The organism is Arthrobacter sp. 7Tela_A1 (assembly GCF_049311065.1).
GTDB lineage: Bacteria > Actinomycetota > Actinomycetes > Actinomycetales > Micrococcaceae > Arthrobacter_B.
Window position 1 is genome coordinate 1 of the sequence record NZ_JAXIOO010000011.1, and the last position, 57,357, is coordinate 57,357.

Below are 57,357 nucleotides of genomic sequence, written 5' to 3' on the forward strand. Positions count from 1 at the left end.
CGTCCTCCCCTGCAACCTCAATCGCGAAGCCGTCCCCGGCCCGCCGGAGTGCCAGTGCCTCGGTCCGATGATGGACGACGGCGGCACCGGCCCCCCCCCCCCCCCCCCCCGGCGCCCCCGGCCCGGGCGGAGGCCAGCACCACACGGGCAGGACGCGGAAGCCGGACCAGGTGGGCGTGCTGCACTGCCTCAGGCTCGCGGCGCGCGACCCAGAGCCTCCCGGGGGTGTTCCGCAGTTCGCGGTCCCGGCGCAGCAGTTCGCGTGCCTGCTCCGGGTCGGCCGGATGTTCCCGGTGCACCCGCAGGTCGGCCGGCTCGCTGGTTACATGGATCACGGATCCGTCCTCCAATTCGACAGCGGCATGGCAGTCGGCGAGCACCAGGACCTCCACGCCGTTGGTGGTCAGTTGCGCCAGGGCCAGCGCGGCGCTCGGGAAACGGGTCCGCTCCCCTGCTGCCCGTTCTTCCGCCACTCTATCCACCCGGCGAAGGGCCTGGTCCAGGACGCTCCCGGCTTCTGAGCCCGTAGCCTCGGTGCGGCCAAGGGATCCGCTGCTTTCAGACAGCAGCAGGTCCAGGGTACGGGCGTACCAGGAGGGATTTGAGGCACCGGGAAGATCCAGTTCGGGCAGCAGCGAAGTGGCGCCGTCGATGACCCAGGCGCTGGCCCCGGTAAACCCGCAGGCGTCCTCGGTGACGTGCCCGTCGCCTTCGGTCTGGACGCGGACGGAGTGTCTCCAGGAGTTGGGCATAGCCCATTCTGGCACGCACTCGCGGCGCCGGCGGGCTAAAGCCAAGAGAGGTCATCGGTGAGGATCTCCATGAGGGTTTCCGAGCCCACCAGATAGAGTCCGGGGTGGTTCGGGGCCGCTGCCAGCAGATTCGAAGCCATGCACAGCGCCCAGCCCCGGGCCCGCAGCCAGAGATAAGGATCGGCGTCGTACCGGGGACCCAATGCACTGCGGAAGGCACGCCGTCCGGCGGGTTCGAACACCAGCCACGCCGAGGCGAGGTCAGCGGCGGGATCCCCTGCCGTAAGGTCCCCGAAATCGATGACGGCTTGGAGCGTTCCGTTCCCGGCGATGAGGTTGGCGGGGTGCAGGTCCCCATGCAGCCATACCGGGTCCGAGTTCCAGCCGGGTACCGCCACCGCCTCCGCCCAGAGTTCACCCACCCGGGCTGCGCGCGGCACCATGCCCGCATGCAGGCGTTCCTGGACAGCCGCATCGCGGGACGCCAGCGGACCGCCTACCGCCGGGTTGCGCGGGTAGTCCGGCGGCGCGGGAGTGTGGAAGGCGTTGAGGAATTCTGCCAGCGGAGCGGCCAGCCCCAAGTTCCGGCCCCTGGGCTGCAGGGAGACGTCGAGCCCGTCATACCAGGCACTGATGCTCCAGGGATAGGGATAGGGCTCCTGGGGTGCCCCGCAGTACACCGGAACAGAGGTGGCCGTGGGCAGCCCTGCCGTGAGCATGGGCAGCCACTGCTGTTCCTTGGCCATCAGGACGGCAGCTTCCTGCCGCCGGGGCAGCCGGACGGCAAACTCACGGCCAAGCCGGAAGACGTGGTTGACCCAGCCATCCCCCACTTCCACCAGCGGCTGATCTGCCAGCTGCGGCTGCTGGGCGTGCAGGAGGCCGCGGACCAGCTCGGCATCAACCCTGAGCTGGGACGCTGGCATGCCAGCACCCTACCCCGGCAGCACACGCTAGGGCACGGCGGTAAACGCCGAACGGCCCCGGATCCGGCGCATCAGGTCGATTGACCGTCAGCACCGGGCCGGGGCCGGTACGGGTGTGGTGCAGTGCTAGGCGGAGACGCCCAGGCGTTCCAGGATCAGTTCGCGCACGCGGCCGGCGTCCGCCTGTCCGCGGGTTGCCTTCATAACGCCGCCGACGATCGCGCCGACGGCCTGGATCTTGCCGCCGCGGATCTTGTCCGCAACGTCCGGTGCTGCAGCCAGGGCTGCATCGATGGCTTCGAGCAGGGCGCCGTCGTCGGAAACCACGGCCAGGCCGCGCTTCTCGATGACTTCCTCCGGAGTGCCTTCGCCGGCGAGGACGCCGTCCAGGACCTGGCGGGCCAGCTTGTCATTGATCTTGCCGGCCTGGACCAGGCGGTCCAGTTCCACGATCAGCTCGGGGGTGACGCCGGTGTCCACCGGATCCACTTCGGCTTCCTTGGCGCGGCGGGCCACTTCACCCATCCACCACTTGCGGGCCACCTGGGCGGAGGCGCCCGCGGCGATGGTCTCCTCGATGGCTTCCATGACACCGGCATTGACGACGTCGCGGAACTCGGCATCCGAGTATCCCCAGTCGGTCTTCAGCCGCTTGCGGCGCTCGGCCGGCGGCTCGGGCAGGCGGGAGCGCAGCTCCTCGATCCATTCTTCCGTGGTGACGACGGGCAGCAGGTCAGGCTCCGGGAAGTACCGGTAGTCGTCGGCGTCGGACTTCGGCCGGCCCGATGTCGTGGAGCGGGTGTCCTCGTGCCAGTGGCGGGTTTCCTGGACGATCTTCTCGCCGGAGTCCAGCACGGCGGCGTGCCGCTGGATTTCGAAGCGGACGGCACGCTCGACGGCGCGCAGCGAGTTCACGTTCTTGGTTTCGGACCGCGTGCCGAACTTTTCCTGGCCGTGCGGGCGCAGGGAGACGTTGGCGTCGCAGCGGACGTTGCCGCGCTCCATCTTGGCATCGGAGACGCCGAGGTTCTTCACGATTTCGCGGATCGCGGCCACGTAGGCCTTGGCGAGCTCCGGCGCACGGGAACCGGCGCCTTCGATCGGCTTGGTGACGATTTCCACCAGCGGAACGCCGGCCCGGTTGTAGTCCACCAGGGAGAAGTCGGCGCCCTGGATACGTCCGGCGGAGCCGCCCATGTGGGTGAGCTTTCCGGCGTCCTCTTCCATGTGCGCACGCTCGATTTCGACGCGGAACACGGTGCCGTCTTCCAGCTCGATGTCCAGCCAGCCGTCGTACGCGATGGGATCTTCGTACTGGGAGGTCTGGAAGTTCTTCGGGGTGTCCGGGTAGAAGTACTGCTTCCGGGCGAAGGTGCAGGATTCGGCGATCTTGCAGTTCAGCGCCAGGCCGATCAGGATCGAGTACTCCACGGCGGTCTTGTTCACCACCGGAAGGACACCGGGCATGCCCAGGTCCACGGGAGTGACGTTCGTGTTCGGCTCATCGCCGAAGATGTTCGGGGCGTCGGAGAACATCTTGGTCTTGGTGTTGAGCTCCACGTGGACCTCAAAGCCGAGCACCGGATCGTACTTCTCCATGGCCTCGTCGAAGGGAAGGGTCTCTTCCTGGGTGTGCACGGACATTACTTCACTCCTCCGAGTACGGGTGCCGAGGCCAGCAGCGGGCCGCCCCACTTCTGCTCCAGCAGGCCTTCAAGTGCCGCGCCGGCACGGTAGAGGCGCACATCTTCACGGGCCGGTGCCAGGAACTGGATGCCCACCGGCAGTCCGTCGGCCAGGCCGCCGGGAATGGAAATGCCGGGAACGCCGGCCATGTTGGCCGGAATCGTTGCGACGTCGTTGAGGTACATCGCCAGCGGATCGTCGAGCTTTTCGCCGAGTTTGAACGCGGTGTTCGGCGACGTCGGGGAGATCAGCACGTCAGCCTGGGCGAACGCAGCGTTGAAATCACGCTGGATCAGCGTGCGGACCTTCTGTGCCGAGCCGTAGTAGGCGTCGTAGTAGCCGGCGGACAGGGCATAGGTGCCCAGGATGATCCGTCGCTTGACCTCGTCGCCGAAACCGGCGGCGCGGGTCGCGCCCATCACGCGCTCAATGGTGAGCGGCGGGTCCGAGGGCAGGCGGCGCATGCCGTACCGGACGCCGTCGTACTTCGCCAGGTTCGACGATGCCTCCGACGGCATGATCAGGTAGTAGGCGCCCAGGGCGTACTTGAAGTTGGGGCAGGAAACCTCAACGATTTCCGCTCCGGCGTCCTTGAGCAGTTCCAGCGACTCGTCGAAGCGGGCCTGCACGCCGGGCTGATAGCCCTCGCCCTGCAGTTCCTTGATGACGCCGATGCGCATCCCGGCGACGCTGCCGTTGCGGGCGGCCTCCACCAGGTTGCCCACCGGGTCGGTCAGCGACGTGGAGTCCCGGGGGTCGTGGCCGCCGATGACTTCCTGCAGCAGGGCAGCATCAAGGACGGTCCGCGAGACCGGGCCGATCTGGTCCAGCGAGGAGGCCATGGCGATCGCACCGTAGCGCGAGACGCCGCCGTAGGTGGGCTTCACGCCCACGGAACCGGTGACGGACGCGGGCTGGCGGATCGAGCCGCCGGTATCCGTGCCGAGGGCCAGCGGCGCTTCAAAGGCAGCGACGGCAGCAGCGGAACCGCCGCCGGAGCCGCCCGGAATCCGGTCCAGGTCCCACGGGTTGCGGGTGGGGCCGTAGGCGGAGTGCTCAGTGGAGGAACCCATGGCGAACTCGTCCAGGTTGGTCTTGCCGAGCATCGGCATGCGTGCAGCGCGGATCCGGGAAATCACGGTCGCGTCGTACGGGCTCATCCAGCCCTCGAGCATCTTGGATCCGGCCGTGGTGGGCTGGCCCACCGTGACGATCAGGTCCTTGATGGCGATGGGCACGCCGGCCAGGGTGTGCAGTTCTTCACCGGCGGCACGGGCCTTGTCCACACCGGCGGCGACTTCAAGCGCCTCGTCGGTGTTGACGTGCAGGAAGGCGTTGATCTCGCCGTCCACGTCCGCGATCCGGTCCAGATGGGCCTGGGTGACCTCGACGGCGGAGACCTCGCGTGCGGCAAGCTTCTCTGCCAGGACGGCAGCGGGAGAGGTAATCAGTTCACTCATGGAAGTCTTTACTCCTCATCCAGGATGGCAGGGACCTTGAAGCGGCCTTCGGCGTTGTCCGGGGCGCCGGACAGGGCCTGCTCATTGGTCAGCGTCTGCCCCACAACATCCTCGCGGAACACGTTCGTCAGCGGGATCGGGTGGGAGGTGGCCGGGATGTCCTCGCCGGCAACTTCGCTTACGGATTTGATCGAATCCACGATGACGTCCAGCTCGCCGGCCATTTTGTCCAGCTCGTCATCGGTCATCTCAATGTGGGCCAGCCGCGCCAGATGCGCCACGGCCTCACGATTGATCTCAGACATGAGTCTCCCATGCGTCTTATGCAGTATTTTCGGCCTTACGCCGGTATCCGTACCAGTCTACGGCGTTTGTGCCTCCGGTTCGGGTGGGCCGGGGGCGCGGCGGCAGTGCTGCACCGGATCAGCCGGAAAGCAGCCTGCGCCGCCGGTCCCCTTGGGAGCTGCGGACCGTTACAGTTCCAGCCGGAAGACCCAGAGGATGTAGTCCTCGCCGGGAACGGTCCAGTCGCGTTCCGGCACCCGCTTGAAACCCAGGGACAGGTACATGCTGTGCGCGCCGAGCATGCTGGTCATGCTGGTGAGGGAAACAGCGTGGATTCCCTCCAGGCTGCGGGCGTGCTCCACGATTGCCTCGACCAGGGCACGGCCCACTCCCGCGCGCTGCACGGCAGGGTCGACGGCCAGCATGCGGAACTCCAGCTCACCTTCGATTGCGATGTCGGTGTACGGCTGGCCGGCGAAGGTGACCGCTGCGGAACCCGCAACGACCCCGTCTTTCTCGGCAACCCAGAGTTCGGCGTGCTCGTCACGGTGTTCTACGTTTTCAAGTTCCTGGACGTAGGGATTGTCAGCCTCAATGAACCCGGCCTTGAGGTACGCGTCGCGGGTGATCCGGCGGATGTCTTCATAATCAGCCGGTGTTGCCCGCCGGACGGTGATGCTCATTGGTGTTACGAATCCTTACGTGGGGGTTGATTTCCACGGTAGATTCTATCGGCCGCAGCGGCTCATTCCTGCCGCTGGTGACGCTCGGCACAGGCGGCTGGGTTTGGGCGTCAGCGCCGCCGGGCAGCGGCGGCACAGGCCACGCAGAACCGGGCTTCGGGCCGGATTTCCAGCCGGGCTTCGGGGATCGGCTCGCCGCAGCGTTCGCAGATTCCGTAGGCGCCGTCGTCGAGCCTTACCCTCGCTTCCAGCAATTCGGCCAGGGACGCCTCGAGTGCGGCGAGCATGGACACTTCGTTGGCCCGCTCCACGGAAACCGTGGTGCCTTCGGGGTCGTGTTCGTCATCCGCCGGGGTGTCCTTGGCTGCTGCAGTGACTTCCCGGATATCAGCCAGGACTGTGTCAATCTTCGCCCGGGCATCGTTGATGTGCTCATCAATGATGCCGGCAAAACGGGAACTGTCCAGGCTGCGGGGCGTTTGCGGCTTGGGTTCCTGGACACGCGTGGTGACTGCTGGTGCCAACTTGCGCGATGCCGCTGTGACTTTACGTGGCATGGTGCGTCCTCCCGGGTCCATGGATCTCGCTGAGTCCCTCAATTATCCGCGTGCGGGTGTGGAAAACCCGTACCCGGAGCGTGTGCTTTCCTCAAGGCGTAATACTGCCCCCGGAACCTGTGGCAGGTGGTCCCGCGTGTGGTTTCTGGGGTGAAAGCTCAAGATTGCCTCAAGACAGGCGCAAGCAATCCACAATTCTGCTGTTCTGCAAAATCAGGTACTCCGGAACGCTCCGATTCCTGCTGCGGAGGGACTAGTCTCGCCTCACCGTTCCTGATTGGTCTCGGAACGCAGGTCTGACACTGGGGGTAGACATGAAGCAGGAAATCCGGCTTGCACCGGGCATGATCGTCAGCTGCCAAAAGGGCATCAGCTCCGTGAAGCTCCGGGTCATGGGCGCCAGCCGCTGCGACGGCTGCAGCAAGATGGGAGTCATTGTCCAGGTCATGGAGGACGCCGTGGTGGATAACTTCCACTACTGGAAGGGCCACGTGATCGTGATGGACCGCGACAAGATTTCGGTGGACTCCAAAACCGCCGTGCCGTCCTGGACCGGCGCGTACTAATCCAGCCCGGTGTGGGCCACCAGGCTCGATCCCCGGGGGCCCACACCCGGACCCGGGCCTGCAGCTGACAGTGCTTCCAGCCCGGTAACTGCGTCGCACCACGCCTCAAGGAGCGTGCGGTCATGGCTGAGCGCCAGGACACCCATGCCGCGGGCAGCGACCTCACTGCTGATAACCCGTACGATCAGCGCGGTGGTGGCGGCATCCAGCATCGCGGTTGCCTCATCGCAGATCAGGTAATCGGGTTCAGCAGCGAGCATCCTTGCAAGACAGGCGCGCTGGAGCTGGCCGTCGGACACTTCGCGCGGGTACCTTCCGAGCAGGTCCGCCGTCAGCTGCACCTGCCCGGCAAGTTCCCGCACACGGACGTCTGCTTCCTTCCGGCGTGATCCCCGCAGGCCCTCTGCGATGACACGGTCCAGGGTCAGACGGGGGCTGCAGGAAGCCCGCGGTGACTGGAACAGCATGGCAATGCCGCCCCAGGGGCCTCCTTTCGCCCTGCGCACCGGCTGGCCGTTGCGCGTCACTGTTCCAGCCTCGGCCGGGAGAAGGCCCGCCAGGATGCGTGCCAGCGTCGTCTTGCCGCTGCCCGAAGGCCCCGTGAGGCCGATCTGCGCTCCGGCCGGGACGCTGATGGTGACATTGCGCAGGACAGGCGTGGTGCCGTAAGAGAAACCCGCGTTCTGGGCACGGAGTTCAGCTGGCATAGTTTCCCTCCGGCTGCTCGGCGGCGATAAGCCGGTCGGCATAGCGGTAGTCCGCGGAAAGGTCCGTCAGCTCCGGGGAGGTGCCGGGCATGGCCTGAAGACCGTTGGCGGGCAAGGCCGCGAGCAGGTCCCGGGTGTAGGGATGGGCCGGCAGTCCCAGGACCTCGACGGCAGGCCCGGTCTCCACCATCCGCCCGGCATACATGACGGATACCTCGTCCGCCGTGCCGGCGTCGGCAAGCAGTTGCAGATCGTGCGTGATGAGGACGACGGCGGCCCCTGCATCGGCAACGCTTCGCAGCATCCCCAAGGTCAGCCGCGCCAGGTCAGGGTCAAGTCCGGACACCGGTTCATCAGCCAGCAGGACCTCGGGCCCGCCGGCCAGGGCGAAGGCGATCGCCGCCCGCTGCAGCATTCCGCCGCTGAGCTCATGCGGAAACGCGTCCAGTGCCCCGGTGTCCAGAGCCACCCGTGCCAGCAGTTCCTGCGGGCTGGCCGGTCCCTCAAGCTCACGGACCGTTTCCCGCAGCTGGGACCCCACGGTCCGCACCGCCGTCAGGTAGGTTGCCGGGGACTGGGGAACATAGCCGATGACCCGCCCGCGCAGCGCGGCCGCCCGGGCGGCTCCGTCCCGGCCCGCGGTCAGGGGGGTCCGGGTGCCGGAGGCGTCCACGTAGTCCAACCGGCCGCCGGCCACAGTACCGGCAGGGAGCATACCGAGGATGGCGGAGGCGAAGGTAGTCTTCCCGCAGCCGGATTCGCCAACAAGGGCATGCAGCCGGCCACGGTGCGCGCTGAAGGTCACGTCGGTGGCCGCGTGGACCCAGGCTGTGCCCCGACGTCCGCGGCTGGGAATGCGTACAGTGTGCCCCTCAGCGCGGATGGCGATGCTGTTCATTGTCTTCCTTCCGTCCGGGAGAGGATTCCGTTCCCGCAGGCGGCCACGGCCAGGGTGGTCAGCAGCAGGAGCAGTGCCGGGAACACCAGCGCCCACCAGCCGCCGAGCATTACCTCCGACTGTGCTTCCTTCAAGAGCGTTCCCAGGGATGCCTGGTCCGGAGACAGGCCCAGGCCCAGGAAAGAGAGCGTGGACTCGTGCCAGATGGCGTGCGGCAGGAGCATCACCGTTGCCACCACTCCCTGTGCCAGCGTTCCCGGAAGGAAATGCCGCCGCAGTACCTCTCCCCGCGTCGAGCCCAGGAGGTAGGCAGCCTCCACGTATTCGCGGCTGCGCAGGGACAGGACCTCGGCGCGGACAATCCTCGCGACCTGCGTCCAGTGCGTGAGCGCAATCGAGGCGATAATGGCTGTCACCGATCCCCGGAACATCGCAACAATCACCACCCCCAGCAGCAGATGGGGCACAGCGTTGATGCCGTCGATGGCCCGCATGACGAGTCGGTCCGTGCGGCCGCCGAGCGTCGCCGAGGCAGCCCCTATCAGCATCCCGAGCCCCATCGAGGCAAGCGCGCAGACAACTGCGATAAGCAGTGAGACACGCAGCCCGGAGGCAAGCCTGATGAACAGGTCACGGCCCGCGTGGTCGGTTCCGAAGAGGTGTGCAGCCGACGGCGGAAGCCGGGCGGAGCTGAAATCGGTCAGCTTTGCGTCCGTGCCGGCAAGCATCGGAACGAAGACAGCGTAGGCCGCGATCAGCACCAGACCGGCAACACCGAGCACCGTGCCGGCTGCGCGGAATCCCCGCTTCCGGACGGCGGGACCGGTGAGACGGAGACCTGCTGCTCCGGCGGCTTCCACAGTGCTAGACATCGGCGGTCACCCTCGGATCAATCCAGACATACAACAGGTCTGCGATCAGTGAACCGGCGAGCACGGTCACCGTTGTCAGCACCGTCAAGGCCGCCAGCAGCGCAAAGTCCAGGGCCTGCGCTGAGGAAACCACAGCTGCAGCCAGTCCCGGCCAGGAAAAGACCGTCTCCACCAGCACGGCCCCCACGATGACCTCCGGAAGGCGGGAGCCAAGGACGGCTATGAAAGGAACCAGGGCAGAGGGCATCACATGCTTGCGGACGACGGTCTTTTCGCTCAGTCCGCGCAGCCGCGCGCCACGCACGGCGTCGGAAGCGAGCGCCTCGTTGGTGGAAGCCCGCAGGGAAAGCACCAGCCACGGAAGCTGTGAAAGTGACGTAGCCGCAACGGGGAGGATCATGTGGCGCAGCACCTGCCCGGCAGTAGGCTCCGTGCCCGGATCGCTCAGTCCTCCCCCGGGAAGGAGCCCCAGGCCCAGGGCGAAAACCGCGAGCAGTCCCAGCGAGATCACAAACGGCGGCAGTCCTTGCAGCAATGTTGCCGCAGCCGCAGCAGCCCGGTCCAGGACGCCTCCGGGGCGGCGGGCGCACCGGGAAGCGATCAGCAGCGAACCGAGGGCTGCCAGGACCAGCCCGGTTCCCGCCACCAGCAGCGTCCAGAGCAGCCGTTCGGAGATCACGGACGCGACCGGCTGGCGGAACACCCGGGAATAGCCCAGGTCACCGGACAGTGCTGAGGTTCCCCAGTGCCACCACGCCTGGATCCAGGAGGTGCCCAGCCCCAGGGATTCCGAGAGCACCTCGCGCTGGGCCGCGGAAGTTTGCGCGAAGCGGTCCCCCAGGTACGCGGCGAGCGGATCGAACGGAGAGACGCTGGCGAGCAGGAAGACGAGAAGGGAAACGCCTACCGCTACAGGCACGCCCAGGCCCAGACGCCGCAGGACGATCACGCGCACCTCATGCAGGCGCCTGCGCCGTCGTATCGGCCGGGACACTGCCTCGAAGCCGTGCACCGGTGCTAGTCCCGGGTCCAGTCGCGAAGGCTCCACCAGAAGCCCCAGCCGACGTCGTGGGCGTGCGGTTCCAGTACGGTCTGGACATTCTTCCAGCCCTGGTCCTCCTGGACATAGTTGTGGTCGACAAAAGCGAGCATGACGTAGCCGGGGTCCTGGATGTACAGGTCCTGGACGGCCAGATAGTGCTCCGTGCGTTCGCCGGCGTCCAGGCTGCTGCGGGCGGCCTGGAGGTGGGCGTCCATTTCCGCGCTGCCGGTGCCGCCGGGGTTTGCAAAGGGCGATCCTCCCGGCAGGGGGGTGTGGAGGGTTTCGAAGAGCTGCGTGTCCAGATCATAGGGTTTGTCTCCACCGCCCAGCAGGATGCCCACTTCCCGGCGGCGGTCCTCAATGACATTCCAGTCCGTGCCCAGGAGGGTGACGTCCACGCTAAGTTCGGACATGTCAGAGGCAAACGCGAGCGCCAGGTCCCGGCGGAGCGTATCCGTGGCGTTGTAGGCAACCTCGAACCCGGCGCGCTGTCCGTCCTTGGTCCGGATGCCGTCTTCGCCGGGCAGCCAGCCGGCCTCGTCCAGCAGCTGCCCGGCTGCCTCGGGATCGTAATCGAACACAGCATCCGGGTCGAAGGCTTCCCCGTAAATGTCAGCCACCGGAGTATGGGCGGGTTTGCCGCGCCCGCCCAGGACATGGTCCACCATGCCCTGGCGGTCAGCAGCCATGTTCATGGCCATAACTGCGGCCGGGTCAGTGGCAAAGGCACTGTCCGCAGGCAGCGACAGCCCACGCCAGTCGGCCGTCTTGACGGCCTCGTAAATGTATCCGGATTTGCCCTCATACTGGGCGGCCAGGAGCGGCGGCAGGACGGTACCGTCGATTTCCCCGGACTGGAGCCGCTGGGCCCGCGAGTTGTCATCCGGCACGTGGACGATGGTGACATTTTCCACGTCGGGAGCACCGTTCCAGTGATCCTCGTTGGCCGTAAGGACCGCTTCGCCCGGGCGGAGCGAGGTCACCTTGTAGGGGCCGGTCCCCACGGGGTCTGTGTTCAGGGCGGACTCTGCCGCCAGACCCGGAGTCAGCCGTTCGGACGGAGCGATGCCCAGCAGCAGCCGGCTGGGAAATCCGGCGTAGGGGTACTTCAGGGTGAAGGTGACCGTGCCGTCCGGGCCGGCTTCGACGTCCTGCAGCATGTCGTAGGACGCGGCCAGTTCGGAGGCTGAGGCGGGATCGATCACGGCTCTGTACGTGGCTGCGACATCACCGGCGTCCAGCTCCGTACCGTCGGTGAACGTCACTCCGGAGCGGACCTGGACAGTCCATTCGGTTCCTTCGGGATTGCTCTCCGGCATGTCCGTTGCCAGCCAGGGAACCAGCCCCGGCAGGGATGAAGACCCCTCGTGGGGGGCAAGCCGCAGCAGCCCGTCGTAGATCTGTGACTGGCCGCTGTCCCCGTGACCGCCTATGGGGTTGAACTGTCCGGGTTCGTTTGCGTCCGCCAGGATGAGTCCGGTTGTCTCCCCCGGAGTTCCGCTGCAGCCCGCCACCGCCGAGAAGATGAACACGGCCCCAACCGCCAAAACCCTGTTCCGGTGCTTTCCTGCTGGCATCGGGGAACTCCTCAACGTATGCATACGTGTGCAGCTATTGGTGGATCAATTCTCGACCCCTGTCCTCAGCCCAGCTAGGGTTCAGGCATGGAAGGGACGCTTCACACCGGAATCCGTCCGCGGCCGCAACGTGGAAGGGGTGGGCTCATGGGATCCTCGTCCGGCAGCGCCTTCGGAGACCCCGCGGCGCACGCACTCGGCGCGGTGGACGTTGCCGCGTGGTGCACCCGGTTTGAGCTGATCTCCAATCCTACCCGGCTGCGGCTTCTGCTTTGCCTTCATTTCAGCCCCGGTATTACGGTGACCCGGCTGGCAGCCGCCTCAGGAGTCAGCCAGACTGTGGTCAGCCAGTCACTGCGCAGGCTGCGGGACCGCGAATGGGTGGAGGCCACGAGGGTTGGCCGGGAGCACCGCTACCGGATCGTGGACGAGTCCCTGCACAGGCTGCTCCACGTCATTGGAGCTCCGCACTCTGAGATGAGCGCACAGCATACCAACGCACTCGGGCACGCCTGATCCCTCCTAGGAGGACGGCATCAGCCAGGCCGTGGTCACCGCGGCCAGCCGCTCGGCGTCGTCCATTCTGCGGTGGGGCGAGCCGGGACGGCCGACCGTCAGGCCCGCTTCCTCGGCGATAAGCGCGCCGGCGGCGAAGTCGTGCTCGTTCAGGCCGCGCTCCACATAGGCATCCAGCGTGCCGTCGGCCACCATGCACAGGTCCAGCGCGGCCGAGCCCAGCCGCCGCAGGTCGGCATAGCCCTCCATCAGCTCCGCGAGTCCGGCATATTGTTCGGTGCGGACCTCCGGTTCGTAGGAGAATCCCGTGCCCAGCAGCTTGCCCGTGCGCTCAGGGTCCGGCCCGGAAAGCCGGCGCAGGCTGCCGTGTTCGGCCAGCCACGCGCCGTGGCCCCGCGCGGCCCAGTAGACGCGCACCAGCGCCGGAGCGTGGACCGCCCCGGCAAGCCAGTCACCGTCGGCGTTCACCGCGGCCACGGACGTGGCGTAGAAGGGAATGTTGCGGATGAAGTTGGTGGTCCCGTCCAGCGGGTCCACCGACCAGCGGATACCGGAGGGATCCTCGGGAACGCTGGCTTCGAGCTCTTCCCCGGTGACCGCGTCAAAGGGACGCATCCGGTTGATCACGTCCCGGACGGCGTACTCTGCCTCGGTGTCATAGGCGGTAACCCAGTCTCCGGGGGCTCCCTTGTTCTCGACGTGCAGCCCCGCCTCCGACCGTTTGGCCAGCACAGCAGCTCCGGCTGCAGCTGCCTGCCGGGCGACGTCGAGCAGTTCCAGCGGATCAGGGGCGGGCGCTTCGGTCATGGCGTGGTTTCCTCAGCTTCTGGCTTGTCCAGCGGTCCGTTTTCCAGCAATTGGCGGAACCCGTCCTCGTCGAGCACGGGAACCCCCAGCGACTCAGCCTTGTCCAGCTTCGTCCCGGCGTTCTCCCCCGCCACCAGGTAGTCGGTCTTCTTCGAGACGGAGCCGGAGGCCTTGCCGCCGCGGGTGATGATCGCTTCCTTGGCCTCGTCCCGGCTGAAGTTCGGCAGGGTTCCGGTGACCACGATCGTGAGGCCCTCCAGGGTGCGGGGCTGGGATTCGTCCCGTTCATCGGCCATGCGGACGCCGGCACGGGCCCAGGAATCGACGATTTCAACGTGCCAGTCTTCGGCGAACCATTCCTCCAGCGCCGCGGCGATAGTCGGGCCCACGCCGTCCACGTGCGCGAGCTGCTCTTCGGTGGCTGCCCGGATGTTCTCCATGGAGCCGAACGCAGTGGCCAGGGCGCGTGCCGCCGTCGGGCCCACGTGCCGGATGGACAGTGCCACCAGGACGCGCCAGAGCGGCTGGGACTTGGCCTTCTCCAGCTCCTCGAAAAGCTTCCGCGTGTTGGCGGAGGGTTCGGAGGGCTTCTTGGCGGAGCCCTTGGTGTAGAAGTACGGAACCAGTTCAGTACCGACCACTACACCCTTGGAGCGTTTGGGCCGTTCGATCCGGACGTCGGCCAGGTCTTCGACCTTGAGATCGAACAGACCGGCTTCGCTGGTCAGCGGCGGGTTTTCGGGTTCGGCGGGCGAGGTCAGCGCGATGGCCGCTTCCCAGCCCAGGGCTTCAATATCGAACGCGCCGCGGCCGGCCAGGTGGAACACGCGCTCGCGCAGCTGGGACGGGCAGGAACGGGCGTTGGGGCAGCGGATGTCCACGTCGCCCTCCTTGGCCGGCTTCAGTTCCGTGCCGCAGGAGGGGCAGTGGGTGGGCATCACGAAGTCGCGTTCGGAACCGTCGCGGAGTGCGGCGACGGGTCCCACAATTTCGGGGATGACGTCACCGGCCTTGCGCAGGACCACGGTGTCGCCAATTTTCACGCCCTTGGCCTTCACCACGTCCTGGTTGTGCAGCGTGGCCATCTCCACGGTGGACCCGGCTACCTTGACCGGCTCCATGATGCCGTAAGGGGTGACCCGGCCGGTGCGGCCCACGTTGACCCGGATGTCCAGCAGCTTGGTGTTCACTTCCTCCGGCGGGTACTTGTACGCCACGGACCAGCGCGGCACCCGGGAGGTGTGGCCGAGGGCGCGCTGCAGCGCGAAGTCGTCCACCTTGACCACAATGCCGTCGATCTCGTGGGCCAGGTCGTGCCGGTGTTCGCCGTTGACGGCAATGAACTCCAGGACCTCGTCATAAGTGTCCAGCACCTTGTAATACGGGGAGGTGGGCAGGCCCCAGGCCTTGAGCAGCTCGTAGGTTTCCGACTGGCTGGCGGCCCCCAGACCCTCCCGGGCCCCGATGCCGTGCACGTACATGCTCAGCGGGCGTTCCGCGGTGACCTTCGGGTCTTTCTGCCGCAGCGACCCGGCGGCAGCGTTGCGCGGATTCGCGAACGGCGCTTTCCCGGCGTCGACCATTTTTTCGTTGAGACGGGTGAACTCCTTGGAAGGGATGAACACCTCGCCGCGGATTTCCACCTCTGCGGGAAGGTTCTCGCCCTCAAGGCGGCGCGGAATGGAGGCAATCGTGAGCACGTTGTGGGTGATGTCCTCACCGGTGGTGCCGTCGCCGCGGGTTGCCGCACGGACCAGTTCCCCGTTGCGGTAGAGCAGGTTCACCGCCAGGCCGTCGATCTTCAGTTCAGTCAACCACCGGACCTTCGAGTCCGGTGCGATGGACGCGATGGAGGCTTCGGCGCGCTTGACCCAGGCATCGAGTTCGTCCAGTGAGAACACGTCTTCCAAGCTGTACATGCGGGACAGGTGTTCCACCGGGGCAAACGCCGCGGACACCTCTCCCCCGACCTCCTGGGTAGGGGAATCGTTGGTCACCAGTTCGGGATGGAGAGCCTCGAGCTTCTCGAGCCGACGGTACAGCTCATCGAACTCGGCATCGGAAACCAGCGGGGCGTCCTCGTTGTAGTACGCGAAACGGTACTTCCGCACCTGGTCGGAAAGAGTCTCATACTCTTCCCGCAGGCTGTCGCTGGGCGGCGTGTCCGTGCTGACGGCATCGACGGCTTCTTCTGGGGAGGTCTTAGCTGTGCTCACCTACCCAATCTTGCCGTATGTACGACGGCGGCGGGAGCTGTGCGGAACCTGCCGGCTGCCGCGCGTCCCGGGTCCGGGAAAAAATTCCCGCTGGCTGTCGATATCCGTGCGGGCCGTTCGACGGCATAGTAGGAGGCGCACAAAGCGCTCCCCCAACGAGCAGGAGAATGCCATGAAATACATGATGATTATGCGTTCCACTGATGCCGGCGTCGAAGCTTACAAAGATGTGCCGTTTGAAGAGGCCATCAACCGGATGGGCGCTTACAACGAATCGATGATTAATGCCGGGGTCCTGCTGGCGGGGGAAGGGCTGGCCGAGGTCACGGAGGACAACAACTTCGTGGTCGACTTCTCCCAGGAGCCACCGTTGGTCACCGACGGCCCGTACGGCGAGACCCACGAACTCTTCAACGGCTTCTGGATCATCCAGGCTTCCTCGAAGGAAGAAGCAGCGGAGTGGGCGGGCCGGTGCCCGCTTGGCCCCGGATCGAAGCTGGAAGTCCGGCGGGTGACAGATGCCTCCGACTTCGAAGATTTCTCCAACAACGAGTACATCCAGAAGGAAGAAGGCTGGCGCGAGCAGGAAGAGAAGCTGCGCGCGGAGAACCCCTAAGGTCATGGCATCCATGGACTGGGCTGGTGAGGACACCGCCGCGGCGGTCCGCCACCGGATAGACGCCATGTGGCGGATTGACGGTGCCGGGATTGTCGCGGCGCTGGCCCGTGCCACCGGGGATGTCGGGCTGGCGGAGGATGTTGCCCAAGAAGCGGTGGCTGAGGCCCTGGCCCAGTGGCCGGCCGAGGGAGTGCCGCGGAATCCGGCGGCCTGGCTCACCGCCGTCGCCAAGCGCAAGGCCATTGATGCATGGCGGCGGGCGGAACGCCTTCAGGACCGTTACGCGGATCTGGGCAGGAGCCTGGAGGACGTTGCCGATCCGGAGTGGGATCCCCTGCCGGACGACGTCCTGAAACTGGTTTTTGTGGCCTGTCATCCAGTGCTGTCCCGTGAAGCGCAGGTGGCGTTGACCCTACGGATTGTGGGCGGACTCTCCACCGGGGAGATCGCGCGGCTGTTCCTGCTTCCGGTGGCCGCGGTGCAGCAGCGGATCGTCCGGGCAAAGAAGACGCTGGCCGCGGCCAAGGTGCCGTTCGAGGTTCCGGAATCGAATGAATGGCGCAACCGGCTCGGCGGGGTGCTCGCCGTGATCTACCTTCTGTTCACGGAGGGGTACGCTGCGTCCGGCGGGACGTCGTGGATGCGCCAGGACCTGGCCTCAGAGGCACTGCGGCTGGGCCGGCTGCTGTCCCGGCTTGTTCCGCGGGAGCCGGAGGCGCTCGCTTTGGTGGCCCTGATGGAGTTCCAGGCATCGAGGTTCCGCACCCGGACCCGTGCGGACGGCTCCCCCGTTCTGCTTGCCGACCAAGACCGCACGCTGTGGGACCGAGCACAGATTGAGCGCGGACGGGCTGCCCTGGCCCAAGCTGATGCTCTGGGGCGGGGCCGGGGTAACTATGCCCTGCAGGCCGCGATCGCGCAGTGCCACACGGTTGCGCCGAGTGTCGAGGGTACGAACTGGCAGCGGATCGTGCTGCTGTATGAGGCTTTGGGCAGGCTGGCACCGTCTCCTGTGGTGGAACTGAACCGCGCCGTTGCGGTTTCCATGGCGACCGGTCCGGCAACGGCTCTGGAGATGGTGGACCGGCTTGCTGCCTCGGGTGCGCTCCGCGGCTCGCATCTGCTGCCCAGCGTGCGGGGTGAACTGCTCTCCCGGCTCGGCCGGATGAAAGAGGCACGGACCGAATTCAGTGTTGCCGCCTCTCTGGCGCACAATGACCGGGAGCGGGAGGTCCTGGAGCGTCGCGCTGCAGGGCAGTGAATGCACTGCGGATTAGTTGGCGTCCTTCCGCCAACGCACCTTGGATTTGATGTTGTGGATCATGCTGGCAGGCAGCCAACCAAAAACGGCGCTTCTTTGAACCGGTTCGTTATGGAACGTGTGAAAACCGTGGTCTTCAACAAGGTCCATTCTCTGCTCCGCCGAGAAGTCATTACCGACGACTACCGCCAAATTTCCTTCCGTGTCCTCGGCGTGAATCTCCATAACCCGCCAGGGCCTTAGCTCTCCCGTAGCCGTGACGGCATGGATATCTGTTACGTCCTCCGGTGGTACACCCAGCGTGTACGCAACGGCCGGTCCTGGGAATCTTTCCCCGTAGTCATGCCGTTTCCATTCCGGACCGGGCGATTCACCACCCTCCTGGACCAAATAGATGAGCCCGCGCATGGGGTCCGTGGAGCGAAGCTCATACTCATGCCCATTCCAGGTGCCGTATTTTCCAGAGAGCTTAGTCCCGTCAGCCATCCACATGGTTAGAGGCTAATTCACTTTCAGCAGGTCATGCTCGGTCAGAACGACGTCGCTGAGGTCTTCCCAGCGGAACGCTCCGTGATACTCGCCCCGTCCGGCAATAGTGATCTCCGGGATTTCTCCTCGCCGAATCTGTTCCTCCTTCGGGGCCCCATCGACAAAGGAGTACACCGTCTCTCCGATGTAGTCATGGATGCCCAACCCGAGCCCTCGCCAAGTGGCCAGCACGGAGACGCGCACCAGGCGGTCCAGGTCGCCTTCTGCGACTTCCCGGGACCAGGACAAGGGCCTGCCGCTGTCATCCGAACCATCTGACGGATGCCATTGGTCCCCCGGGGATTCTTCGGCAGGCGTGTAAAGAAGCAGCCGTCCGTGGCCCAATGGATTGGCCATAAACCACTCACCCTTCAGCACACCGTACATCCCGGGGACCCGCATCCCGTTGGGCAGGTACTCCTGCGCCCGCGGGTAATCAGGCTCGGCCATCCTTCCCTCGTCTCCCGTATTGGGAAGAGGCGGGACCAGTCGCAATCTAGTCACCGGGTCACCCCCGGAACGCCAGCGACGGCAACCGGTTCTGGACCACCTGAACATCCTGCACCTGCGACTCCGGCACCACCGTCCAGTACACCCCGGCATCAGCCTTGTTCAGCCCCAAACCCTCAGCCCGGTCAGCGTTATGCCCGGTATAGAACAACCGGTAGACCTGCCCGTCCTCACCCTGGGCAACGTCGGTGACGCGGAAGGGCTCCCCCTGCCACGAACACGTCGCCAGCAGCTCGTAAAAGTCCTGGATCTCCCCCAGTCCCACCGTCCGGCGCCAGACCCCCTTCGGGGTCCGCTCAAAACCTTCCACCCCGGGATCCGACGTAGCCGCCACTTCAACGGAGCGGCCCTCGTCCACCAAATCAGCACGGAACACCTGCCCCTGCCAGACCGCCGACCAGCCCATAATGTGCGATGGAGTATGCGCACCAGGCCGGGAAATCCCTGAAGCATCGGAAACACCCCAGCCGGTCGCCACCTCAAAATAGACGGCAATCAGTTCCTCGGGCTGCCCGGCCCGGATACGCCACAACTCAGCACCCGGCGGAATGGCACACTCATCCAGGAAATACACCGGCACCACACCACCGGACCACGCCGCGAAACCAGTCCCCGTAAACGGCGGACGGTCCACGAACTCCGGGCCCGCAGCATCGTGCACGTGGATGGACAGCGGCACCTGGAACCGCAGCACGTCAACGTATCCGGCAGCCCGGTCCCACGGCGATCCCGGGAAATCCAGGCCATGAACCTCGAACAAGTCCTCCGGGGTCCGCGCGTTCACGGCATCCCCGGCATTCACCACAAACCCCGACACTGTATCCCGGTTCCCACCCACCAGGTACTCAACCTGCGCCGGACTCAATGCCTTCTGAAAAAAATTCATTACTACCCTTCGGTAGATCAATCAGTCACTGCCAAATGGAATAGTTTCTACGTTGATATCCCGAATACGGTCAGCAGGAAGCCAGCCGGCAACGAATACATGTTCCAACGGTTCGTTCTCGCTAAACGGCTTGAAGTTGTGGTTGTTGATAAGTTGGCGCTTGTACTGCGCAGCCATCGGGTCGATGCTTTCCACGGCCAGCTTCCCTTCATGGTCTTCCGCGATGACCATGAAGTTACGTCCCGGGCCCATGTTGCCGGTGACCTCAATGCTGTGGCGGTTGGTAACTTCGTCTGCCGGGACATCCAGGCTGTGGGTAAGGGGAGTTTTTGCAAATCGGTTCGGAAAGGTTGCGGTGTGCCATTCCGGGCCTGGCGAATCGCCGCCGTTCTGCACCAGGGTCAAATACCCTTCATATGGCTTCAGGGACCAAAGCTCAAATTCTCGCCCCTTCCATGTCCCGTAATTTCCGGTGAGTTTTGTCCCGTCTTTTCTCCACATAATTACAGGCTCATCCATCCAGTTTTTTGATTAAAGACTCCCACTAATACTTCGTTTCCGTCCCTGTCGATCCGCCACATTTCGGCACCTGATTCCATTATCACACCCCTGTCGACCTTGAGTTCCGGCACCACAGGCAAAGCGTCAACCCTGCTGCTCGTAAGGCCATGACCGGTGTTCGGCCATTCCGCGCGGTCAGCAAGTGTTCCTGCTCCCGATTCGGTATTCGCGTGTTCCCGGTAGGTTGCAATGTCCTGTTCCGTGAGCCGGATGTCTTCGGGCGTGAGCTTTCCGTCGGCCTCTCTGATCTGCTCTGCAACCCGGTCACGGCGCAGTTCCTCGACGCGGAGATGGTTGGAATAGTCCGGGATGTGGATAGGCGCCGCCTTTTGGGCGTGGAATCGGACCGCATAGACTGCTTCCGTTTCCCCCACCCGGTATGGCATTCCGGCATTGTTGGGAAGGACGTAGTCCAACCGCAGACCCAGGATAATCTCGTCTACTGTTCGCAATAAGGACGTGTCGGACGCCTGCGAGATGAACCCGCCCATGCTGCCTGCATAGAGGTCCTCATTGGCCAGGACAAGGCGGGCATCGTCAGCCCCCATGATCTTCTGGAACGGCTGGCTGATGTCCCCACTGCCGAGCAAATGCCGGACGTCGTGGACCATGATCGCCTGCGCATCGGTCAGGTCGTAGTAGTAGCGGGTCGGGATGCCCCGCAGCGCGTTCTCCAGCGGGCCGGCACCGGGGCGAACCGGTCCGCGGGACTCGCCGTCGAAAGCCTTCTCCAACAGGTCAGCAACCTGCGTCTCCACCACATTCGGCGGTAGCTTACCGCCCGGGCCGCGCAACCCGTCCAGGGCCTGAAACTCAGACGGCGAGAGATGGGTCGCAAGGAAACCGTCAGTGTTCTTCCACGTCGCAGGATCCAGGGAACGCTTCAGCTGCGCAATCTGGTCGTTCCGGGTCGAGACAGTATGAGTGCGGTCCCCGAACTCAACCTTCTCTACCCGGCCATCAGCGTCGTAGTGCACCACAGGCTTGGGCGCAGGCGCATCCGGTGCATCCGGTGCATGCGGCGCATCAGCTGACGTGGGCGAATCAGCGGCACCGTTCCGCGGTCCGGCGGCAGCATCATCAACCGCTGCAGCACCAGGGCGCACATCGTCGGGATCGCCCTTTCCACCCGGGCGGGCGTCGTCGACGTCCACGTGGGCCGCTGGAGCAGACGTTTCCGTGGTCTTGCCCGACGGCGTGCGGTCCTCCGGCACGGCATGCCCGGGCTTACCCGACGGCGGTTCAGCACCAGAACCATTGCCGCGCACCGGGGCATCCGGTGCAGATGACCGGCCGTTACCAGAGGCCTCAGGAACGTTCGTGCGCACCGGAGCATCCGGCGTCATCGCTGAATGCGGGACGCTGGACCCGGCACCCGAACCGCCACCGGTGGTGGTACCAGCCGCAATCTAGTCAATGGAAGTATTCTTTTCGTTCGAGTATGAGGTAATTTCTACGTCCATATTCGTAATGCGATCCGCGAGAAGCCATCCACCGATGAAGACATGTTCCAGCGGCTCATTTCTGCTAAAAGGCTCGAACTGATAATTGTCTATGAGCTGGCGCTTGTAATTCGCCGGCATAGGATCGATGCTTTGGACCGCTAGGTTTCCCCTGTTATCCGTCCCGACAATGAGAACATTCCTGTCTGGCCCCAATGTTCCGGTGACCGTCACTTTGTGAAGATTACTCACTTCGTCCTGCGGAACCCTCCGAATATGGGATACATCAGGACGTCCGAACTTCTTTCGCCGGGAAAGCGTTCGCCACCCCGAGTCCGGGGCATCACCACCTTCAACAACCAAGGTGAATATGCCATCACTGGGATGCAGGTCCCGCACTTCGTATTCCTGCCCATGCCAAGTGCAGTATCTGCCGGTCAGCTTCGTTCCGTCATGGAGCCACATACGCAGATACTCATCCGTTCTTCTTGGACGGCTATCCCCGGAACGCCAGGGACGGCAACCGATTCTGGACCACCTGAACATCCTGCACCTGGGAGGCCGGCACCACCGTCCAATACACCCCGGCATCAGCCTTATTCAGCCCCAACGCCTCAGCCCGGTCAGCGTTATGCCCCGTATAGAACAACCGGTACACCTGCCCGTCCTCACCCTGGGCTACGTCCGTGATCCTGAACGACTCGCCCTGCCACGAACATGTCGCCAACAGCTCATAGAAGTCCTGGATCTCCCCCAGCCCCACCGTCCGGCGCCAAACCCCCTTCGGGGTCCGCTCAAAACCCTCCACCCCAGGATCCGACGCAGCCGCCACTTCAACGGACCGGCCCTCGTCCACCAAATCAGCACGGAACACCTGCCCCTGCCACACCGCCGACCAGCCCATAATGTGCGACGGGATATGCGCACCAGGCCGGGAAATGCCCGAGGTATCCGCCACACCCCATCCGGTCGCCACCTCAAAATAGACCGCAATCAGTTCATCGGGCTGCCCGGCCCGAATCCGCCACAGCTCAGCTCCCGGGGGAAGCGCACACTCATCCAGGAAATACACCGGCACCACACCACCGGACCACGCAGCGAAACCCGTCCCCGTAAACGGCGGACGGTCCACAAATTCCGGGCCCGCAGCATCGTGCACATATATGGACAACGGCACCTGGAACCGCAGCACATCAACGTACCCGGCAGCCCGGTCCCACGGCGACCCCGGGAAATCCAGACCATGAACCGCAAACAAGTCCTCAGGCGTCCGCGTATTCACCGCATCCCCGGCGTTCACCACAAACCCCGAAATCGTGTCCCGGTTACCACCCACCAGGAACTCAACCTGCCTCGGACTCAAAGCCTTCTGCATGAAAACCAAGGTGTTCCCCCCTCATCATTTCTCCGCGTTCTCACGGGGCCTAGCCGGCATCCTTCCACCACGTGCCCATAGGCCGCTCGGGCACCGGACCTAAACCACAACCACAGTAAACGTGACCGGTTACCGTCGACTGTGAACCAATAGACTATTATTCTGGGGTATCATGCAAAACTGTCCGGCTCTCAATGTTGGTTATACGCTGCGCCGGAAGCCAACCAAAAACCATAGTCCTTTCAAGCGGTTCATTTTCATACATGGGCTTAAACCCGTGATTGCTAATCAGTTGCCGCTTGTATAATGCAGCCATTCGATTGGAAGCCTCAACGGCCAAGTTCCCTTCATCATCTTCACTGATGATTACCAATTCGCGCCCCGGCCCCATGGATCCTGTTACTTTTACAGAATTGACATCAGAAACTTCTAGCGCCGGTACCCTGCGGAAATGGTGATAAGGAGTCCGCGCAAAACGATTGGGGAAAACAGTGGTATCCCACTCTGGTCCCGGAGAGTCGCCGCCTTCCTTAACAAGAATTAAGGTGCCGTTGGCAGGAACCCAGGAATGAAGCTCATATTCAACGTCATTCCATGTCCCATAGTCGCCAGTCAGCTTCGTCCCGTCTCGTCTCCACATATCTAGAGGTTAACCCATTTCTGGCCTGTATAAATGCCAACTAGAACCTCATTGCCGTAGCGGTCGATACGCCACATCTCAGCCCCGTCGTTCAGCCGAATACCACCATCAATGTCAAGTTCCGGGATCAGGGGCGACTTATCAACCCTGCTGCTGGTAAGCCCGTGACCGGTGTTCGGCCAGACGGCCGAATCGGCGAAAATCAGGGCGCCCGCTTCGGTGTTCATGTCTTCCCGATACTGCATCTTGTCCCGGGTCTCCCACTCACGGTCGGCCGCAGTTTGAGAGCCATCAGCTGCCCGGCCACGCTCTGCGTATCGGTTTCGCTGGATTTCCTCAACGCGGGCACGGTTCGAAGCGTCCGGGATTCCGATTTGATCGGCACTGCTAGCCCGGAACCTCACCGCGTATACCTCGTCCACTGCGCCTACCTTGAACGGGATGCTTCCGTCCTCGAGACGATAGTCGAGCCGAAGCCCGAGAATGATCTCATCCACAGTACGAAGGTGCACAGTGTCCGATGCCTGGGATATGAAGCCACCAACACTGCCTGGGTACTGATCCGTTCCTGCCAGAGTTCTGCGTCCGCCTTCAGCTCCGAGAATCTTCTGGAACGGTTGGCTGATGTCACCACTGCCCAGCAAATGCCGGACGTCGTGCACCAGGACCGCCTGCGCATCGGTCAGGTCATAGTAATAGCGAGTTGGGATTCCCCGCAGGGCGTTCTCCAGCGGGCCGGCACCGGGGCGAACCGGTCCGCGGGTCTCGCCGTCGAAAGCCTTCTCCAGCAGGTCAGCAACCTGCGTCTCCACCACATTCGGCGGCAGCTTACCGTCCGAGCCGCGCAACCCGTCCAGGGCCTGAAACTCAGACGGCGAGAGATGGGTCGCAAGGAAACCGTCAGTGTTCTTCCACGTCGCAGGATCCAGGGAACGCTTCAGCTGCGCAATCTGGTCGTTCCGGGTCGAGACAGTATGAGTGCGGTCCCCGAACTCAACCTTCTCTACCCGGCCCTCAGCGTCGTAGTGCACCACAGGCTTGGGCGCAGGCGCATCCGGTGCATGCGGCGCATCAGCTGACGCGGACGAATCAGCGGCACCGTTCCGCGGGCCGCCGGCAGCGTCGTCAACCGCTGCAGCGCCAGGGCGCACATCGTCGGGATCGCCCTTTCCACCCGGGCGGGCGTCGTCGACGTCCACGTGGGCCGCTGGAGCAGACGTTTCCGTGGTCTTGCCCGACGGCGTGCGGTCCTCCGGCACGGCATGCCCGGGCTTACCCGACGGCGGTTCAGCAACAGAACCATTGCCGCGCACCGGGGCATCCGGTGCAGATGACCGGCCGTTACCAGAGGCCTCAGGAACGTTCGTGCGCGCCGGGGCATCCGGCGTCGTCGTCGAATGCGGGACCATGGCCCCGGAGCCTGATCCGCCGCCGGGGCGGGCCGGTGGAGTGTCCGGTGTGAAGGCCACGACGCGGGGGCCCGCCCCGCCGGCACCGGCCAGCGCCGGAGTGCCAAAGCGGCCGTGGCCGGCGTTGGCCAGCACGGTATCCACCTTGTTCAGGGCCGAGTTCAGTGCCGCCCGGCCTGAGTCCAGCGCTGACTTGCTCGAATCGATCACGAACTGATCCGCTGCCTGCCACGCATCTCCGACCTTGCCGACGGTCACCCGGGAGGTGTCCACCACGGTGGTGATGGCGTTGATCTTGAACGCCTGCGCGGCGTCGGTGACCTTCACCGTCACCCCGGCCACCTTGCCGATGCCCGAGGCATTCACCACCGCGGAGACCTTGCCCGAGGCGTTGGCTACATCGCCGATCTTCCCGGCCACAGAACCGACCTTCGCCGTGGCACCGGCACCGGCAGTCAGCAGGATCGACGCCAGGTCGAACGACGTCGCACCGGCAGCGTACGCGGGATCGGTCTGCCACTCATCCCAGTGGATGGCAGCTTTGCCAACCGCCAGCAGTTCATCCCCCGCCTGCCGAACACGGTCGCTGTTGCCGCTGGCGTGCAGGGCAATCTGGGCCACAGGGCTGGTCATGATGGCGAGATTGACCGCGAGGTTCCCCAGGCCCTTCCACGTTTGTTCGAAAGCCTCCGCACCGCCGAGCCCAACCATGTTGCCGAGCCCGGTGACTGTGCCGGTAACGCCGCTCCAAACGCCCTTGCCAAAGGAAGCAACGCCGTCCCATGCGTCCCGGTACCAGGGCTTGTCCCACTCGGTGGGCTGCCCCCAGGGAACATTGCCCTCCACCGCCGCGGCGTCGAGCTGTTCCCCGCTAAACCCGAACTCCACCTCGCCGCTCCCGGCGCCCTCTTCCGTTGTCAGGACGTAAGACGGGCCGCCGTAGATCGCGCTGATCGCGTTGGCGCAGACGCGCTGGGCTTCCTGCAGATCCGAATACAGCCGGTTCAGGTCGCCGATGATGTTCTGTTCGGCCTGGATCAGGCCCTCGTCGTCGTCCCAGTCGTCCTGGCTGCGGCCACGGGTGCGGGAGAAGAAGTTAGCGGCGTCGGCCTTCACCGCGTCCAGTCGCACTTTCAGGGCATCCACGGTATCCGCGTAGGCCAGCACAGCTGTATCGACGGTGCCAACGTCCGAATCGAGATCCTCGGCGGACACAGTGACCGGGTGGAAAGCGTTAAACACCACCTCGGATCCGGCAATGTCATAAACGTCCGGTGACTGCAGATGTCCCCACGCAGTAGCGGATTCCTCAGCGGTGTCCACGACGTCGCCGACGGCGCTCACCAGTGCCGCGGCCGCTGCGCGGATCACTTCCGGATCCGGCAGCACAGCCTCGAACGCTGCGATGTCGATGCTCAATGGTTTCCCCCGGTTTGAACTGGATACGAGTGCTGCTGGGCCTGCGGCTGGCCTAGACGGCCTGCGGTCCAGGCCCGTAGTGGGCTGCAGGTTCCGGCGCCGGCGGCGGATCGTCCGCCGCAGACTGTGCGGCACGCATGGACGCTTCGCGGGCATCGCTGGCCATCTGCGCGTCGGATTCGAGCAGGATGGCCAATACGTTGTTGACCGCGTTCACGGCGTTCGAGGAGCGTCCGGCAATGTTGGTGAAGGCCGGGTTGATCAGCTTCTCTGTGAGGGCCCCCAGTTCCGCGGCCACCGGCTCAGCCATGCAGGCCGTGGCCAGCTCGCTGATCTTCTCCCCCACCGCGGTGAATTCCGCCTGGTATTCCTCCAGCAGCGGTGCTACCTGCTGGAGGACTCCGGACACTGCACCGGGGTTGACGTTGTAGCTCACCGGCTAGCCAATGTTCTGGACAGCGCTCCTGGCACGCGACCCGGCGCTGGTGGCGGTCTGGTCGTTGAGGTTCAGCGTCTGCTTGACCAGGGCAATGATGTTGCGGGTCTCGTTGGCGGCGTTGCGGAAGCGGTTTTCCACTGCCTGGTACTCCTCGGAGACACCGTCAGCCTGGAAATCGGACATGGCCGCGTTGACGGCCTTTTCACGCTCGCCAATCAGCGACTCAAGCCGGGCAACAATGCTCTGGATGTCCCCCTGCACGGCGGCAGAGGTGTCGGTGTCATAGCTCAAACGGTCCTGGGACATGGCAGTTCCTTTCGAAGAACGGGTGGGAAGGGGCTTAGCGCGAAGAACCGAAGCGGGCGGCGTCGAAGCTTGCCGCGCCTTGCTGCTGGGCCGCGTTGTCCGCCGATTCCTGGTCGCCCATCTGGAAGGAGCGGTCCATTTCGGACTGGCCCATGAGGATTGCCGAGAGCGAACTGTTCAGCTCATTGGCGATCTCATCCGTGCGGGCCTTGAATTCATCGAACCGCACCCGGCCCTGGCCGTTGAACTTGCCCTGCAGCGGAGTGACCGCCTCCATCAGGTTCCGGACCAGCTGGCCCAGGTCCTCGTTGGAGTGCCCCGTCTGCTGCGTCAGTGTTCCAAGGGTCGAGGACCCCATATCGAATTTCATGTCAAACCACCTTCGGCACCTGCGTGCCCTCGTCCGGTCAATCCCCCCGCTGCCGTCCGGGCCGGCGAGTGCCAAGCCGTTCCGCTGAGCGGTACCCCACCATCCAAGCGGTATACGGATTCCGAGGCAATGGGGAGAACTACCCATGTGGATAGCCTCCCCCCGGCGCGGGTTCCGGCCCGTGACCATGGCAGGATATGTAGCGTATCTGTAGTTGGGGGGAGGCACATCATCGCAAACGACTACGACAACCAGCTCATCGAGTCTGTGGCGGTCCGCCGGAACCGGCTGCTCACCGCATTGCTCTACGGCAACAACCCCAACGAGCGCCGCTGGGCGGACACCGTGAAGCTGTTCCTGTTCAGCATTGCCGTTGCGGCCCTGATCGCAGCGGTGTGCGTCGGTTATTCCTTCGTTACGAACCTGCTGGAGCAGAACCGGGCCAAGCAGGAACAGCAGCAGCAAAACAGCGCAGGCGCGATTGGCGGGGTGCACGACGGCGGTACGGCCCTTGCCTCCGCCCCCTTCCTAAGCATCGAGACAGGAGCCTGGCAGCCATGGCGCATGCCTATACACGGGTGACACTGGTTGGCCGGCAGCGCCATCTGGATTTGCTGCTGCCCTCGGACCAGCCGGTGGCAGCCCTCATGCCCCAGGTCCTGGAACTGCTGGGCGACGAGCCCTCCGCTGATGTCGCCGCGAAGGTCCTGGTTGCCCCCGACGGCACGGAGCTCGCTCCAAGCGACAGCCTGGCAATAGCCGACATCCTGGACGGGACATCGCTGCAGCTCTGCAACGCTTCCGAGGCTCCCCCGGCCCCGATTGTCTACGACGTTACGGACCTGGTTGTCGCTGAAACCGAAGCAGTGCGCGGACGGTGGAGCCAGCACTGGAAAAACGCCTGTGCAGGAGTATTCGCTGCCGTGGGTCTCTGGACCGGAGCCGAGCTGCTGCTTGAGGCGCTTGCCCCGGGCTGGGCCTGGTGGCTCCTTGCCGCTCTTTCACTCCTGACCAGCGGTGCAGGGGTCCTCCTGGCCCGGCGGAGCCCCGGCTCTCCCGTGGGGCTGGCTGCGCTGGGGGCGGCATGGCTCGTCGGCCTGGGCTCCTCCCTTCACGTCGCCGGGATCCTGGGCGGAGTCGGGACTGAGGACTACGGACGTGCCGGCCTGATCCTCGCCGGGGCAACAGTCGTGGCACTGATGGCCCTGGGAGCAGCAAAGCGTCAGCCCAAAGCCATGTACACCGGTGCGCTTGTGAGCGTTTTGGCAGCGGCGGGCTGGAGTGCGGCCGTCGCCGCCACCGGCAGCGCGGTCCAGGCTTCCGCTTTGGCCGGGATCGCCAGCGTGCTGCTGCTCGGGCTGCTTCCCGGCCTGGCGCTGGCAGCCTCCGGTCTCGCTGCCCTCGATGACCAGCGCGCCAAGGGCGGCCAGGTGGGGCGCCCCGATGCCCTGGACGCCGTCGCCTCCGCACATAGCGGGCTCGCTGTCGGCGCCGCTGTCACCGCTGCCTCCGCTGCCCTGGCGTTCTGGCTGCTGGGCACGGACAGCGAACAGCAGGCCTGGTCGCTGCCGCTCCTCTGCGTCCTCACACTGGCAGTGTTCCTGCGTGCCCGGGCTTTCCCGCTGGCACCGGAACGGCTGGCGCTGTACGCCGCCACCGCCGTCGGACTCGCCGCCCTGATGGCGGGCAGCAGCCGCTGGTTCGCCGGCCAGCCCTGGGTTACCGGTGCGCTGGTCCTGGTATTGGCCGCAGCCGTATGGATTGCACTGTCCCTGAACCTGCCAGACCACACCCAGGCAAGGTTCCGCCTGGCCGCCAAGCGGCTGGAAACCCTGGCAATTCTCGCCTCCGTTCCCCTGGCGGCAGGCATGTTCGGTATCTTCGCCCAACTGCTGGAGAGCTTCTAGATGACATCCATGGATCCCAGCGGAGGCTTCGGCGCACCAGGTCCGGTCTCCGGCGACGGTTTCGAGTCCACGCCGCAGCGTCTGCGGCGCACCCTGCGCACCCGGCCGGCGGAAGGGCCCGGACGCCGGTTCCTGGCCCAGGCCGCCGATATGTTCCGGGGTGACGACTACCCCCAGTCGCTGGCCGAAGCTGCTGCCGGCGTGCAGCAGCCGGTTACCACCGGCCGGCGGATCGCCGTCGTCGGTTTCCGCGGCGGCGCCGGCCGGACCACTGCTGCGGCCCTGCTGGCACGCACCTGCGCCTCACTGCGTGCTGATGGCGCGGCGGCCGTGGATCTCGCGGAGGCAGGAACGCTGGCCCTACGGCTCGCTGCGCCGGCTGCCCCTGCGCTGGACGACATTGCAGGGCGCCTCGGCCGCACCATCCCCGGGTCGCTGGCTGAGGTGCGCGGCTATGTCACCTCCCCCGGCCCGGAGAACCTGCTGGTCACCGGGAGGCGGTCCCCCGCCTCCGCGCAGACCGCCACGGACGACGACGTCCTTCACCTTTCCCGGGTGCTCTCGCGCTATTGCCCGGTCACCCTGTTCGACTGCCCGCCCGGCTTGGGGCCGGAGGCGGTGCGCTGGGCACTGGCAGAGTCCCATCTGGCCCTTTTCGTGACCCCTGCCAGCGTCGCGGGGCTGGACGATGCAGCACACGCCGCGCAGCTGTGGCGTGCCAACCCGGCCCTGGCACAGGTTCCCCTGCTCGTGCTGCTGACCAGGACTGCGGCGCACAGCCCCCTGCGTCCCGCCGCGGAAGCCCGGCGCCTGCGGCGCGCCGGCGTGGAAACGGCCGTACTGGACTACGACGCCCATTTGGCTGCCGGCGTCGAGATCCAGCCCCGTCTGCTCTCCCGGGCCGCCCGGCTGCAGGCCGCGGAGCTCTCTGCCCGCGTGCTTTCCGCTGCGTCCGCAGCTCCCGGCATGCCGGCCAGGCGGGCGGCATCGCGGCAGGCCGAAAGCGGGACCGGGCGAAGGGCGCGGGTATGAGCATCAGACTGCTCCACCGACCCGCGCGGACCACCCCTCCCGCCCGCAGCATGGAAGCCTTCACCCTGGATGCCCCGCCGCAGATCGAGGGCGGCAAGGGCGGCATGAACATGATGTCCCTGGTGCCTCTCCTCGGCGCCGGGGTTTCCATGACTGTCATGATGCTGTTCCGGGGTTCGCCGCTCGCCGCGGTGGGTGCCTTGATGATGATTGTGACCATCCTGGCCTCGATCGTGATGATGGTCAGCCAGCGCGGCAAGCAGGGCAGGGCTCGCCGGGAACAGCGGGAGAACTACCTCGAGTACCTGGAGCGCTGCCGCCGGACCCTGCGGGCTGAGGAACAGAGCGCCGCCGCCGTCGCACGCGCAGCCAACCCGCCGCCGGATGCCCTCTTCGACATCATCCGGAACCACCGCCGGCTCTGGGAACGCCGCCGCCACAACGAGGACTTCCTGCACACCCGGATCGGCACCGGAACGCGGCACAATCGGGAAATCACCGTCCTCGATTCAGGATCCGCCCTGGCCCGGGAAGACACGTTCATGGCCACCGAACTGCAGATCCTCAAGCGCCGGTACGAGGCGAGCCCGGACTTGCCCGTCACCGTGCCCCTCGACGGCGCCGGAACCGTCAGCGTGGTCGGTTCCCGTGCATTCGTGCTTCAGGTCTCGCGCCTCCTCCTGCTGCAGTCCGCAGCCTTCTCGTCCCCCGAAGACCTGCACCTGGCCCTGGTGTCCGGGGAAGAATCCCGCAGCGACTGGGAGTGGGCCACCTGGCTGCCGCACTTGGCAGACCAGGACAAAACCCACCGCACCGGACCGGTGCGCCGTGTGGCTCCGGACATGGAATCGATGGCGGACCTGGTCCAGGACGACCTGGTCCGGCGGTCAAACATGGCAGCCGAAGCCCGCAGGAACTTCCTGCGCGGCGGCATAGGGTCGGCCCTGCCCAGGCTGCTGGTGGTCTCGGACAGCTACGGCCTGCTGCCGGCAGAGCTGCCGCTGCCGGACCGGCAGGCGTCCCCGGGCCAGCTGGGCATCACCACGGTCTACCTCGTCGAGGACCGGGGACAGGAACCCGGCGAGGTTTCTGTGCGTATCTCCGAAACCGAGACCGGTTTCCTGCTGGAGAACTTCCGGGCGGACCCGGTAAAACCCCGGATCGATTCCGGCGTCCTCGACTCACTCCCGGTGGCACTGGCGGAGTCATTGGCCCGGTCGATGGCACCGCTGCGGCTCTCACCAGATTCCCTGGAACACGAAACCTCCGGCAGCTCCGAGGGCTTCCTGGACATGCTTGGCCTTTCCCCGGCCCTGGATGAAGCCGATATCCGCCGTCTCTGGCAGCCGCGCAGCGACGTGGATTTCCTGCGGGTTCCGCTCGGCGCGGACGACCGCGGCCGTCCGGCACTGCTCGACCTGAAGGAATCTGCCCAGTTCGGCCACGGGCCGCACGGGCTCTGTGTCGGTGCCACCGGTTCCGGCAAGTCCGAGATGCTGCGGTCCCTGGTGGTCGGGCTGCTGGCCACCCATCCGCCCGAGCTCCTCGCGATGGTGCTGGTGGACTACAAGGGCGGCGCCACGTTCGCTCCCTTCGCCGACGCTCCGCAGGTCACCGGCGTGATCACCAACCTCTCCGACGACGTCAGCCTCATCGAGCGGGTCTATGCCAGCCTGTCCGGCGAAATCCAGCGCCGGCAGGAAGTCCTCAAGGACGCCGGCAATCTGGCCAACATCACCGATTACCAGCTGCACCGGCAGCACCGCCTGGCCCAGGGCGCGGACGCTGCGCCCCTGCCGCACCTGGTGGTCATCATCGACGAGTTCGGCGAACTGCTCACTGCACGGCCCGACTTCATTGAGCTGTTCCTCTCCATCGGCCGGATTGGCCGTTCAATCGGCGTCCATCTGCTGCTCTCCAGCCAGCGCATTGAAGGCGGGAAGCTGCGGGGCCTGGATACCTACCTCTCCTACCGGATCGGGCTGCGCACCCTCTCCGAATCCGAGTCGCGCACCGTGCTGGACACCCCGGATGCTTTCCACCTGCCACCGGTTCCCGGCTTCGGCTACCTCAAGGTGGACACCACCACCTACACGCGGTTCAAGGCCGGCTATGTTTCCGGTCCACTGGAGGACGCTGCACCGCCGGAGCCGGAGGAGGCAGACGTACTGCCCGTGCTCGAAGTCCCGCGTTATGCGGCCGCACTCGAGCCCGCAGCCAACGCGCAGGGAGCCGCGGCGGCGTCGACGTCGTCCTCCAAACGCACCACCGGACCCACTGTGCTCTCCACCCTGATGGAGACCCTCTCCCGGTTCCCCCGCGCGGTGGACCCGATCTGGCTCCCGCCGCTGCCGCGCGGCCTGGCGCTGGACACTGCAGCCGGCGGGGTGCTGACGACCAGCCAGGGCCTGCGGCTGAATGCCGGAGGCAACCTCTCCATCCCGGTGGGACTCCTGGACGACCCCGCCAAGCAGTGGCAGGGAATCTGGAACCTGGACCTCTCCGCCAACGGAGGCAACGCCGCGATCGTCGGCGGACCGTCAACCGGCAAGAGCACCGCACTGCGCACCATTGTCGCTTCGCTGGCGCTGACCCACACGCCGTCGGAAGTGGGAATCTACGCCGTGGACCTGCTCGGCAGCTCGCTGCTGCCGCTGGAGGGCCTGCCGCATGTGGGCGGGGTGGCGGTTCGCACCAACCGCGAAGTGGTCCGCCGGACGGTGGACGAAATCCTCGCCATGCTGACCCTCCGCGAGCGGATCTTCGAGAAATACCAGATCGACTCGCTGTCCACGCTCCGCTCGCTCTCTGCACAGGGCCGCATCCCGGAACTTCCCAGCGCGGACATCGTGCTGGTCCTGGACGGTTACGGGCAGCTCTCGGATGAGTTCGAAGACATTGAAAAGTCTGTCCACTCCCTCATCTCCCGCGGCGGAGGCTACGGCATCCACGTGGTGGTCACCTGCTCGCGCATGAACGAGATCCGCATTGCCCAGCAGAGTTTCTTTGGCAACCGGATCGAGCTGAGGCTCGCAGACCCGGGAGAGTCCGCCCACGGCCGCAAGCTCGCAGAGGCGCTCAGCCCCGGCACGCCCGGCCGTGCCCTGACAGACCGGAAACTGCAGGGACACTTTGCGCTCCCCCGGATCGACGGGGACCCGGACGAGGGCTCAGCCATCCAGGGAACACGCAACCTGGTGGCCGCAGTCGCCGCCTCCACTGACGGGCGTGCCATGGCAGTGCGCGTCCTGCCCTCCACCGCACCGGCTGACCCCGCGGCGGTTCCCACCGTGCAGGGCCTGGTTCCGCTGGGCCTGCGCGAGACAGACCTGGGGACGGAGAACCTGGACCTGCAGGGCCGCGAGCACCACCTGGTGGTCATGGGCGATGATGCCTCGGGCAAGTCCAACGTGCTGAAAACCATGATCCGCACCCTGGCCGCCCAGCACAGCGCCGACGAGATTGTGTTCGCGGTCTTTGATCCGCGCAGGGCCCTGGCCGGCGAAGTGCAGGAGGATTACCTGGGCGGATACGCGACCAGCGCGGCACTCGCCGAGAAGCTGGCAGCCGCCGTTGCCTCGGAACTGGAGAAGCGCGTCGGCGCGTCCCCCGAAGAAGTAGCGGCATCCCCGCGCGTAGTCCTGGTTGTCGACGACTACGACGTCCTGACCGCCGGCGGGTCCTCACCGCTGGCACGGCTCACCCCGTACCTGCCCCTGGCGCCGGAAATTGGGCTGCACGCTGTGCTCTCCCGGCGGGTACGCGGTGCCAGCCGGGGCATGTACGAACCGTTCTTCACCGCCCTGCGGGACTCCGGCAGCGCCGCGCTGATCCTCTCCGGTGACCGGACCGAGGGCGGACTGATTAACGGCGTCCGTGCGCGGTCGCTTCCGCCGGGCCGTGCGCAGCTCATCCAGCCCGGACGCCCGGTGCAAATGCTGCAGCTCTTCCTCAATGACGCGGCCACGGCAGCGTCCGTGGGGAGCGTCCGGTGAGCTACCGGTGGACAGTCCTCAGCACGGAAGAACCCACCCGCCGGGTGATCGTGGAATCCCTGCTGGAAACGATGCCCGACAAAAGCATGCGTGAGGCCGCCGAAGGCCAGGTCATCGAAATCGTCGACGGTGAGCGGGTCCCCGTGGCTGTCGAACTCCCCCGGCTGATCCAGGTTCCCGGCGAAGTCCTTCGGCTCGGCAAAGGAGCAAACGTCAGCGCCCCGGCCGGCTCCGGGGTCCCGGCGTTCTTCACCGCCGAGGGATCCGGGTCTGCTGAGCCGCTGTGGTGGCTCGACGTGTACGCGACCGGCGGCGCGCACGACGGCGCCGCCCTGGCCGATGCCCTCTGCCACGCAGTTGCGCGGCGCACCCGCGGCGTCGTTCTGCTCCCGGAAGGAGCCGGAGGCTGATGCACGAGTCCGCCTATGATTTCCTGACACCGGCGACGGCCTTGGTCTTCTGTGACCAGCCAGTAGTGAGCCTGAGCCCCTGGCTTGCCCGTGCCCACGCCGGAGCGGTGCGGTCCGGGCGCCGTTTCGTGGTCCTGACTCCTTCCGCATCCTCGATTACGCTGCCGCTCTCGGCCATGCTGGACGGGCACTCTGCGGCGTGGATGGCGACGTCGTCCGACGGCGGATTCTACGACGCCGTGAGCGGGCGGAGGCATGGATGGGACGGTGCCGAACTGCGGCCCGGCGACGGCGTCGCTGCCGGGTTCCTGTCCGCAGAACGCGTCCAAAGCGCCTACTTCCATGTCCGGGCCAGCGTGTTCCACCCGGCATCCCGCGCCACACAGGCGGGGGCTTTTGCGTCCCGCGTCTTTGAGGCGGCCACCGGATCGCCGCCCGTGGGCTGGGGCCTGTATGAACCGGTCAGCGAGCTCTGGGACGCGGCAGCCTTTTCCGAGCACTGCTACCGCCGCTCGCCGGGCACTACCCGGGCGGTGATCACCGGTTCCGCGCCGGGCAGGGCAGGCGGTCCGGCGACGGCGGCCGGAAGTACCGCCGTCGTGACCGTCGAACGCACCCGTTCGGGTGTGGTGGAAACGGTGGAGCTCCTCGCTGAGGCGGAGGCACCCCTGACCGATGCCGGACTTGATGCCTTCCTGGCGGCCATGCACGGTGCCCGGGCACGCACCGCCGTGCTGGCTTACGGGCTGGGATACCGCGATCTGGCCCGGCCTGCACGCTTCACGGGAACCGCAGTGCCCGGTTGCGCCCTGTTCGGTCCGGAGGCGCTGGCGGGCAGGTCTGCACAGTCCGCGCTGGCGCTGGCCGGCTCACGCGCAGGGCTTCTGGGCACCGCCCCGGCACAGTCCCTCGGGGTGCGGTATGCGCCCGAACCTGTTGCGGGCGAACCCCATCCGCTCGAAGCCTACGGGCAGCTGCTCCTTGAGCTGGGCGGGTCCCCCGCCTAGCCGACTGTGAAGTGCCGGTCCCCGAAGTAGACGGTGCTTCCCGCGGGGGCGAGCACGGGACTGTGTGCCTGCAGGGCCGTATGCCGTCCGTCCGGCGCCACGACGGAGCTGCCGTTGGTCGAGTTCCGGTCCGTGACCCAGAGGCCGGACGCGGCGTCTGCCTGCAGGTGCAGGTGGGTCTTGGAGACCGAACGTCCCATGTCCGCGAAGTCAATCAGCTTATCGACGCTCTCGCCGATCGCCGCTGCGGGATTACGTCCCAGCAGCGCGGTACCCGTGATGCGTACCGCGGCGCCGTCGTCGAAGGTGAGCAGAAGCGCCGCGCCGCCCTTCGGACGGGAGACGACGCGGGTCATTTCGATATCCAGCTCGTCGTCCGCCGGGGCAGGAGCCGGAGCTGGTGCCGCTGCTGGTGCTGGTGCCGCTGCGTGGCGGGCCGGCACTCCGGGCACCTGGCTGATGGGCCGGGGAGCGTCCTCGGGCTGCGGCACCCAGCCGGTCCGTACGGGCGCCGGACCGGCCGTGCCGGGTGCGGGCGGGGACGGGAGGCTGGCGCCGATGCGCCCCGCCAGCCCTACCCCCGGAGCCGCCGGAGCGCCCGCTGACGGAACGGATGCAGCGGACAGCTCGGGGAACGCCTCCCGGCCCGCTTCCGGTGTCTGCCTCGTTCCTGGGACGGACGGCTTTTCCGGTGGCGCCGCGGACGTTCCGCTGGTCCAGCGGCCGCCGGTGAGCAGCGGATCGCGCCCCGCCCGGACATCCACCATGAGGGTATGTGCAGCCTTGTCGTGCCAGCCCTGCCTGCGGTGCGGGTGGTCCCACAGGTTGGACACTGTGAGGATCCACGGACCCGCCACCGTCACCCCGGAGGCCAGCAGGATCAGGTTGCGTACCAGCACGGCTGCGAAGCCCGGCGCATGGCCGTCCTCGCCCACGGTCCGCAGGCCCAGCAGCCGGTTTCCGGGAGTCTGCCCGCTGCCTGCTTCCCACAGCAGGATCCACAGGAGGTAGGCCACGGCGGCAACCGGCAACAGCAGCAATGCCAGGTGTCCGGGGATCATCAAGGCCAGCAGGACGAGCACCAGAAGGGGAACGCTGTCCACCGCCCGGGCGGCGATCCGCTGCCCGGCAGTAGCGTTCACGAGATTTGGGTTTGTTGCCATGACCTTCCAGTTCCAGATTTCCAGCTTTGTCGCTTGCCTCACTCTGAGCCGCGCCGGAACGCGGCCTTGCCGCTAGCCGTCGGTTTCTTCGCTCATCTGTTCGAGCAGGCCCAGGTCTGCTGCGGTCACCAGCTGGGACGTCACGGCATGCTCCACCAGCCTGGCACGCCGGTTCACGGCCAGTTTTCCCGGTCCGCCCCGAAGCCCGGCTACGCCTACCCGGTCGAGCTTGTCGCAGACGTTGTCCAGCTTCCTGTTGAACCTGGTCTGCGACCATCCCAGCCGCGCCGCAGCGTCGGCGGAGGAAGGCAGCGAGCTGTAACCCGTACCGTCCCGCCGGAGCAGCGGTTCGGCCAGCGCTACGATCACGGCGCGCTGCGACGGTGTGAAGACTACCGGCCCAATAGTGGTTTCTCCCGATCCCGACCCATCCAGGGGGTCATGACGGAACGCGGGGGTCAACAGATGGACGTCGAACTCGTAGGTGGTGGGTCCGGCGGTGAAAATCACCCGGGTCTGTTCGAAAACCAGTGGAATCCTGGCCCCGGGAGCGACCCATGCCTGCATCCCCCCGGTGGAATCGGAAATGGTCGCGGAGATGCGGCTGCCGATGTTGGTCAGCCACCAGATGGAATTCTCCTGCGCGATGGTCAGGAACTGCCGGTGAAGGTAGGGGTTGTCGTCGATCGCGAGGTCTCCCTCACGCCCGATGCGGAACACCGACCCGTCCTCGGGTTCGTACCACTCCCCGCTGAAGTCAATCGTCAGATCCCCCAAGATCCATCTCCTTCTTACGACGCCGGTCCCCGGTCCGTCTCATCGGACCAGCCTTGGAGCAACGCACGCAGGTGCTCCCCCGAGCTCATTATGTCGCATAATCCGCCCGCCTACGGCCCGCAGGATGACAGCTCCCCGTGATGGAAGCCTGCGGGGGTCATGGGGTGCAGGCCGCTGCCGGTTCAGAGGCACGGCCGTTGGCCCTGGCCACCTGGACTTCGATGCAGGTCTGCGCTCCGCCGGAGGGAAGGACTGCCTCTGTTTCCCCTGTCCGGACCAGTTCGCCCCGGCTGGTGGCGGTCACAGTGCGCCAGAGATAGATGTCGCCGTCCTGCGGTTGGGGATTGGTCCAGGTAAACACCGCTTCTCCCGCTTCCTGGGTTCCGCTCAGCGCTGTGGGAGGAGCAACGGCGCCTTCCAACCCTCCCAGGGCGTTCGACGGCGGCTGGGTCGGAACCGGCACAGCTTCCCGCCGCGGCGAGTCCTGGGGCAGGAGCAGCGCCAGCAGGACCACGGCCAGCGCGACGGCGGCGCCAATGCCTGCCAGCAGGCGGCGCCGCCTCCCCGGGGCAGCGTCCGGAACGGTTTCGGGTCCACTGTCCTTGCGGCTGTCGTTGCGGTGGAGACTTTCCGGCACACCGGCGCTAACCGGTGTAGCGCGAAACTCACCTGGAGCAGGAGCAGGAGCCTGAGCCGCTGCTGCGGGTGCCGGGTGCCGCTCGCGCAGAACCGTGCCAGCCTGCCCTGTATCCGAATCCGGACCGGAGTGCGGCCCGCGCGGGAGCAGGCGGTGGCCTGCACGGAGAGTCGGCGGGAAGGTGGTCGCCGACGGGTCGATGGACACGATCTGGCGTACCCGGGTCCGCTCGCCGTCGTCCTCTTCGTCTGCCTTCTGCCGTCCTGCGTCCTCGAGTACAGCGAATTCAGTCACTGCAAGATTTAGCTCCGCCTGGGTCCGCTGCAGGGCCAGGGCAAAGGCATACGCGGAGGAGTACCGCGACTCCGGGGACTTGGCCATGGCCGTCGCGAGGGCAAGCTCAAGTGACTCCGGTACGTCCGCACGTCCGGTGGGACGCAGTGGCTCGGAAATGATGCGGTCCACCAGGTCCCGCTGGGTATTGCCCTGGCCGGGCCGCACAAAGGGCGAGCGTCCTGCCAGCAGCGTGTACAGCGTGGCGCCCAGCGCGTAGATGTCGGCGCGGACCCCGTCCACCCTGGCACCGGAGAGGGCCTCGGGCGGCGACCACGGGATGGACATTCCCACGTGGCCTTCGTCCTCGGTGTCCATGGTTCCCGAGATGCCGAAGTCGGTAAGGGCCGGACGGTTGTAATCAGTGGTCAGGATGTTGCCGGGTTTAATGTCCCGATGCGCGATCCCTGCCCGGTGGGCCGTTTCTACGGCAGAGGCTACCTGGATGCCGACGGCGAGGACCTCAGCCAGCGGCAGCCCGCCCTGCCGGTAACGTGCATCGAGGCTGGGGCGGGAGCAGTACTCCATGGCCAGGTAAGAGCGGCCTTCCGCCGTGGTGTCCGCTTCATAGATCGTGACGATGTACGGGTGGCTGGAGAGCTGCGCCATGAGGTTTGCTTCAGCTTCGAAGCTGGCCCGGGACGTGTCTTCACGCAGGTCCGAAAGCAGCACTTTGACGGCGACGCGGCGGCGCGGGCGGTCCTGCTCGTAAAGGTACACGTCGGCAAAGCCGCCCGATCCCAGGTGTTCCAGGAAACGGAATCCCGGGATGCTGGGCGGCGGCGCGGGCGGCCGTTTGGTCATGCCAGTCCCTCGAAGCGGATGGAGACGTTGTCACCCAGCTCGGCCACGTCGCCGTCGAGCAGGATGGCTGCTTCGCCCTGCGCCAGGCGGCGCGGAAGCTGCCCCTCCCTAACCAGCACGGTGCCGTTGGTCGAGAACAGGTCCCGGAGCATGACGTGCCAGCCTTCCAGCCTGATCTCCGCATGGGAGCGGGAGATGTCCCCGCTGTCGCTGGGCACCTGCACCATCTTGGGCAGGACTGCTCCCTGCACGCGGGACGCTGACGGCTGCCTGCCGATGACGAAGTTCCGGTCCAGCTCATAAACAGCACCTGTGGAGAGGCGCATGACGCCCAGGCTCGGCCGGGGAGCCGGTGCCGGTTCACCGGAGAGTTCCCGGCCGCAGTCCTGGCAGAGGCCGGCCGTCGGAGGGTTCACATGCCCCTGGGGACAGGTTCGGGCCAGCACCGTGGGGCCGCTCTCTTTGGCTGCGGCGGACGGCTGGTCACCGGAAGCGGCTGGTGCTGAACGGATCGTCTCTCCGTCATCGGCTGCTTCGTCGCCGGGAAGCTGATCCACCCGCGGTGTCCCGGGGACTGCTGTCCCGGGCTGGGGGGTGAATCCCAGAACGGTGTCGCCGTCATGGTCTTCAAGGACGGGGGGCAGCGTCTCCGTTGGTGCCCCTTCCTCTGCCTGCGGGGCCGGAGTCTGGATCGGGGTTTCCTGGGGCGCAACCGGTTCGGGTGGTTCAGCGGCAGGCGGCGGCGTGAGTTTCAGCCAGGGAACGGCCGCGCTAAGATCCGGCGCGCCGGATGCAGGTTCCGCCTGTGCGGGAGGAACCGGGGGTGCCGCAGGGACTGCAGGCGGTACAGCAACAGCAGGCGTCGGAGCGGCTACGGGTACCGGAGCCTGAGGACGTACAGCAGCAGCCGGAGCCGGTGCGGGTGCCTGGACCGCCGGAACACGCGGTCCAGTGCCTGCTGCAGGGGATTCCATGGCAGCCGCGTCGAGATCGAGTTCAATCCGGGATACGGCAGCCATGCCCTCACGCAGCCTGAGCAGGGGCAGTCGGGTATTGGCGGCGTCGTCCTGCGGAACCGGGGTAAGCACAGCCAGTCCTGCCGCCGGCAGGACCTGTTCGCTCCAGGTGCGCAGGTGGGCTCCTGTGGCTGCCGGTCCGTCCTGGCCGGCGATGCTCAGTTCAAGCGGTCCACGCAGCAGAACATTGACCTGGCCATCCACGGAAAGCAGCGCAAACGGCGGAAGCTGGCTGAGCGGACTCTCAGCGAGGGCTCCGGTGACTGTCTGGAAGACGCCGTCCAGGGACGGCCCGGAGGACAGTGCCGACCACAGTTCATCGACGCGTTCCTGGCTGGTCTGCGGCGGAAGCAGGACCAGGCGGGAGTCATGGACCAGTGCGATCCAGGCACCGGGACGGTACCGCAGCCCTTCCATCACTGACCGTTTTCAGCCGTTTCCGGCACGTGCTTCTCCGGCTGGCCCGGGCGTTCCGCTCCACCCGCTGTCGGGAACGTCTCCCGGGTAATGCCCGGAAGGGTGGTGGCCCCGGAGTCCGGGGTCCCGTCGCTCGATTCGGCGTCGACCACCAGCACCGTCACGTTATCCCGGCCGCCGGCGCGCAGCGCAGCCTGCACCAGGGCGGCGCAGGCGTCCTGGGGATTGCTGACCGAGGAAAGGATCTGGAAGATGTGGCCGTCGCTGACTTCGCCCGTCAGCCCGTCCGAGCAGACCATGAGCCTGTCCCCCGGCTCAACCGGGATCAGCCAGAAGTCAGCCTCGGTGTCATTGCCTGTTCCGAGTGCCCGGGTGACAACATGCCGCCGCGGGTGGACCAGCGCCTCATCCGGGGTGATCTGTCCCAGGTCGACCAGTTCCTGGACCTCGCTGTGATCCACGGTGATCTGCTCCAGCACGCCCCTGGACACCCGGTAGGTTCGGGAGTCGCCCACGTTGAACACCAGCCAATACGGCTGGGAGTCTTCCTGGACCAGGACGGCACCGGTCAGCGTGGTTCCCGCGCGGCCTCCGGTGGCTTCCCGAATCTGGCGGTCTGCCTTGGCCAGAAGTTCTTCGATCTCGGCAGCGGGAACCTGGGGCAGGTGCTCTCCCACGATCCGGGAATCTCCGAGGGTCCGCACGCAGATGCTGCTGGCCACCTCCCCCGCTTCATGGCCGCCCATACCGTCAGCTACAGCGAAAATGGGGTCCGCCGCGATCAGGGAGTCCTCATTAAGCTCTCGCCGCAGGCCGCGGTCCGAGGCGTAGCCGAACACTGCTTGGAGTTCCAGGGCCTCAGATGTCGTTTCGTCGGAATTCATTCATGCCCTATCCGGAAGCTGCTTGTCTTGGTGTTACTGCAGTGATCTGTCCTGCCTGTCCACTTCATTACCCTAACGGACCCCGCGGACCTTGAGCACCGCTCGCTCGGCGGGTCGCGGCAGCCGCTGCTCCCCGCAACCGCGCGCGCAGCGGGACACGTCCTTCGAGACGGCGGTCCAGGCGCAGCGAGCGCAGCGAGAACCTGGCGCGCTGGCGCTGCCAGAACCCCAGTCTCCCGGTGAGCTCACGGCGCAGGCTGTCAACGTCCTGCCAGTAGCCTTCCACTTCAGCCTCGGAGGGGTCCCCCGGCCCGAAGATACCTGCATCTGCCCGCCGTGCCAGCGCCGCCGCGCTAAGGGCGCCCGCTGGAAAAGCTTCCGCCAGGACTGCTGCGTCCTGCCGGCGGGTCCGCCGCGCGGTGATCACCACGCCGAGGTCGGCGGCGGAACTGAGCACCTCCCGCCACCCTCCGGCCAGCCGCGCAGGCGTGGCTCCCCGGGTGCGCCGGCGCCTGGCCCGGCGGCTCTTGAGGGCAAGGATCAGCAGGAACGGACCGAAGAGCAGCACCAGCGGTACCGATGCCAGTGCCACGATGCGGAGCACCCCGGAAACGGCCTCCCACAGGTCCTCATCCTTTTCCTCGGCATCCTGCGGATCGGCTGTCGCGTCCGGGGGCAGCTCCGCGGGTTCCTGCGGCGGGGGCGGCGGCTGCAGCACCTGGGGTTTGGGCGTGGATTTCGGCTGCTGCTGCGGCGGCACCGGCTCGTTGTCCTCATCCGGTGTCGGGAAGAAAGGCACCCAGCCGACGCGTTCGAATTCCACTTCCACCCAGGCATGCACGTCGTCGCCGGTGATGCCGATCTTGGCAGGGGCAGAATCCAGCTCGTCCCAGTCCGGATAGAAGCCCATCACAACCCGGGCCGGGATCCCCAGTTTGCGCGCCATCAGCGCCATGGCCACTGCGTACTGCTCGTCGTCGCCGACCATCTGCTCCGCATCAAGCAACCCCGTCATCCGGGCCGCGCCGTGCCCCGGCAGGGACGGTGTCTGCCCGTCCTTGCCGTTGCTGAAGTACCCTTCGGTGGCGAGGATCTGCTGCAGCCGCCTGACCCGTTCAACCGGGGTGCTTTCCTCCCCGGCGAATTCAGCGGCCTTCGCCGCCACGATCGGAGGATCCTCCTGGACCCGGGGAAGCACCGAGTTGGCGAACCCGTACTGGGCCAGCTGCGCGTCGTCGTACTCTTCCGGGAAGAAGACGCCGGTCTCATAGCTGTCCCCGGCACGCACACCGGCCGTCGTCAGCAGTGTCTGGGAACCTGCATCGTAAAAGAGGCCGCCGGCGATCTGCCTGCTCCTCTCCCCTTCGGTGCGCAGTGCCTTGATCTCGCCTGCGCCCGGCACCCAGACCCCGGCGTAGTCCTCGATGGAGAACTTCAGCGTGGCCTCGGTTCCACGGGCATCCGTTCCGGCTGCACCGGCCAGCGCGCCGGCGTCCCCCACCCGCGCATACCCGCCGGCGGCCTGCGGACTCACGTTGTAAACGACGCCGTCGTACGCGTCCATGACCGCCAGGCGGACCCGCTGTCCCTGCGGAAGGCCTTCCACAGTGAAGAGCGTGGTATCCGCGTTGTCTTTGACGTAGCGGCGGAAATCCGTGAGTGGACTGGGGAAATCGAACAATTCAACCGGCGGTTCGACGACGTCGCGGAGCACCTTGCGCTCAGCATCGGCCCCGAGCAGCGGAGAGAGGGCCAGTGACACGGCGGCGGCACCGGCCAGGACGGCGGCACCGTACGCGCTGCGCCGAAGCCGGGCCGCGCGGGCGGGCGCGGAATCCAGGGCAGCTGTCCGTGACCCGCCCCGGGCCTGGGCAGCGCGCCGGTAGGAAAGGAGGGCCAGCAGCCCGCCCCCGAGAATCAGCGCCCGCGCTGCAGGAAAGGGCGCGTCCGGAGTGCCGAACGCGATTCCAGCAGCAAAAAGCACCAGCACGGGCAGGGCCGGCCAGTAGGGCCCCCGGACCCGCCAGGACAGCAATCCGGCGGCCAGTGCGCACAGGAGTCCCAGGAGGAAAGGAACCACCAGCATTCCGCCGGCACTTCCCACCGGTGCCGCGACAGTCAGGAGGTCTTTCCACGCGAAGACAACCCCGGACACCAGCACCCTGAGCGAGTCAAGGGTGGGCAGGATCCCGGCGGCAGCTTCAACCGGTGCAGCCAGCGCACTTCCGAGCAGCAGGTACGTGCCGGCGGTGGCCCCCGCAGTAGTCCAGGGGCCCCAGCGGCGCAGCGTGGAAGCCCCGGCGAGCAGCAGCCCCAGCACGATCCCGCCGATGCCGGCGATGAGGTACCGGGGACCCGAGCCGAACGTTGGACCCAGTCCCATGACACCCGGAATGAGCAGCAGGACCAGGGCGCACGCTTCGAGGACGGGTCGGAGCGGGACGGTTTGCCTGGCCGGCGCAGTTCCCTGCCGGCGCCTCGGCCGGCGGTCAGCATCGACGCTCATGCGGTGCCCTTCCGGATCAGGGCGGGCAGATCATCCAAAGCGCCGCAGGTGAGGACGGTGAGGTCGGCAATTTCCCGGCGCCCGGGAGCTTCCCCTTCACCGCACCGCACGGCAAGGCAGCGGATGCCCGGGGCAATGGCGGCAGCTGCTGACCGCAGCACCGAGGCGCTCACGGCCGTACCGGTCACGAGAATGACCACCGAAGCGTTGGGAACGCTGTCCGAGGTGAGGGCAGCCAGTTCGCGGGTGCCCTCCCGGCGTTCGCTTCCTTCGAACCGGGTCAGCCCGTCCAGCAGGATTCGGCCGCTGCCGCTGCGGATCTGTCCATCGTGGCTGAGCACCGTCAGGTCCCGCTGCTCACGGATGGCCTGCAGACCCAGCGATCCGGCGACCGAGACCGCCAGTTCCAGGTCCTCATCGCTGCCGTAGTCAGCGGTGTTGCCGGACAGCGCCACGGCCAGATGGGATCTGCGGGTTTCCTCGAACTGCCGGACCATCAGGGTCCCGGTCCGCGCGGTGGTTTTCCAGTGGATATGGCGCCGGTCATCACCGGGAACGTACTCACGCAAGGCGTGGAAGGCGACGTCTGCGGTGGAAAGCTCCCGGGTCGGCAGGCCTTCCAGGTCCTTGATGAAGCCGGTGGCCGATCCCTGCAGGCCCACGGTGCGGGGATGGACGAACAGGTCTACCGGGTCGGTCCAGGCCAGGCGCCGGCCCATCAGCCCAAAAGGATCCCGCCGGACGGATTCCACCGGACCCACCACGATCATGGCCCGCCGCTGGGTGGGGATCCGGAACAGCTCTTCATGCTCATCGCCGGGGGCCATGCGCGGCAGTTCAAAGACGGCGGTTGCCGCACCGACGGGCAGTTCCAGCGTCGCGGGGAGCAGTATCCGCGCTCCCGGGTTGCCAATGGTCAGCGAGCCGACGGCGTCGTCCCCCACCGCAACACGGGTGCGGGCCAGATCCAGCCGCACCGCATAGGACTGCCGTCCGACGATGAAGGCCACGGCCGCAACCAGGACAAGGGTCAGGAGGGCCGCGGCAATGAGCAGTTCCCGCCAGCCGAGCATTCCGCCCGCTGCCCAAAAGACGGCGGCCAGTGCCGCGGCCGACCAGCCCAGCGGTGTCATACTGCCTGCTGCGGCGGCTGCCCGGGGCCACCACCGCCGGCGGGCTGCGTCCAGGAGGTGCACCGCGGATGCCCTAGACGGCAACGCGCTGCTGCGGAGCTGCAATGGAGGCAACGACCTTCTCCAGCACCGCCGATGCGGTGGCACCGGCGAACTCGGCCTCCGGGTCCATGACCAGGCGGTGGGTGAAGACACTCGGGGCCAGCGCGATGACGTCATCCGGCAGCACGAAGTTCCGGCCCTCGGAGGCCGCACGGACCTTTGCGGCGCGGACCATGGCCAGGGCGCCGCGGACGCTGACGCCCAGCCGGGTTTCGGGAGCCTCCCGCGTGGCCGCAGTCAGGCGCGCGATGTATTCCAGCACTGAGGTATCGGTGTGCACTGTGGCGGCCAGGTCTGCCATGTCCCGCACGGCTTCGGAGGTGATCACGGCGGACAGCGCGGCGGACCGGTCCCGGGTGGCGGCACCGGCAAGCAGTTCAACGGTCGCGGCGTGGTCCGGGTAGCCCATGGAGGTCTTGACCAGGAAGCGGTCCAGCTGGGCTTCGGGCAGGCGGTAGGTGCCGGCCTGCTCAATCGGGTTCTGCGTGGCGATCACCATGAACGGGCGTTCCTGCGTGTACGTCGTTCCGTCCACGGTGACCCGGGATTCCTCCATGACCTCCAGCAGTGCGGACTGTGTCTTGGGTGAAGCGCGGTTGATCTCGTCGGCCAGCACCACGTTGGCGAAGATCGGTCCGCGGTGGAACTCGAATGCCTGGGTCTTCTGGTCATAGATCGTGATGCCCGTGACGTCGGAGGGCAGCAGGTCAGGGGTGAACTGGATCCGGGACGTGGTTCCCTGCACGGTGGCCGCCAGCGCACGCGCCAGCATGGTCTTGCCCGTTCCGGGCGCGTCCTCCAGCAGCACATGCCCTTCGGCGAGCATCGAGATGATGATCAGGCGCACGGCCTCCGGCTTGCCGAGGACGGCCCGGCCAACGTTCGTCAGGATCTGGGCAAACGTCTCGGCGAACCAGGACGCCTGTTCTTCGGTCATGGACATGGTGGTGTTTCCCCCAAGTAGTGCGTGGTTGGTGAAAGAGCGGGAGTCAGCATCGGCCCATCCCGCCCGGAGGGTTGTTGCCGAAGCTGGTGTGGATACCCTTGATGTGCAGGCCGTTGTTGGACGAGTTGGGGCCGGAAAGCTGGCGGTACCAGATCTCGCCGCTGCTGCGAACGATGTAGCAGCGGGTATCGATCCGGTCGTTCAGATAGGCCCAGTGGTTTCCGAGGCAGCGGCGGTCCTTGGTGTAATTTGTCGAGCCAACGGGGTCCATGCAGGTCCGCCGGTCTGCGCTGGTGAACTGGTCGCTGCCCACGGTGAGCGTCCATGTGGACGGCGGGGGCGGCGGCGGCTCGGTGCCGGTGCGGGCGGACGCTTCAGCCACCGGACCAGGCGTCCCCTGCGAGTTCAGCACCCGCACCTTGATGCTCACCGCCTGGTCGTAGCCGTTCCCAACATTACGGTTGCCGGAGACTTCCACGTTCTCCCAGCCCCCGCCGTTGATAGAGATCTGGACCTGCGCGACGTCGTGCGCATCCTGGTTCGGCGGGGACCAGGACAGGGTGGCGGTCTTGCTGCCCTGGCTGCCGTTGGAACCGGAAGCCGACGGCTGCCCCGGACTGCCGTGCACCTGCACCGCGCCCGACGCCGGTGAGGCAGGGCTGTCGTAGGAGGAACCGTCGGAGTTCACCACAGCGGTCAGCGTCGCGGTAATGCTGGCACCGTTGCCGAAGCCGGTGAATTCCTGGCCGCTGCTGACCGTCATCGAGCGTCCGTCGCTGAACTGGGCACGGTAGCTGACTTCCTCGGCGCGCGCTCCATTGCGGGCGCTGGCGCTGAGCGGACTGAAGGTGAGCGTTACGGCCCGGCCCTCGGCTCCGGTGCGGGACGCTGCCAGGACAGGTGCGGCGGGAGCATCGGGCACGCCGACGGCGCGGCGCGGCGCTGAGGCGGGTCCCCATTCGCTCCAGCCGGCCTTGTTATAGGCGCGCACGGAGTAGCTGTAATTCTGCTCGGAGTTCGGCACGCGCACCGTGAGCTTGGAGGTTTCGCCTGCGCGCTCTGTGCGGACCAGCGTTGAGCCCTGGTATTCGCGCAGTTCGTATTGGGTCACGGCCGCACCGTTGGGCACGGAATCCTCCCAGTCCACCGCGAGCTGGCTCTGGGTACCCACCGAGTTTGCTTTCGCCGTCGTGGGCGCCGGCGGGACGCCCGGAAGTCCGGCGGGGATTTCGGGTACCGAGTACTCACTGAATCCGGACGGCTCAGGTGCCGCGTTGCGGGCCTGGACGCGCACCCGGTAGCTGGCACCGTTGGCCAGTCCGCTCCACGTGGTCCGGGTCACCGAGGCCGGCACGGTTTTTTGGGCCGTCCCGCCGGGGGGTGCCGGAGAAATCTGCAGGTCATAGGATTCGATCGGTGAACCGTCGTTGGCCGGCGCGGTCCACGCGATGTCCAGTTCCTTGTCTCCGAAGGCCAGGACGGGCGGCGCCGGCTGCGCAGGCTGGGTGTCCGGGCGTGCGGGAGCGGAGAACGGTGACGGGTCGGAGGTTCCGTTGGCGTTGGTGGCTGTCACCGCAAAGGTGTACTCGACATTGTTGGTCAGTCCTGTCAGCGTGCAGGTTGTTGCAGCACATTCCTGGCTGAACCCTGCGGACCCGGTGACGGTGTAGCCGGTGATCGCAGCACCGTTGGCAGCAGGCGGATCCCAGGCCAGGACCACGGTGCGGCTGCGTGTGCTTTCCACGACCGGAGTGGCGGGCGCTTCGGGCCGGCCCTGCACGGTCAGCAGGATCTGCGCGGAAGCCTGGCGGTCCGGCTGTCCGGTCTTGTCCTGGATCCGGTATTGGACGCTCATGCTGCCCACAAAGTCAGCGTCCGGGGTCACCACCACGGAATCGCCCTGGATGCTGGCGGTGCCATTGCCGTCCGTAGTGGCTTCCACGATTTCCAGCGGGGTGTCCGGGAAGGGGTTGTCGTCATTGGCCAGCACGTTGACGCTCGCCGGCTTGCCCTGGACAGCATCGTCCACGGAATCGTCCGCGGCGACGGGGAGCGGCCGGGTAGAGGCCAACACCGCAAGGTCCACGCGTCCGGGCACAGGGTCGCTGCGCCCGTCCGTGACGGTCACGGCAAGCTGTCCCAGCGTGCCGACTGAGGCATTGTCTGCGGCCGAGACGGACAGGACCGAACCGGAAAGGCTCGCGTCGAAACCCTCGGGTACGGGACCGGCCAGGGCGAAGGTGAGTTTTCCGGCGTCAGCCGGGTTGGGGTCCGACGCCAGCGGTGCCAGGTCCAGGGTGACAGCGTCTTCGCCCTTGGCCGCTTCCAGCGAACCCGGGCTCATGGCGGGCGGCAGGTTCTGTTCCGGCAGCGGGATGACGTTGACCAGGATGGTCAGCGTAGCTTTGAGGCCTTCCGGATCATCCGGGCCCGAACCGTCCGTGACTTCAAAGGTGATGGAGCCAAGACCGGCGTAGTCCTCGTCCGCAGTGTAGGAAAGCGTGTCTTCGTCGGCCACCCAGGTATCCCGGTTGGAGGAGCCGATGGCGCTGACCTTGGCAGTTTCCGTGATCCGCGGCGCTCGGCCCTCCCGGACCTCGACCAGTTCGGCCAGATCGAGTTCGAGCGTGTCCGTCGCTTCGACTTCCTGGACGTCTGTGCTGCGAAGCGTCGGATACTGGGCGCTGAGGCCGGGAACCCAGATCACCGCCGTCGCCGTTCCTCCGTCCATGTCCTGGACCTGGTACGGAACGATCTGTGCTTCCTCGAGCAGTTCGACACGCACCTGGTCTCCCGTCGCGGCTGCCGTGGTCCGCGAGGGGTCCACGGAGACTGCCAGATCCTCGGCGACGCCGTCGGGATCCTCGTCATTCTCCAGCACGGCGACGTCCACGGCGGTGCGGCCGCGGATCTCCGCGACGCTCACCCGGTCATCCTGGGCCAGCGGTGCCAGCAGTTCAGCGTTCGGATCCGACACAACGGCGACGTTTCCATAGGCGGTTCCGCCGCGGTTGTCGCGCACGGCGTAGCGGATGTTGTAGGTGCCTGCTTCTGCGGGTGCCGTGAACCGGACCCGGTTATCCTCGGCCCGCGCTTCGGTTCCGCTCTCCTGCGAGCTGACGCCGTCGGGGTCAAGCGAGATCGGATCCCCGTCGGGATCGGAATCGTTCTGCAGTACCGGCACGGCCACTTCGCGCCCCGGGCGCACGGTCACGGCGTCGTTCACGGCCACGGGTTTTTGGTTGGCTTCCGCTACCGGAGCGATCCCCACGCGGACCGTGCCGGTGTTCACCAGCCCCAGCCTGTCCCGTACTTCATAGGTAAACGAGTCGGTGCCCGCCCCGGTGGCTGAAGCTGTGTAGTCGATGTAGTTGGGTCCCGGAACAGCTGCGCCGAGCCGGGGCGCTCCGCTGATCCCGCCGAGGAAGACCGAATCGCCATCCGCATCAAGGCCGTCCAGAGGCACTGGAATCCGTACGGTGCTTCCGGCGATCGCCCGGCCTTCCAGGTTCCTGGGCACCGGAGGAGTGTTTTTCTCGTCGTCGCGCGGCCGGATGTTGATGCGCACCTGGGCGGAGTCGCTCTGCCCGGTGGAGTCACGGACCTCGTATATCGCGTAGACCGTCTTGGCTGTTTCTCCGGCAACAAAGCGGAGCATGTTCCCGGAAGCAAAGAGCTGGCCGTCGGCCGGATCAACCCCCTGGGCCGGAACGGGGTTAAGCGTCAGTTCGTCGCCGCTGGGTGACACATCGTTCTCCAGGACGGGAATGTTCACCACGTCTCCGACCCGCACGGTAGCGGTGTCGGCTGAGGCCGACGGCGGGAGCAGGGTCCCCGGCCCGTCCACCGGCAGGACACTGACTTCGCCGGTGGCGCTGGCCGTGCCGTTGGAAACCATGTAGCTGATCGTTGCGGCTCCGGTGAGTCCGCGCACGTCGTGGATCTGCAGGATGTTGTGGTTCAGCACTGCGACGTCCAGCGGCGAACTGCTGCCCGTGCTGACGGACTGCACCACCAGCACTCCGCCGGTGGGGTCGGTGTCGTTGCCGAGCACGTCCACCAGCACATTGCCGCCGCGGGGAACCAGGGCCACGTCCCGCACCGCGACCGGAGCTCCCTGGCGGCCGGACTCGGCTGCATCCACCCGGATGAGCCCGCTGGCGCTCTGCGGACCGTTAGTGACGAGGTACTCGATGTAGTACGTCGCCGGATCTGTGGGAGTGAACGCGATGGAACCTGTCTCGTAGTCCGGCAGGAGTTCGGAGCCGTCCTCCGCATCGGCCTTGGCGAGGCTGAGCTGGCCGCCGGCGGGATCCAGGTCATTCTGGAGGGGGTACAGCGTGACGGGTTCACCCACGGTGGCGGTGAAGTGGTCGAAGTTGGTGACCGGGGGCAGGACCCCCGCGGGCCGGACATCGAACGTGACAGTGCCCGTGGCAATTTCAGCGCCGTCGGAGACCGTGACGGCAACGTCCTTGACGCCCTGCGTCTTTCCGATGTCCCGGAAGGTCAGCAATCCGTCGGACCTGGACCGCACCTGGTCCCCGTCAGCCGTGGGTTCCGCGGCCACCAGGACCAGGTCATCGCCGTCCGGGTCCATCCAGTCGTTGAGGATGTTCTGGCTGACTGACTGGCCCTGTTCGACCAGGATCTTCGTGGACCTCCGCGGTTCGGGCGGAGTGTTTTCGCTGGAACCGCGGACCTCCACGGTCGCACTGGCGGTTGCGCTGCCACCGCGGCCGTCGCTGACCTCGTACTCGAACGTGCTGGTCCCGGAGGCACCCGGAGGAACGACAAGCTGCAGTCCGGCACCGTTGTAGATCTGCTGGATTTCGCCGGCGGACGGCTGGCTGCCGGCGAGCCGGACCGTCAGAAGGTCGCCGTCAGGATCGGTGTCGTTGTCCAGGACGTTAAGGATGGTGGTGCGCCCGGCCCGGACCCCGAACCTGTCCTGCGAAGCGACGGGAGGACGGTTCTCTCCGGTCCGGTCCGGAAGGGTGTTCACCGGGTTCTCGCTGGCAGATTCTTCTTCGTCGTCGCTGGAGTCCTGCTTGGGCGGGATGACATCCCCCCAGTTGTCCACCAGCTGCATGTTTTCCAGCACCAGCCACACGCTGCCGCCGTTAATGTCGTTCAGCACCACGACAGACCGGTTGACCCGAAAGACAAGTTCCGAGGAGGTGCCGATCCCGGAGATCTCCTCGACGGAATCGTCAGCGTCGGAGTCACAGTCCCTGATGTAGGTGCCGGAACCGGCCCAGGCTGCGTGCAGGCAGGAATCCACCCGCACCGGTGCCGCGGGGACTCCCCCGCCGGCTACCGGGGTCACGGTCGCCTCTGAACCGTCCATCGGTTGCTTGATCAGTGCCGAAGCCGAGGCGATGGCCACAAAGTCGGCCTCGGGGCCGGAGTCCTGGAGCCGCGCGCCCTGGGTGTCGGGAAGGCTGACGATCCGTCCGCCGGGCAGGACCAGGGTTCCGGTTTCGGCGTCAAAGGCGACGGCGTCCTCCCCCACGGCTGCGACCTGGGTGTCGCCGAAGCCGCGAAGCTCCTCCGCCTCGGTGACCTCCGGCTCGCCGTAGCTGCCGTCCCCGGCGACCTGGTAGCCGAAGAGCCGACCCTCCCGCGGAGCCGCAACTACGGCGTAGCCGTCCGGCGACACTCCGGCAGCAACACCGGGCGAGTCCTGGAGCACGGGTTCGGCTTCGGTGTCGCTGAAGAAGGGCAGTGAGCCGGAGTCCATCAGCCAGACGGCCCCGGCTGCAGGATCGGTAACCGCGACCGCGGAGCCGCCCTGGGCGATGGTGGCCGACGCCGGCAACTGGACCTCGCTGCCGCGAGCCACGTTGGCGATGTCCACGGGCGAAACCTTGGACTGGTCGGTGTTGGCGTGGAAGACGGTGCCCTCATACTGCATGACGTCGAAGCCGTCGCTGTTGGCGGCATAGGCGCCGTCGAGCAGCCGGGCGGGGTAGTTCAGGTGGCCTACCATGCCCTGGGTCTGGTTGGTGACCCAGACGCCGCCGTCGTTCAGGTCGACGTCGGCACTGGCAAAGCCCGGATACAGAATGGCGCCGGCCACGACGGCACCCGTGGCGGCAATGGCCGAACCGATGGACACGGCCTTGCGGCGGGCGCGGCTTTGCGCAGGCGTGGCCCCCCTGAAGAACTGCACTTGCTTCCCCCCGTTACGAACCCCGAGACACGTCGGCGACACCCCGCCGTCGGCGTGCGGCGCCCGGTGCCCGGGCGGGCCGCGATTCGGCAGATAGTCGCATCAAGTCTCGCACATTGCCAAGTGGCTCGCCTGAAAATGACAAGCCTGCTTCATTCGGAAGCTGCTTGTCGGCCCGGAAGTTAGTCCAGCACCAGTCCCTGCCCGGTGCCCCGGGCGAGGGTGACAGGGTGGATCTCGCCGAAACCACGAACTGTGCGCGGCGAATGGGGTATGAGGATGAAACGCTCGTTATTGCGCAGTGCCGCTGCCGTGGACGCGTCGGTGAGCACCGTTCCCGGCTCTGCCAGCGAGGTCAGCCGCGAGGCAAGGTTCACCGTCGGGCCATAGATATCGCCCAGGCGGGAGAGCACCCTGCCCCACACCATGGCTACGCGCGCGGACGGGAGCAGTTCGTCCTCGGTGAAGGCCTTCGCCAGGGCCAGGGAGATTTCGGCGCCTGCCTCGGGCGTCTCAGCGTTAAAGAGGACTTCGTCGCCAATGGTCTTCACCAGCCGGCCGCCGCCCACCGAGATGATTTCCGAGCATTTGTGTTCAAACCGCTGGACCATCTGTGCCAGGGTCTTTTCGTTCATCTGGCGGGAAAGACTGGTGTAGGAAACCAGATCGGCAAACCCGACGGCCCGTGCCAGCGGGAGCGGGTTGTCATCGGTCTCCGAATCATGGCTGGCCAGGCCGGCCTCAGCACGCAGCGCCAGGCGCTGGATTGCGGCGTTCAGCTGCCGTTTCCACGCGTAGACCAGGGTTTTCTCAAGCGGCTCGATCAGGTCCGGCAGGGCTGCCACCAGCTTCTTCCGGGCCTCGGCGTCAGTGATCCCGCGCTGGACCACCATTTCTTCAACGAGGGCCTCAACCTGCCAGACAACCATCCTGTCCGTCATTTGGCCGATCGAGCGCATGATGGAAATCGCGGCCTCTTCGGTGAGCCGCTCCTCGCGGACCAGCTGAATCACGGTGCTCAGCGCGTCCTGGTCAGCCTCGGTGAAAAACACGGCGTCGTCGTCGAGGTTCGGGAAGCCCATGGCGCGCCACAGCTTGCGTGCCGAGAGCAGCGAGACTCCCGCGCCCGCTGCTGCTTCACGGCGCTTGAGGGTACGCGGGCCGCCAATCAGCTGCGCTTCCAGGCGCCGGACGTCTTCCCGGTCGATCGCTCCCGAGGCACCCGGCAGCACCGGTTTCTGCGGCATTGGCACCGCATTCATCGAGAGCGTCAGTGGTTCCGGCTCGGCGGCGGACTCAGGCACGTCCTGGCCCTGATCACTCATTGCCGCTCCATTCGTCGTAACCCATGCTTCCTTCAATATCTACACCATCGAACATCACGGTCATGGGCAGGTCTTCTATGGTGGCCAACACAATCGACTTGAACCGGTGGACTTCGGGCACCGCAGGGTAGTCGATGACCCTCCCGCGTCCCAGATCGATCCGGAGGGTTCCGGACCGCTGCATGCGCTGCAGTATCCCCTGCCGCGCTTCGAGTTGGTAGACGGAGGCCAGGGGGAGGTCGTGTTCCTGCCTACGGAGCACTCCGCGGCGCTGGATCAGGCGCCGGTTGGTCAGCACGTAGCGGGCGGCGTTCCAGCGGAACACGGCCGGCAGGCAGAAACGGACCAGGACCAGGACCACCAGCACGACGACGGCGGGAGCCAGCACTGGCGTCCACTCGGTGAGCGCAGCCGGAATCGTGTCCCGCCCGAGATACCCCAGGGCGAACCCGCCTGCCGCACATGCCAGTGCTGCAAGGAGGACCTGTTTGACCAGCGGCCCGGCATGCGGACGCGCTGAAACAATGACCTGTTCCCCCGGCTCCAGCCTCATCCGCACCGGAATCCGATGGTGTGCCCGCCGCTCATGCGCCGGCGGGCCTCAGGTGCACGACGTCGGCAGCGTTGACTGTCTGCCGCACGCCGTCGCCGTCAATGATCAGGAGCGCCCCATGGGCGTCGAGGCCGGTGGCGCGGCCCTGCAGCTCCGCTCCGCCGGGCAGGTGCGCGCGGACTTCCTGCCCCAGTGTCACCATGCGCCCGGCGACGTTGTCCAGGAGGGATCCGCCAGCGGACCAGGGCGCTGAAGCATCCCCGTCGACAGCGCAGAACGCCCGGTAGTCCAAGTTGAACCGCAGCAGGTAGTCCTCCAGCAGGATGTTCCTGTCAGTGGTTGATGCGTACTCCATCAACAGGCTGGTGCCCGTGCTGACCGGCTGGTCTTCGTCAGTGAGGGAAACATTAAGTCCCACACCCACCACTACGGCAGGAGGATTGCCTGAGCTGTCCGGCACCAGCTGTGCCAGGACCCCGGCCAGCTTGCGTCCATCGACCATGACGTCGTTCGGCCATTTAAGCCGCGGCTCCACTCCTGTCCGGCCGCCCACTGCCCTGGACAGCGACAGTGCCGCCAGCAGGGAGAGCCACCCGTACGACTGGGTCGGCAACGGGCGGCCCTGTGCATTAACAGGGCGCAGCAGCACACTGACGAAAAGGGACGAGCGTTCCGGTGCCTGCCAGACGCGGTCCAGGCGGCCCCTCCCGGCGGTTTGCAGCTCGGCAGTCAGGACGGAAAAGTCCGGATAGTCACGCGGCGACAACCGGGCGCTGTCGGCAAGATCGGTGTTGGTGGAGCCTGTTTCCTGCACGACATCGAGCCGGGGCAGCGGGCCTGCAGGGCCCACAAGGCTGGCCCGCAGCCGCTCCGGCTCCAACGGTGGTCGCTCCATGCTGGAGTAGCGCAGATCCATATTTTCGATATTACGCGCCCCCTCCCCCATCCCGGGGCTGCACTGCCGTGCCCGGCCCCCCCCCGCCCGGCCCCCCCCCCCCCCCCCCGCCCCCCCCCCCCCCCCCCCCCCCCCGGCCAGGCTGAACCGCCCTAGAGGAAGAAGTCGGCCATCAGCTTGTCTTCCGGTGCGCCGAGGCTGTACCTGGTGAAGTCCGTGATGCCTTCCTCGCGCAGGACCTGCTCGTCCGTGTAGAAGTTGCCGGTGGCAACGCGCCCGGGGCGCGTGAGGATGGCATGCGCGGCGTCGGCCATGATGTCTGCGCTGCGGGACACGCGTGCCAGTTCCGATCCGCCGGGCATGTTGCGGATCGCTGCGGTGTCGATCGAGGTGCAGGGCCAGAGCGAATTCACGCCGATCCCGTCCTTCTTCAACTCCTCAGCCAGGCCCAGGGTGGTCAGGGACATGCCGTACTTGGCCATGGTGTAGGCAAGGTAGCTGCCGGCCCATTTGGGGTCCAGGTTCAACGGCGGGGAGAGCGTCAGGATGTGGGCGTTGTCCGAGTCGCGCAGTGCCGGCAGGGCCGTCTTGGAGAGCAGGAACGTGCCGCGGGCGTTGATGTCCTGCATCAGGTCGTAGCTCTTCATGCTCACGTCGTCCGTCTTGCGCAGGTCGATCGCGGAGGCGTTGTTGAGCACAATGTCGATTCCGCCGAACTGTTCCACAGTGGCGGCGACAGCCTTCTCGACGTCTTCGTCGCGGCGAACGTCGCCAATGATCGGCAGCGCCTTGCCGCCGGCAGCTTCCAGCTGTTCGGCCGCGGTGTAGACCGTGCCTTCAAGCTTAGGGTGCGGCTGCGCGGTCTTGGCGAGCATCGCAATGTTGGCGCCGTCGGCCGCGGCCCGGAGGGCGATGGCCAGACCGATTCCCCGGCTGCCGCCGGACATGAGGATGGTGCGTCCGGCCAGCGAACGCGGAGAAGAAGATGGTGTGGTCGAGGTCATACGGACAGGGTAATGCACCCGCAGGAAAAATGTTACTCACCAGTAACATCCATCCCGGAAGAAGACGGCCACCCTCCGACGCCGACGGCAGTCCGGCTCTTCACCCAGCCAAGGCGCGGGGACACAAATTGTAGGTTTCCTACACCCGCTGGGCGTGTTGGCGCTCACTAGACTGGGTGAATCGCCCGCACACTTGTAAGAAACCTACTGAAGCAGCTGCGCAGGGCGTTGGGGTGGCGATCCGCCCGCCATCCGTCAGACCCAGCACCGGAGAGTAAATGAGCATCGACCAGGACATCGATCTGCAGACAACCGCCGGGAAGATCGCCGACTTCCGGCGCCGCCAGGCCCAGGCCGAATTCCCCTCCGGCGCAGCCGCAGTCGAAAAACAGCATGCCCGCGGCAAGCACACTGCCCGCGAGCGCATCGACTTGCTCCTGGACGAAGGCTCCTTCGTGGAATTCGATGCGCTGGCAGTGCACCGCTCCACGGCGTTCGGCATGGAGAAGAAGAAGCCGGTGGGCGACGGACTGGTCTCCGGCTACGGCACCGTGGACGGACGGCCTGTGGCGGTCTACAGCCAGGACTTCGCGGTGTACGGCGGATCGCTGAGCCAGGTCAACGGCGAAAAGATCGTCAAGGTCCAGGAGTTTGCCCTGCGCAACGGCTGCCCGGTCATCGGCATCCTCGACGGCGGCGGCGCCCGCATCCAGGAGGGCGTCGCCTCCCTGGCGATGTTCGCCGATATCTTCCGCAACAATGTCCACGCCTCCGGCGTCGTACCCCAGATCTCACTGATCATGGGCCCGTCCGCCGGCGGCGCGGCATACTCCCCCGCCCTGACCGACTTCGTGGTGATGGTGGACAAGACATCCCACATGTTCATCACCGGACCGGACGTCATTAAAGCGGTCACGGGTGAGGACGTGGACATGGAAACGCTCGGCGGCGCCCGGCAGCACAACGCCACCACCGGCACCTCCGCGTACCTCGCCTCGGACGAAGAGGACGCGATCGACTT

Annotated in this window: 50 protein-coding genes (1 of these 50 only partly in view); 11 read left to right on the plus strand and 39 right to left on the minus strand. The window is 66.4% G+C overall.

The annotated features are described in order from the left end of the window. Positions 1-17: 17 nt before the first annotated feature. The 7 genes from TVB01_RS06695 to TVB01_RS06725 all read right to left on the minus strand — a co-directional run bounded on the left by TVB01_RS06695 (position 18) and on the right by TVB01_RS06725 (position 6,349). Entirely contained in the window at positions 18-752 is a 735-nt protein-coding gene (locus TVB01_RS06695; protein ID WP_422455114.1) for a hypothetical protein, read from the minus strand. A 35-nt stretch (positions 753-787) separates the two neighbouring features. After that, positions 788-1,678, minus strand: coding sequence for an aminoglycoside phosphotransferase family protein (locus TVB01_RS06700; RefSeq protein WP_422455116.1), 891 nt, complete (start codon positions 1,676-1,678; stop codon positions 788-790). Positions 1,679-1,804: 126 nt separating this feature from the next. Continuing rightward, complete coding sequence (gene gatB / locus TVB01_RS06705) at positions 1,805-3,322, minus strand: Asp-tRNA(Asn)/Glu-tRNA(Gln) amidotransferase subunit GatB (protein WP_422455118.1); 1,518 nt, start codon at positions 3,320-3,322, stop codon at positions 1,805-1,807. Beyond that, positions 3,322-4,824, minus strand: coding sequence for an Asp-tRNA(Asn)/Glu-tRNA(Gln) amidotransferase subunit GatA (gatA, locus tag TVB01_RS06710; RefSeq protein ID WP_422455119.1), 1,503 nt, complete (start codon positions 4,822-4,824; stop codon positions 3,322-3,324). The genes gatB and gatA overlap by 1 nt, the downstream gene beginning before the upstream one ends. Positions 4,825-4,832: 8 nt before the next feature. Further along, positions 4,833-5,129, minus strand: coding sequence for an Asp-tRNA(Asn)/Glu-tRNA(Gln) amidotransferase subunit GatC (gene gatC, locus TVB01_RS06715; RefSeq protein WP_227894895.1), 297 nt, complete (start codon positions 5,127-5,129; stop codon positions 4,833-4,835). A 168-nt stretch (positions 5,130-5,297) separates the two neighbouring features. Then, positions 5,298-5,792: a GNAT family N-acetyltransferase gene (locus tag TVB01_RS06720; RefSeq protein ID WP_422455121.1), complete on the minus strand. Its 495-nt coding sequence runs from the start codon at positions 5,790-5,792 to the stop codon at positions 5,298-5,300. Positions 5,793-5,902: 110 nt separating this feature from the next. Further along, positions 5,903-6,349, minus strand: a complete 447-nt coding sequence (locus TVB01_RS06725; RefSeq protein ID WP_422455123.1) for a TraR/DksA family transcriptional regulator — start codon at positions 6,347-6,349, stop codon at positions 5,903-5,905. A gap of 314 nt (positions 6,350-6,663) precedes the next feature. On the opposite strand from TVB01_RS06725, the gene TVB01_RS06730 reads away from it, so the two are divergent. Next, complete coding sequence (locus TVB01_RS06730) at positions 6,664-6,915, plus strand: hypothetical protein (protein WP_227894898.1); 252 nt, start codon at positions 6,664-6,666, stop codon at positions 6,913-6,915. Here the strand turns inward: TVB01_RS06730 and TVB01_RS06735 are convergent. From TVB01_RS06735 to TVB01_RS06755, 5 genes are read right to left on the minus strand one after another with little or no spacing between them, the layout of a single operon-like run. Continuing rightward, positions 6,912-7,622 carry an ABC transporter ATP-binding protein gene (locus tag TVB01_RS06735; protein ID WP_422455125.1) on the minus strand — a complete coding sequence of 237 codons (711 nt, stop codon included), beginning with the start codon at positions 7,620-7,622 and terminating at the stop codon, positions 6,912-6,914. The two genes, TVB01_RS06730 and TVB01_RS06735, sit on opposite strands and share 4 nt — an antisense overlap. Next, positions 7,612-8,520, minus strand: a complete 909-nt coding sequence (locus TVB01_RS06740) for an ATP-binding cassette domain-containing protein (protein ID WP_422455127.1) — start codon at positions 8,518-8,520, stop codon at positions 7,612-7,614. Before TVB01_RS06740 ends, TVB01_RS06735 begins: the two co-directional genes overlap by 11 nt. After that, the gene (locus TVB01_RS06745; protein WP_422455129.1) at positions 8,517-9,392 is read right to left on the minus strand and encodes an ABC transporter permease; all 876 of its coding nucleotides are present in this window, start codon (positions 9,390-9,392) and stop codon (positions 8,517-8,519) included. The genes TVB01_RS06740 and TVB01_RS06745 overlap by 4 nt, the downstream gene beginning before the upstream one ends. Continuing rightward, the gene (locus TVB01_RS06750; RefSeq protein WP_422455131.1) at positions 9,385-10,440 is read right to left on the minus strand and encodes an ABC transporter permease; all 1,056 of its coding nucleotides are present in this window, start codon (positions 10,438-10,440) and stop codon (positions 9,385-9,387) included. Before TVB01_RS06750 ends, TVB01_RS06745 begins: the two co-directional genes overlap by 8 nt. Further along, positions 10,410-12,011, minus strand: a complete 1,602-nt coding sequence (locus tag TVB01_RS06755; protein WP_422455133.1) for an ABC transporter substrate-binding protein — start codon at positions 12,009-12,011, stop codon at positions 10,410-10,412. The genes TVB01_RS06750 and TVB01_RS06755 overlap by 31 nt, the downstream gene beginning before the upstream one ends. Before the next feature lie 147 nt (positions 12,012-12,158). On the opposite strand from TVB01_RS06755, the gene TVB01_RS06760 reads away from it, so the two are divergent. Beyond that, entirely contained in the window at positions 12,159-12,527 is a 369-nt protein-coding gene (locus TVB01_RS06760) for an ArsR/SmtB family transcription factor (RefSeq protein WP_422455135.1), read from the plus strand. Between the two features lie 6 nt (positions 12,528-12,533). On the opposite strand, the gene TVB01_RS06765 is transcribed toward TVB01_RS06760, so the two are convergent. Together TVB01_RS06765 and ligA are read right to left on the minus strand one after the other, a co-directional pair. Further along, a complete protein-coding gene (locus TVB01_RS06765) occupies positions 12,534-13,334 on the minus strand; it encodes an inositol monophosphatase family protein (protein ID WP_422455137.1) in 801 nt (266 codons plus the stop codon). After that, positions 13,331-15,550, minus strand: a complete 2,220-nt coding sequence (gene ligA / locus TVB01_RS06770) for an NAD-dependent DNA ligase LigA (protein ID WP_422455138.1) — start codon at positions 15,548-15,550, stop codon at positions 13,331-13,333. Before ligA ends, TVB01_RS06765 begins: the two co-directional genes overlap by 4 nt. Positions 15,551-15,722: 172 nt before the next feature. On the opposite strand from ligA, the gene TVB01_RS06775 reads away from it, so the two are divergent. Then, positions 15,723-16,166 carry a YciI family protein gene (locus TVB01_RS06775; protein WP_422455140.1) on the plus strand — a complete coding sequence of 148 codons (444 nt, stop codon included), beginning with the start codon at positions 15,723-15,725 and terminating at the stop codon, positions 16,164-16,166. Between the two features lie 13 nt (positions 16,167-16,179). After that, on the plus strand, positions 16,180-17,430 hold the full coding sequence (locus tag TVB01_RS06780) for an RNA polymerase sigma factor (protein ID WP_422455142.1): 1,251 nt from the start codon (positions 16,180-16,182) through the stop codon (positions 17,428-17,430). Between the two features lie 12 nt (positions 17,431-17,442). On the opposite strand, the gene TVB01_RS06785 is transcribed toward TVB01_RS06780, so the two are convergent. The 12 genes from TVB01_RS06785 to TVB01_RS06840 form a co-directional block, all read right to left on the minus strand. Beyond that, positions 17,443-17,922, minus strand: coding sequence for a hypothetical protein (locus TVB01_RS06785; RefSeq protein WP_422455144.1), 480 nt, complete (start codon positions 17,920-17,922; stop codon positions 17,443-17,445). A 9-nt stretch (positions 17,923-17,931) separates the two neighbouring features. Continuing rightward, a complete protein-coding gene (locus tag TVB01_RS06790; RefSeq protein WP_422455146.1) occupies positions 17,932-18,408 on the minus strand; it encodes a hypothetical protein in 477 nt (158 codons plus the stop codon). 58 nt (positions 18,409-18,466) lie between these two features. Continuing rightward, positions 18,467-19,354, minus strand: a complete 888-nt coding sequence (locus TVB01_RS06795; protein WP_422455148.1) for a hypothetical protein — start codon at positions 19,352-19,354, stop codon at positions 18,467-18,469. A 21-nt stretch (positions 19,355-19,375) separates the two neighbouring features. Further along, positions 19,376-19,873: a hypothetical protein gene (locus TVB01_RS06800; protein ID WP_422455150.1), complete on the minus strand. Its 498-nt coding sequence runs from the start codon at positions 19,871-19,873 to the stop codon at positions 19,376-19,378. After that, positions 19,858-21,129 (minus strand): hypothetical protein, encoded by a 1,272-nt coding sequence (locus TVB01_RS06805; RefSeq protein WP_422455152.1) that lies wholly within the window; start codon positions 21,127-21,129, stop codon positions 19,858-19,860. The genes TVB01_RS06800 and TVB01_RS06805 overlap by 16 nt, the downstream gene beginning before the upstream one ends. A gap of 195 nt (positions 21,130-21,324) precedes the next feature. Continuing rightward, positions 21,325-21,822, minus strand: coding sequence for a hypothetical protein (locus tag TVB01_RS06810; protein ID WP_422455154.1), 498 nt, complete (start codon positions 21,820-21,822; stop codon positions 21,325-21,327). Positions 21,823-21,853: 31 nt separating this feature from the next. Continuing rightward, positions 21,854-22,732, minus strand: coding sequence for a hypothetical protein (locus TVB01_RS06815; protein WP_422455156.1), 879 nt, complete (start codon positions 22,730-22,732; stop codon positions 21,854-21,856). Between the two features lie 157 nt (positions 22,733-22,889). Then, a complete protein-coding gene (locus TVB01_RS06820; RefSeq protein WP_325791139.1) occupies positions 22,890-23,372 on the minus strand; it encodes a hypothetical protein in 483 nt (160 codons plus the stop codon). 2 nt (positions 23,373-23,374) lie between these two features. After that, positions 23,375-26,200, minus strand: a complete 2,826-nt coding sequence (locus tag TVB01_RS06825) for a hypothetical protein (protein WP_422455159.1) — start codon at positions 26,198-26,200, stop codon at positions 23,375-23,377. A gap of 52 nt (positions 26,201-26,252) precedes the next feature. Beyond that, positions 26,253-26,636: a DUF6507 family protein gene (locus TVB01_RS06830; protein WP_422455161.1), complete on the minus strand. Its 384-nt coding sequence runs from the start codon at positions 26,634-26,636 to the stop codon at positions 26,253-26,255. A 3-nt stretch (positions 26,637-26,639) separates the two neighbouring features. Beyond that, positions 26,640-26,945 (minus strand): pore-forming ESAT-6 family protein, encoded by a 306-nt coding sequence (locus TVB01_RS06835; RefSeq protein ID WP_227894922.1) that lies wholly within the window; start codon positions 26,943-26,945, stop codon positions 26,640-26,642. 34 nt (positions 26,946-26,979) lie between these two features. Beyond that, positions 26,980-27,315, minus strand: coding sequence for a hypothetical protein (locus TVB01_RS06840; RefSeq protein ID WP_227894924.1), 336 nt, complete (start codon positions 27,313-27,315; stop codon positions 26,980-26,982). A gap of 147 nt (positions 27,316-27,462) precedes the next feature. Here TVB01_RS06840 and TVB01_RS06845 point away from each other — a divergent pair, with 147 nt between their 5' ends. From TVB01_RS06845 to TVB01_RS06870, 6 genes are read left to right on the plus strand one after another with little or no spacing between them, the layout of a single operon-like run. Beyond that, complete coding sequence (locus tag TVB01_RS06845; protein ID WP_422455162.1) at positions 27,463-27,897, plus strand: hypothetical protein; 435 nt, start codon at positions 27,463-27,465, stop codon at positions 27,895-27,897. Then, positions 27,873-29,222, plus strand: a complete 1,350-nt coding sequence (eccD, locus tag TVB01_RS06850; protein ID WP_422455163.1) for a type VII secretion integral membrane protein EccD — start codon at positions 27,873-27,875, stop codon at positions 29,220-29,222. The genes TVB01_RS06845 and eccD overlap by 25 nt, the downstream gene beginning before the upstream one ends. Then, positions 29,223-30,254 carry a hypothetical protein gene (locus tag TVB01_RS06855; protein ID WP_422455164.1) on the plus strand — a complete coding sequence of 344 codons (1,032 nt, stop codon included), beginning with the start codon at positions 29,223-29,225 and terminating at the stop codon, positions 30,252-30,254. It begins immediately after the preceding gene. Continuing rightward, a complete protein-coding gene (gene eccCa / locus TVB01_RS06860) occupies positions 30,251-34,249 on the plus strand; it encodes a type VII secretion protein EccCa (protein WP_422455165.1) in 3,999 nt (1,332 codons plus the stop codon). Before TVB01_RS06855 ends, eccCa begins: the two co-directional genes overlap by 4 nt. Then, complete coding sequence (locus TVB01_RS06865; protein WP_422455166.1) at positions 34,246-34,659, plus strand: hypothetical protein; 414 nt, start codon at positions 34,246-34,248, stop codon at positions 34,657-34,659. The genes eccCa and TVB01_RS06865 overlap by 4 nt, the downstream gene beginning before the upstream one ends. Then, complete coding sequence (locus TVB01_RS06870) at positions 34,659-35,666, plus strand: DUF6177 family protein (protein WP_422455167.1); 1,008 nt, start codon at positions 34,659-34,661, stop codon at positions 35,664-35,666. Before TVB01_RS06865 ends, TVB01_RS06870 begins: the two co-directional genes overlap by 1 nt. Here the strand turns inward: TVB01_RS06870 and TVB01_RS06875 are convergent. The 13 genes from TVB01_RS06875 to TVB01_RS06935 form a co-directional block, all read right to left on the minus strand. Further along, positions 35,663-36,829, minus strand: a complete 1,167-nt coding sequence (locus tag TVB01_RS06875) for an RDD family protein (protein WP_422455168.1) — start codon at positions 36,827-36,829, stop codon at positions 35,663-35,665. The genes TVB01_RS06870 and TVB01_RS06875 overlap by 4 nt on opposite strands. A gap of 72 nt (positions 36,830-36,901) precedes the next feature. Next, a complete protein-coding gene (locus TVB01_RS06880) occupies positions 36,902-37,606 on the minus strand; it encodes a hypothetical protein (RefSeq protein ID WP_422455169.1) in 705 nt (234 codons plus the stop codon). Between the two features lie 157 nt (positions 37,607-37,763). After that, on the minus strand, positions 37,764-39,380 hold the full coding sequence (locus TVB01_RS06885; RefSeq protein ID WP_422455170.1) for a serine/threonine-protein kinase: 1,617 nt from the start codon (positions 39,378-39,380) through the stop codon (positions 37,764-37,766). Beyond that, positions 39,377-40,813: an FHA domain-containing protein gene (locus TVB01_RS06890; RefSeq protein ID WP_422455207.1), complete on the minus strand. Its 1,437-nt coding sequence runs from the start codon at positions 40,811-40,813 to the stop codon at positions 39,377-39,379. The genes TVB01_RS06885 and TVB01_RS06890 overlap by 4 nt, the downstream gene beginning before the upstream one ends. Next, positions 40,813-41,697, minus strand: coding sequence for a PP2C family protein-serine/threonine phosphatase (locus tag TVB01_RS06895; RefSeq protein WP_422455171.1), 885 nt, complete (start codon positions 41,695-41,697; stop codon positions 40,813-40,815). Before TVB01_RS06895 ends, TVB01_RS06890 begins: the two co-directional genes overlap by 1 nt. A gap of 67 nt (positions 41,698-41,764) precedes the next feature. After that, on the minus strand, positions 41,765-44,203 hold the full coding sequence (locus TVB01_RS06900; RefSeq protein ID WP_422455172.1) for a transglutaminase-like domain-containing protein: 2,439 nt from the start codon (positions 44,201-44,203) through the stop codon (positions 41,765-41,767). Then, on the minus strand, positions 44,200-45,336 hold the full coding sequence (locus TVB01_RS06905; protein WP_422455173.1) for a DUF58 domain-containing protein: 1,137 nt from the start codon (positions 45,334-45,336) through the stop codon (positions 44,200-44,202). The genes TVB01_RS06900 and TVB01_RS06905 overlap by 4 nt, the downstream gene beginning before the upstream one ends. Before the next feature lie 73 nt (positions 45,337-45,409). Continuing rightward, positions 45,410-46,381, minus strand: coding sequence for an AAA family ATPase (locus TVB01_RS06910; protein ID WP_422455174.1), 972 nt, complete (start codon positions 46,379-46,381; stop codon positions 45,410-45,412). A 46-nt stretch (positions 46,382-46,427) separates the two neighbouring features. Beyond that, on the minus strand, positions 46,428-52,559 hold the full coding sequence (locus TVB01_RS06915; RefSeq protein WP_422455175.1) for an Ig-like domain-containing protein: 6,132 nt from the start codon (positions 52,557-52,559) through the stop codon (positions 46,428-46,430). Positions 52,560-52,741: 182 nt separating this feature from the next. Further along, entirely contained in the window at positions 52,742-53,884 is a 1,143-nt protein-coding gene (locus TVB01_RS06920) for an adenylate/guanylate cyclase domain-containing protein (RefSeq protein WP_422455176.1), read from the minus strand. Beyond that, the gene (locus tag TVB01_RS06925; RefSeq protein ID WP_422455177.1) at positions 53,877-54,437 is read right to left on the minus strand and encodes a PH domain-containing protein; all 561 of its coding nucleotides are present in this window, start codon (positions 54,435-54,437) and stop codon (positions 53,877-53,879) included. Before TVB01_RS06925 ends, TVB01_RS06920 begins: the two co-directional genes overlap by 8 nt. Positions 54,438-54,468: 31 nt before the next feature. Next, on the minus strand, positions 54,469-55,353 hold the full coding sequence (locus tag TVB01_RS06930; RefSeq protein WP_422455178.1) for a biotin--[acetyl-CoA-carboxylase] ligase: 885 nt from the start codon (positions 55,351-55,353) through the stop codon (positions 54,469-54,471). Positions 55,354-55,484: 131 nt separating this feature from the next. Continuing rightward, positions 55,485-56,336: an SDR family oxidoreductase gene (locus tag TVB01_RS06935; protein WP_422455179.1), complete on the minus strand. Its 852-nt coding sequence runs from the start codon at positions 56,334-56,336 to the stop codon at positions 55,485-55,487. 278 nt (positions 56,337-56,614) lie between these two features. Here TVB01_RS06935 and TVB01_RS06940 point away from each other — a divergent pair, with 278 nt between their 5' ends. After that, on the plus strand, positions 56,615-57,357 hold the start of the coding sequence (locus tag TVB01_RS06940) for an acyl-CoA carboxylase subunit beta (RefSeq protein WP_422455180.1). Its footprint extends 853 nt past the window's final position; 743 of the gene's 1,596 nt are visible here — the first part of the coding sequence; it begins with the start codon at positions 56,615-56,617; the stop codon falls past the right edge of the window.

Excerpts from the sequence above, each read along its gene's own strand:
- gatA (WP_422455119.1), bottom strand. The coding sequence starts at position 4,824 with ATGAGTGAACTGATTACCTCTCCCGCTGCCGTCCTGGCAGAGAAGCTT.
- TVB01_RS06800 (WP_422455150.1), bottom strand. The coding sequence starts at position 19,873 with ATGGATGAGCCTGTAATTATGTGGAGAAAAGACGGGACAAAACTCACC.
- TVB01_RS06885 (WP_422455170.1), bottom strand. The coding sequence starts at position 39,380 with ATGACCAAACGGCCGCCCGCGCCGCCGCCCAGCATCCCGGGATTCCGT.
- TVB01_RS06810 (WP_422455154.1), bottom strand. The coding sequence starts at position 21,822 with ATGTGGCTCCATGACGGAACGAAGCTGACCGGCAGATACTGCACTTGG.
- gatC (WP_227894895.1), bottom strand. The coding sequence starts at position 5,129 with ATGTCTGAGATCAATCGTGAGGCCGTGGCGCATCTGGCGCGGCTGGCC.
- gatB (WP_422455118.1), bottom strand. The coding sequence starts at position 3,322 with ATGTCCGTGCACACCCAGGAAGAGACCCTTCCCTTCGACGAGGCCATG.
- TVB01_RS06755 (WP_422455133.1), bottom strand. The coding sequence starts at position 12,011 with ATGCCAGCAGGAAAGCACCGGAACAGGGTTTTGGCGGTTGGGGCCGTG.
- TVB01_RS06835 (WP_227894922.1), bottom strand. The coding sequence starts at position 26,945 with ATGTCCCAGGACCGTTTGAGCTATGACACCGACACCTCTGCCGCCGTG.
- TVB01_RS06780 (WP_422455142.1), top strand. The coding sequence starts at position 16,180 with ATGGACTGGGCTGGTGAGGACACCGCCGCGGCGGTCCGCCACCGGATA.
- eccCa (WP_422455165.1), top strand. The coding sequence starts at position 30,251 with ATGAGCATCAGACTGCTCCACCGACCCGCGCGGACCACCCCTCCCGCC.
- TVB01_RS06745 (WP_422455129.1), bottom strand. The coding sequence starts at position 9,392 with ATGTCTAGCACTGTGGAAGCCGCCGGAGCAGCAGGTCTCCGTCTCACC.
- TVB01_RS06900 (WP_422455172.1), bottom strand. The coding sequence starts at position 44,203 with ATGAGCGTCGATGCTGACCGCCGGCCGAGGCGCCGGCAGGGAACTGCG.
- TVB01_RS06930 (WP_422455178.1), bottom strand. The coding sequence starts at position 55,353 with ATGGATCTGCGCTACTCCAGCATGGAGCGACCACCGTTGGAGCCGGAG.
- TVB01_RS06740 (WP_422455127.1), bottom strand. The coding sequence starts at position 8,520 with ATGAACAGCATCGCCATCCGCGCTGAGGGGCACACTGTACGCATTCCC.
- TVB01_RS06720 (WP_422455121.1), bottom strand. The coding sequence starts at position 5,792 with ATGAGCATCACCGTCCGGCGGGCAACACCGGCTGATTATGAAGACATC.
- TVB01_RS06855 (WP_422455164.1), top strand. The coding sequence starts at position 29,223 with ATGACATCCATGGATCCCAGCGGAGGCTTCGGCGCACCAGGTCCGGTC.
- TVB01_RS06935 (WP_422455179.1), bottom strand. The coding sequence starts at position 56,336 with ATGACCTCGACCACACCATCTTCTTCTCCGCGTTCGCTGGCCGGACGC.
- TVB01_RS06695 (WP_422455114.1), bottom strand. The coding sequence starts at position 752 with ATGCCCAACTCCTGGAGACACTCCGTCCGCGTCCAGACCGAAGGCGAC.
- TVB01_RS06895 (WP_422455171.1), bottom strand. The coding sequence starts at position 41,697 with ATGAATTCCGACGAAACGACATCTGAGGCCCTGGAACTCCAAGCAGTG.
- TVB01_RS06730 (WP_227894898.1), top strand. The coding sequence starts at position 6,664 with ATGAAGCAGGAAATCCGGCTTGCACCGGGCATGATCGTCAGCTGCCAA.
- TVB01_RS06775 (WP_422455140.1), top strand. The coding sequence starts at position 15,723 with ATGAAATACATGATGATTATGCGTTCCACTGATGCCGGCGTCGAAGCT.
- TVB01_RS06760 (WP_422455135.1), top strand. The coding sequence starts at position 12,159 with ATGGGATCCTCGTCCGGCAGCGCCTTCGGAGACCCCGCGGCGCACGCA.
- TVB01_RS06840 (WP_227894924.1), bottom strand. The coding sequence starts at position 27,315 with ATGAAATTCGATATGGGGTCCTCGACCCTTGGAACACTGACGCAGCAG.
- TVB01_RS06910 (WP_422455174.1), bottom strand. The coding sequence starts at position 46,381 with ATGTCCATGACCGAAGAACAGGCGTCCTGGTTCGCCGAGACGTTTGCC.
- TVB01_RS06725 (WP_422455123.1), bottom strand. The coding sequence starts at position 6,349 with ATGCCACGTAAAGTCACAGCGGCATCGCGCAAGTTGGCACCAGCAGTC.
- TVB01_RS06875 (WP_422455168.1), bottom strand. The coding sequence starts at position 36,829 with ATGGCAACAAACCCAAATCTCGTGAACGCTACTGCCGGGCAGCGGATC.
- TVB01_RS06820 (WP_325791139.1), bottom strand. The coding sequence starts at position 23,372 with ATGTGGAGACGAGACGGGACGAAGCTGACTGGCGACTATGGGACATGG.
- TVB01_RS06905 (WP_422455173.1), bottom strand. The coding sequence starts at position 45,336 with ATGACACCGCTGGGCTGGTCGGCCGCGGCACTGGCCGCCGTCTTTTGG.
- TVB01_RS06870 (WP_422455167.1), top strand. The coding sequence starts at position 34,659 with ATGCACGAGTCCGCCTATGATTTCCTGACACCGGCGACGGCCTTGGTC.
- TVB01_RS06890 (WP_422455207.1), bottom strand. The coding sequence starts at position 40,813 with ATGGAAGGGCTGCGGTACCGTCCCGGTGCCTGGATCGCACTGGTCCAT.
- TVB01_RS06925 (WP_422455177.1), bottom strand. The coding sequence starts at position 54,437 with ATGAGGCTGGAGCCGGGGGAACAGGTCATTGTTTCAGCGCGTCCGCAT.
- TVB01_RS06795 (WP_422455148.1), bottom strand. The coding sequence starts at position 19,354 with ATGAATTTTTTTCAGAAGGCATTGAGTCCGGCGCAGGTTGAGTACCTG.
- TVB01_RS06735 (WP_422455125.1), bottom strand. The coding sequence starts at position 7,622 with ATGCCAGCTGAACTCCGTGCCCAGAACGCGGGTTTCTCTTACGGCACC.
- TVB01_RS06920 (WP_422455176.1), bottom strand. The coding sequence starts at position 53,884 with ATGAGTGATCAGGGCCAGGACGTGCCTGAGTCCGCCGCCGAGCCGGAA.
- TVB01_RS06700 (WP_422455116.1), bottom strand. The coding sequence starts at position 1,678 with ATGCCAGCGTCCCAGCTCAGGGTTGATGCCGAGCTGGTCCGCGGCCTC.
- TVB01_RS06790 (WP_422455146.1), bottom strand. The coding sequence starts at position 18,408 with ATGGCCGAGCCTGATTACCCGCGGGCGCAGGAGTACCTGCCCAACGGG.
- TVB01_RS06765 (WP_422455137.1), bottom strand. The coding sequence starts at position 13,334 with ATGACCGAAGCGCCCGCCCCTGATCCGCTGGAACTGCTCGACGTCGCC.
- TVB01_RS06785 (WP_422455144.1), bottom strand. The coding sequence starts at position 17,922 with ATGTGGATGGCTGACGGGACTAAGCTCTCTGGAAAATACGGCACCTGG.
- TVB01_RS06815 (WP_422455156.1), bottom strand. The coding sequence starts at position 22,732 with ATGCAGAAGGCTTTGAGTCCGAGGCAGGTTGAGTTCCTGGTGGGTGGT.
- eccD (WP_422455163.1), top strand. The coding sequence starts at position 27,873 with ATGGCGCATGCCTATACACGGGTGACACTGGTTGGCCGGCAGCGCCAT.